Source organism: Ideonella sp. (assembly GCF_044358605.1).
Classification (GTDB): Bacteria; Pseudomonadota; Gammaproteobacteria; order Burkholderiales; family Burkholderiaceae_C; genus Ideonella.
In genome coordinates, this window is sequence record NZ_JBIKNQ010000002.1 from 1 (window position 1) to 53,750 (window position 53,750).

Below are 53,750 nucleotides of genomic sequence, written 5' to 3' on the forward strand. Positions count from 1 at the left end.
TCGCTCCGCCGAAGCTGGCCCTCAGCCACGATCCGTTGCTGACCATCCCGACCGTCGTGGTGCCACCAATGCTGATGTCGTTGCCAGCCATGCTCAGCGTGCAGGTACTTGTGCAGCTCACATTGCCCGACACACTGCTGCTGGCGCCCATGGAGATGGTGCCCGAGCCCGCCGCCAAGTTACCGGTGATGGACGAGCCCGTGTTGAGCGTGGCCCCCACCGAGTTCACGTTGCCTCGGATGCTGCTGGTCGTCAGCGTCACCGCCCCTGTAACGTTCAGCGTCAGGTCTGCCGCACTCCCTGCGCTGTTGATGCTGGCCCCCGTGGCATTGAGCGCGCCATTGACGGTGATGGTGGCAGGCCTCGGGCTGTTGATGGTGACCGTGTCACCGTTGAGCAATGTGAGGCTGGTGCAAGTGTAGCTTGGCCCGGCGCCCGTGCAGGTGGCCGGTAAGTTTCCCGGAAACACATAGGCCACCGCCTGCACTGCGGGTGCAAACAGGGCCAGGCTCAGCCAGAGGGCCAGCCACTTCACAACAGAGGCAAGTGTGTGTGTCATCGAAGTCTCTCGACGGGTCAAACCAAACCAAGGGGCGGGCGGAGTGCCAGCACCTTCGATTGTTTGGGCGCACGCCAGACCTTGATCGTTCAAACAGGGGGACAAATCGCCCCTACTGAAGGGCTAAAACACCTCGCGCACATGCACCGAGCGCTGAGTCTCGGGCGCATAGACCCCAAAGGTGGCCCGCGCTGAAGGGTCGCGGTCGAAGGTGCTGACGCAATTGCCCTGGCGAGAGCGCAGCCAGGGCAGGCCCGCCCCGGTGCTGCTGGGGTTGGCCGCCAAGCAGCTTTGGCCGCTGCTGCTGCTGCCCAGGTTGATGGACAGATCCACCGTGCCCGTGCCACTGGGGCTGGGCGCCCCCAGCGTGATGAAGCCGCTGCCACCCGTGAGGCTGATGCCGCTGATGGCACTGCTCCAAGTGGCCGTGCTGTTGTTGTGGTTGAGCGTGCGGGCCCGCACCACCGAGGCGGTGGGGATCACCGTGCAGGTGTCGGCGCTGTTGGGCACCCAACTGCTGCCGCTCCAGTACTGCAGCTGAATCGGGATCTGCAGGCTGGTCTTGTCGCCGCCAAAGGCATTGCTCATTTGCAGGCGGCCGCTGCGCAGTGCCATGCTGCCCTCGGTGAAGCCGTTGGAGCTGACACCGTCGGGGTCGGTGGCGCGTAGGCTGATGGACTGTGGTGCCGTCAGCTTGTTGTTGAAGCTGTAGACCGGTGCGTTCGCTCCGCCTGCCGCCACACTGGCCACCCCCCGGTTGAAGGCACTGGCCGCCAGTGAGCCGCTGAGGCTCCCGGGCGGGCTGGCGGTGATGTCACTCAAGCTCACGGCCTTCGCAAAGTTCGGGCTGGTGTTGGTCGTGCCGTCGTAGTTTTGTGTGATGCTGTCCGCTAGGTTCTTGGCCGTGACTGTCACGCCAAAGGGTTGGCCGGCATAGCTAAAGCTGCCGCAGGCGGTGGTGGTGCTGACATCAAAGTGATGCGGCCGGAACAGCAAAGCACCCGTCGCAGGCGAATAAACGCCCGACTCAATCATCATCCAGCAGGTCTTGCTGCTCCCCGGCTTGGGGTCGCCGAAGTAGGCACTGGTACACGGCACATTGCCGGTCAGCCCGTGTTTGAAGAATAAGTTCGCACCTCCCGCATCAAACGACACCGTGGCCGTCGTTCCCGCTGGAACCACGCAAGTCCCGCTCTCTGACGCACATTGCCACGCAGCCGCCGTGCTGGTGACTGTCGAGAAGCCTGACCCCAAGTAGTTGCCGCTGCTCAGACGTGCCGTTAAGCTTGCACGCCCCACCTCGCTCCAGGACGCATTGCTGTAGCCGACCACGCCATTGGCGACCGCCGCTGGGGTGCCGGTATTGAAACTGCCGTCGACGGCATTCGTGCCGGTGGGCTGGTTGCGCACCCAGCTCATCGTGATGCTCTCAGGCAGCGTCTCGCGCCCAAAATTGGGGGTCGCCGCCATGGCCGCATTCACCGCCGTGATGGTGTAGCCAAATGAGCTACCTGCTGCAATGGCAGACCCCGGCTGATTGCTCAGCAAAAAGCCCTTAAAGGGTGCGATCACAAAGTTGGCACTGCCCGTCAGGCTGAGGCCGGCGCCGCTACCCGAGCCACTGGCGGATACGCTGAGCTGCATCTGACCCACGTCGTCGTACTGCACGGTGGTGGTGGTCTGACCATTCGCATCAAACACCAAGCTGCGGGTACTGGTGCTGCCATTGCAGGTGCCCGAAGGGTTGGTACTGGTGTTGGTGGCGGTCGTGCCGCCCACCAACAAGGGCCTGGTGCCGGTGGTCGGGTTGAGATAGCTACAGCCCACATTCACCGTCTGCGTGCCGGTGAAGGCCGGCGCACAGGCCAGGGTGTTGTCGGCCTTCTTAACGGCACTCAGGCTCACGGTCTGGCTGTAGCCTGCGCGGTGGTGGGGCACGCTGAGCAGAAAGCCTGCATCAGCCACCGTCATGGTGCAGACATTGGTGGAGTTGGCTGTTACCCCCAGGCCGCAGAACACCGGCTTGGCATTGGCTGGCGTCAGCGACAAGCCTGTCGCCCCCACCGTGGCTGTGCTGGGCGTGGTGACTTGCCCCACCACCGTGGTGGTGCTGCTGCCCGAGGCAATGGTGAAGGCCGCCCCGCTGGGAAAGTTGGCTGTCACGCCGGTGCCCGTCAGCGTCAAGGTGCCGGTGAGCCCGCCGGTGTAGAGCGTGGTGCAGGCGGCGTCGCCACAGGCTTTGACGGTGTAGGTGGTGGGCGCGCAGGTCACACCACTGTTGCTGCCGGCCGTGATTTCAATGTGGTCCAACAGCCTGCGTGTGACAATGAAGAAGCCCACCCCGCCCATGCCGTTGAGCACCGTATTACTGATCGTGGCCACACGCCCCGGCACGCCGGTGCTCACGCCCACACCACTGGCCACGCAGGTGGTGGCTGTCATGGTGGCTGAGGCCGTGCCGGTGCTGAAGTCGGCCGAGGTGGCGGTGGTCAACCACAGGTCGGTAGCCCAGGCGCCCGAGGTAAAGCCGCTGGGCAGCATGCTGTCGGGGATGCAGTGCTCAGTTGCGTGGGCACGGTGCCCGTCATCTGCAGGCGCCAGATGCGGCTGCTGCGGGTGCGCCCCGCTTGGGCCCCCACGCTGATGCTGGCGGTGCCGGTGGCACTCTGGCCGTTGTCACCGATGAGGGTGTAGGAGCGATCCGTGGCCAAGGCGGTGGCGCCCGTGGTGGGGGTGATCACACTCGCCGCTGAGGGCATGGCGGCGCCCGAGATGATGGTGATCTGGTCGCCGCTGTTGACCGAGCGTGAGATCAGCTGATTGAGCCGGGTCGTGTCGTCGCGGCCCAAGCCCACGATGTTGTGGTGGTAGCCGGAGTTGGCGGTCCAGATGGTTCCGCCTGCGCTGTTCAGATAGCTCGTTGCCGTGGCGCCGTTGCCGCCCATGGTGGCGCCGTACTTCACGCCCAAGTAGCTTTCGAGTTGGGCGGCCTGGGTGTTGCTCATGCTGCCGCCCAGAAATAGCAAGCCTTCCGCCAATACACCGCGGAAGGAATTGTTCCAACCTGAAAAGCCAACCCTGAATTCAGTGTTGTTGCCGGTGAAGGCACTCGGGTTGCCGGAGTTGACCCTGATCTGCCCGTCCCTTCGTATGCCCATCTTGGCGCCATTGGGCGTGGTGGCCACCGTGTCCATATTGAACAGCCAGACAGAGGATCTGTTCGCCAGGCTGGGGTCTGTGTAAATCGTTCGATTGCCGTTGCCACTGGCCCCCGCATCCCAGTACACGCCCCCGCCGTCCCAGCCCATGTGAAACGACAAGCGCCCATCAGCGCCCACTGGGCTCAAAGCATCTTCAAAAAAGACCCAGCTGTACTGCGTCTGCGTGGACACATAGCCCACCATGGCGTAATGCGCTTGGTTCCAAGTAGAGGTACCCAGAAAGCTGCTGGCAGAAAAGAACTGCGCTGCTGCCGTGGTGGTCGCGTCTGTGGTGAACTCCACCACCGGATTGAAGTTAATGTTCTGGGCGTTGTTGTTGCGGAACTTGGGCCGCGTGGCACTGCCGCTGAGGTTCTTGGAGGAGTTGGCATCATTGGCCCAGGTGATGATGTCCGCGTTGTCACCCAAGGACAAACTGCCCGCACGGCTCCACCACGCTGCGCCGCTCAGCCCGCCCGGCCTGGACGGGGCTGCCACGAAAGCCAGTTGATTGGCCACGAGCTTGTAGAGCTCAGCACTCGACTGAAAAGTGTTGTTGAGGTAAATGTTGGTGGCCATGACCCGGCCACTGGCGTTGACAGCCACCATGTTGATGCCATTGGCATCCCGGGCCAGCACGGTGGAGCCCGCCGTGAGCGTGGGGTTGATGTAGTTGGTGTTGTGCCAATAGCTGATGCCCGCCACATTGACACCATTGAAGACAGGATGGCTGTTGGCCTGTACCAAGGTTCCCGAATAGCTGATGCCAGCGCTCGGCCCGTTCGCGAAGGGCGAATATCCAGCCGTGAAGATGCGCCCGCCAATGCCCCAGGTGCTCGACAGCGCGTAAGTGGCCACCACCACACCTCCGCCCGCATCCACAAAGTTAGCCAAAGCATCGCCAAACACATTCGCTGCAGGCGAATGGTTGGTGTACATCAGCACCGCGTTGTAAGTGCTGAGATCAGGTACACCGTTAGCGCAGTCATGGGCGGTGACCGAGCTGAACAAGCCCGAGGCCATGAGCTGAGTGGTGGGCGCACCACTGGCCGAGCCGCCTTCGCAGACGATCACCAGCACCTTGGGCTGGCTCCAGCCTATGCTGGGCATTGCCAAGAGCAACAGCAAGAGCCACCGCGCCATCCCGGACCACAAGCTGTGGACAGAGCGTGCGGAGATCGCGTGTGTGATTTGAGGCAAGAACATGGATGAACCTTGAGCAGGTGCGCGGCAATACGGCCGCTTCGCAGCCGCAGCATCGCCTCACGCGATTCTTGGGGCGTAGCGCTGGCTGCAATCTGCCAAATACCGCCTGCTTTTGCCTGCACCTCCAGGGCGCGGCTTCATTACACCTCGCGCCAGCTCATGCGCCCGAGCTGCTTTTGCCACTACACCAGCATGCCGTGACCAGCGGCAATGTCGCCATCACTTCGCACAAGGCGAAGCCACCGGCTGCGATGGCTGTGCGGAATGAAATGCAAAGGGGCGTATCTCTCGACACGCCCCTTTGGCTATAGGCCCGGTACGGGCCGGCCGGCTCCCAGCGATCTGCCGGCCCAGACCGGGCCGTGGTCACTGACTGACACCAGCGATTACGGACCTGTCCGAATGCCTGTGAAGGTGGCGGTTGCCAGCGCGGTGGCGCCCGACATGGCCCGCACGGTGCAAGTGGCCGTGGTGCCAGCGGGGGCGGCTACCGCGGCGGCCGTGATCACGTACTTGGACTCCAGGCCGCCTTGCAGCAGGCTGGCGCCGTCATCGCAGTTGTCGACGGCCACGCATTTGTTGGCCGTCACCACGTTGTTGGTCAGCGAGCAGCCGCTGTAGTTCAGGTTCATGGCAGCGGCCAGTGCACCGGCGACGCCCTTAACGGCGGCGTCTTCAGCGTCTTGGCGCATGTCGATGAACTTGGGCAAGGCCGTGGCGGCCAAGATGCCCAGGATGACGATCACGACGATCAGTTCGATCAACGTGAAGCCTTGTTGTTGGCGGGTTTTCATAGGAAGACTCCTTTCTAGGGGTGGGTCAGTGACAGGACTCAGGAACAAGGGACACGGCAGGCTGTTGGCCAGGAGCTTGGGCTTGCACGTAAAACAACTCACAAGAACCTTCTTCGACCGGTCGGACCTGAACTGAAAGCGCAGGCACGCCGTTTGCCAGAAATTCACGCACTTGGAAGTGCGCGGCGGCTGGCTCACCCGCCGACAGACCGACAAGTCGGCCAATGCCATTCATCGTGGCCGTGGGGTAGCGGTGCTGGCCGCTCACCACCAAACGGCCCACCGTCACCTCGGAGCAGCCCGAACGCAGCGCTGCGGGCCCCGCGGCCTGGCACTGCAAAAAGAAGAGATCGGCCGCAGTGCGCATCTGGCTGGCCATGCGCGACAACATGACCTGGCGAGCGGCCACTTGGGCCTCCTTCAATCGAGGCAATGCCAGCGAAAGCAGCACTGAGATGATGATCAACACAACCGCCAACTCCATCAGTCCAAAACCTTGGCCCCATTGCCTTAACCGACCTCACCCAACTGTCGAAGGCTGAGACTTGCCCCCCGGGCGCGCGCGAGTAGTCGATCCAAGTGACACGCTTGTCATGAACGCTAGACAGTTCAACAAGAGACGCGAGAACAGCGGTCTTACTCCTGAAGACTGAGCTGGAGTCGTCGTCAAGGTCTCGGACCTTGGCCTCCGTTTCAGACCAGTTTCTGCCGACAGGTATTCCTGATGACCGCATTACCGCTGCTGCGACAGCAAAGTTGAAGCGCGCTGAGAGCACTGAGCAGACGCGCAGAGCGCTTGCCTCACGAGCAATGGTGTCCAAGTCCTTCATTCGTCATCTCCCCAATGAATAGACGCCCTCGGGATGCAAGCATTGCACCTGGGGCGTAACTTTGGGGTGAGTGTAGATCCAAGCGAATCAGACGACAGGAATTTCGCGCCCGCGAAAATTCACCAGCAGATCAGAGCTTCTGCACCTGAAGCACCAGCAAGATTTCAGAACGGGAGTTCTCGGCACCCTTGGTGTCAAGCATACGAGGGAGGAATGAAAGACCGTCACGGGTCTGAGACTCCCTGTTCTCTGTCAGTCCTCCCAAAACAATGACATCGCCATCTTGCAGCCCAACAGAGGTCTGAAGCGCTCGTTTGGTAAGGGTGGGGGAATTGTTCACCCCGGTGGTGGTCGCTACAAAGTTTGAAAGCTGCTGGTCAATGCTCAGCTCGATGACCGACTCCCGCACCATGGGCTGAATGTCGAATATCACGCCAGAAGATCGGTATTCGACGGACTGAATGGCCTGGCCTGAGCCCTGGGCGTAAGACAGCGCGCCAAGAACGGGAACATCCTGTCCAACAGAAAAGCGCCCTCTGGCACCTGATCGAATGCGTAAGGATGGGGATGACAAGACCTTGAAACGGTTGTCGTTCGAAAGGGCCGCGTAGATCAAGTCCAAAGAGGTCGATTTGAGACGGACGAAAGTGCCGACGTTGCTTGCCCCACCGATGCCGGCAGATAGCTTGCCGCCTACAACGGAGGCCAACAGACCGAAGGCGGAACCGCTCTTGTCGGAGCTGCTGACTTCGTAAACGACACCTCGGACAACCACCTCGCCGACTACGGTATCCACTTGAGGCAAGAGCTTTCGCAACATCTCGACTTCCCGAGCTTCTCCCGAGAAAACAAGTGCGTCTGCAGACTGATCCAGCATGGCAGCCGCAGAGCCATCTGCGACAGACTTGTCTGATTTCGACCCTGGCGAACTGATACCTCGATTGACGGAGAACCCGCCCTTAAACAGTGGGCCGAGCAGCTTTGCCAGGTAGGGAACGTCTCGAAACTTCGGGATGTAGACAAAAACCTCCGGTTCGATCGCCTGAGCCTCAGTAGTCTTGCGTTTGGCGATGAAGTCCACGCCATCCCGAGTCTCGACAACGTAGCCGAGAGAGCCAAGGAAGGCCCGCAAAAAGGCTTTCAGATCGCCCCGATCTGTGGAGAACCTAAAGGAAACGCTGCGGCTATCGGCAAGCACTTCAGGGTCAAGCACGAAAGGTGTCGTGATCGCTTCTGCATAGAGCAACTGGATCACCTGGCCGACGCTGATTGCGGCGAGATCGAACCGATAGGGGGATGCCTTGGCTAGGCCTTGTGCCGCCGTAGCTAGGCAAGTCACGGCCATGACAATGAGGACAACGAGACGCTTCATTGCTTACTCTCCGACAAAGCAACGCGGCTTGTCGAACCAGACCAGGTGGTCACACGCTCACCGTCCACATCACCGACCATGACAGCACCAACATCCTGAAATGCAGAGGGGTGCTCAAGACGTACCCGGCCACCTTCTCCAACCAGGACGACAAAGGCCTTATTCCCAATCGTGAGAGAACCTGAAATGCGCCAGCTTTCCGAGACGGCGACAGGCTTTTGGTGCCCTAGGTGAGGCGGCAAATCTTGGGTGGGAGGACTGCCAGTTAGCGCGACCTTTGACCCTTCAGTGCCACGAGCTGGACGTGGCGAAAAGAAATTCTTGATGCCATACACACCGAGCGCCCCAAACAGTACAAGACATCCCGCAAGGAACCAGAGCTTCTTGGAGGCCAAGAGGTTCTGACGCTTGTCGACGTTCACGGTCTTGCCTTCGACGCCGCCTTTGAAGCTCGAGTACAGCGGGAAGACGGCCTTGTCATACTTACGGACCCAAGTACCGATCATGGTGGCCTTCGTCATCTTAGACCCCTCCCACATGTTTACGGAGTAGGTATTGCCGAGACCGAGGCTCACTTTTTTGTGGGTCCGAAAGGAGAAGGCGACCACGCTCCTGAGGAATCGATGCAAGGTGCTCATGTCCTGAATCATGAGCACCAGGTCGCATGCCACGCCGCTGTCTTGATGCACGAAGTGTCCATGCTCAAGGAAGAAGCTCTTGTGCTCCTTCAAGAGCTTGCAGTCGGTTCCCCAAAAACGCCACGCCTCATCAATGCAGACGAGGTCGCCTGGCTGGCAAAAGGTTTCAGTGATGGCGCTCTTCTTGTCGTCGTAATAGGGGAAGAAGTCAGTCTTGAAGACCTCTTCATTGGTGCAATGGACGACCTGGCCGAGTTCGGCAATCGACAGATCACGGGTCTCTGCAACGTATGCTCTGATGAGGTCGTTGTCGATGCCGTCCACGTTGGTGACCACGCGGCGACCTTGCGCCACCGCCTCTAGGATGACTTGGGAAACGACCTCATAGCTTTTGCCGGAGCGCATGAGGCCGGTATAGACATTGATTGGCATGCAGGGAACTTCCGTTTTCGCGTCCGCGAAAATCAACCGATGACGGGTATGCGGCGAATGATGAAACGAGTGGTGTAGGCAGACACAACCATTGCGATTCCGGTCTGAACCATGAACACGTCAAGGAAGTACCAGGTCGAATTAGTCACGCTGGCCATGGCACCATTTACGGCGCTGCCGTTGGGAAGAATGGACGTGATTGCCGCGATGAACTCGGTGGTGACGAAGTACAGCGCGAAGAAGACAGCAAACTTGACCAGTACTGAACGTACAAGCCAGGCCAAGACCGTATTCAGTGCAGAAAGCAGGATTCCGAACATGGCGGCTGCCTCAGGCTGAGAGGATGATCAACAAGGCCAGCAAGGCCCACGCAAGCGCCATGGCAGTCTGGATAACCGGCTTGTTTTCATCCAGCAAGGTGCAATGCCCATCCATGATCTGCGTCTCACCAAAGAGATTGAGTGTGGGGCGCGGACATACGGATATATGACTTCCAGGCGTGAAGCTACGCAACTCCGGCATCAGGCCAAGAACTGGCGCAAGGATCTGAGCCGCAGTCGGTGTCGTCTCTAGCTGAGGTGCGCCAATTGACGGGTCAGCTCCAAGGTTGAGTTGCGCTGACGAAGCTCCAGGATTGATGGTCCCGGTTGGTTGTGTTTGGGTTCCGTTGCTTGTCCCAATCGGGCTACCTGAAACGGGCATCGTCCAGGGCGAGGGGCCAGTTTGAGGGGATACAAACTCGCCAACGGTCGGATACTGAGTCGGATTGCTGGACTGCCACGCGGACACGTCGCTAGTAGTGACAGCATTGGCGTAGCTATAAGGCAACCCAGCGTATCCAGGTTGGCTGGCAGCCTGCTTCCAAAGTTGATTGGCTATTGCTGCAACGACGGCGGGATTGAGCGGCTTCTCTTTGTCGGAGCTGGGAAGGTCAGCTATGGCAGTTTGAAGATCAACCGCTGTCTTTGCGGGAACGGCTCCAGGTGGAGTGAAAAGGTAGGGACTGCATGACTTCGTGCTCGCAGTGTAGAAGCTGCCTTTTGCACAGCTTGCAGGGGCACCACCCTGTGTGAGGCTTGCCATGACGGAGCCACACAGCCAGTGCGTTGGGTCCGGTTGCGTGCAGGTCACCGGAGCGGGATTTTGCTGGCCGCCACGCTTCAATATGTTGTACCTGGCTTGCTGCGCGACAGACACACCATCACCCCCATAAAGGATGGTCGTTGCATCACTTGCAGACCAGTAGGTTCCACCGGAGCTAATCCCATTTGATGGGTCGATGTCTATGGTGACTGCGCTGCCTTCATCGATTTTTTGATCGCTGCGGAACAGCCAGTTCATGAGACCACCGATTGCCATGGTGACGGCGTATCCAACAACGGTACTGATCCCTGCGACTATGGCGACTCCAACCCAACCCGGGGCAGTCGCGCCCGCGAGGAGCACACCCGTCACTGCACCTGCTGTGCCACCTGCGACAGTGGACACTCCGTTGATCGTGGCGGTGACGTTGGGAGCCCACTTTGTGCTGCCGCTGGCGTCAGTGACAGGGGAATAACCCATATCCCCTGCCTTCTTGTAATAGACGCCCGAGAGAGTGGATTGCATCTTGGCGTAGCTGGAGGCATTTCCCTCAACATACGAGCCGATGATGTTCCCCTTGGTGTCGAAGACGAGTGTGGTTGCAGCAAAGGCATGCAAGGGCAGCATGACTAGGCTGATGCAGAGCTTCACGAGCAACAGAGTTCGCCAATTCATTCGTCTAGCCCCTTCACGACGGCCCACGCCGAAACCATGCCAAGAGCAAAGATGAACAAGTACCAGAGTTGGGAATTTGTCATCGCAGACCTTTGGACTTTTTCCACTCTCTGTACTCATGAGACCGTTGCTCAATTTCGTACTGGCGTTCGAACTGCTGTTCGCGTCTCCGCGTTGAGAACCAGTCCAAGTGCGACGACAGCCCCCACGACCAGGCTTCTTCGCCTCGCAGCATCGCGAGCAGGTTCATGACAGCAAAGATGACGGCGTAGATGCCCGCAATCGTTGCACCAACACTCATCACTGCTTGAACAATGTCGGACGCGATGATCTGCTCCAGGATCGGGCCGAGATCAATTGGTTGCATGCGTTCCCCTGAAAGTTAAAAAAGGGCGGAGCATCGCTGCAACCGCCCTTGTGCTGCTCATGCAGAATCAGCCGCCACGCAGCATGTTCAAGACGATCTTTGCCGCCTTGATCGAGACGTAAATGACGGCCAAGATGGCAGCAACAGCCATGATCCCTGCCGTCACCACACCCTGCTGGTCAGAGAAGGCACTGGTGATTGGCGAGAGGTCGATGGGCGTGGTGGCAGCATTGGCTGCACCAGTGGCAGCGACGGCGACAAGAGCTGCCAAGCGATGGTTGAACTTCATTTGGTTTCCTTTCAAGAACAAAGCGGGAACCGCCCGCCACGGATTGGGCTAACCCTTGCGGATCAGACTCAAAACTGAACCTCCGACACGCGCTGCAATGAAGCAAGCGATGACGAAGGAAAAAGATACGGACCAAACAGCCACGACAGAGGCCGGGTCCAATGGCTCTACGGCCATGTCAAAGAGGGACGCTTGCGAGGGATCAACGACATAGCCCTGAACCCGTGAAGGCACGTAGAACTGGGTACCCACCTTGGGACAAGCGACCTGCTGGGCGCTTGTCGCAGAGGTCGCAGGGACGCAAACAACAAGGGTCTGAGTGGTTCCAGTAGCCATGAAGGGTGATTCGCTTTTCGCGTCCGCGAAAATCAGTGCTCACGCACGTCGTCTAGGTACGCGCCGAATGGCACTTCCTCGTCGGCAGTGCCGAGAACATCCAGGTTGACAATCACGGGCTCATCGTCCAAGTCCGCCCAGTCCTGCACGAGCTGCAAGGCCCGTTCAGGGTCGGACACGACGCCGCCGCCAGCTTCGGCCAGCGAGCGAACCCATGTGGGCTGACCATCGCGCAGACCCGGGCAAAGGAAGCGCCCGGTAGACTGGCTTTGAACGATGAGCCTCATGTTCAAGCCGCCTGCTTGACCTTGTCCAAGGGGCGAATCTCAACCAAGGTCAGCTTGGCAGAGTCTTCCTTGGCAGCGGCCATCTCGAAGACGGCCTTCGCCTTCAGCGGCAGGGAGTTCCCGAGGTGCGCCCACTTGTCGAACTCCTTGGCATCACCCAGCTTGAAAGGACGCGTCACGCGGCCGATGGAGCGGCCAGCACCGTTCTCCTTCAGGTCCACTTCACAATGGAACGTGCACGAGCTGAACTCGCGACCCTCATAGCTGCCGGAAGATTCCTTGACCGCATGAACGATCACTTCAGATTCAAAGCGCATGGTTATTTACCTCGGAAAGTTGCCACATGGGATAGGTCAAGCCAGAGCTGGGCAAGGCTCTGCGACCTGGGAGCGGGAAGCGGCTGCGGCGAAAGCAGCCTTGAGTTCTGCGGGGTTGAAGCGCTGAAGACGACCGGGCAGCTTCTGGCCCGTGACAAGACGGAGAAAGTCTTCATCGCCGAGGAACTTGAACGCGGCGGCAATTGAGGCGGAAGCGGTCTGGAATGACCACTTAAGGTTGCGGAATACCTCGGCTTCAACGGTCATGGGCGCTAGGCGCCCGTCTGTAGGTACAAGCTCAGGTGTGAACGACTCACCAGCCTCCGCAAGCACAGTGGCATGCCAATCGCTTGCGCCACCGAAGAAGTCAGCGGGGCGGCGAAGCATGTCGGTTGAGAGCTCGCGCAATTTGTTCCCATAGCGCAGCTCGACACGAACCCACTTAGATTCAGCTTCCTCGCCAAAGAGCTGGTCGCCCTTTTCGTAGACGTTGGTTTCCTTGCCCGCTTCCTTAGAGCCGATGTATACCGAGCGAGAACGCCCCTTCAACCAGTTGATGTCCCTGATCTTGAGGCGACGCCCGCCAACGTCGCAGAGGCCAGCGTGGTAATCCTGCGCTACGCGTTCAATACCGCCGCTGAGGCCATCGAATAGGTCAAGGGCAAGGTCGCAGCGCGTAATGTCGGCTGCCAGTTGGTCGCATAGGTCAGCGAGTCTTTCGCTCCAACCGAAGGCGGCGAAGGTGCAGGCTGCGCCGAACAGGTTGACGTGAATGGTGCCAGCCTGGGCAGTCTGGCGCGGACTCTCCGACGAAGCACCGAAGCCAACCCAGCCGCACTCAACATCGTTGCGAAGGATCGGCCAGCGGTGCCTATAGAAGTCATGCCCTTTTCCAAGGATAGGAGAGCGTGCAAACTCAGGGCCAAGCAAGAGCGCAACACGATCAGCCAACTCTGCAGCCTGCCCGCACGCATTGCGTTCACAGTCTGGAAGCGCGTTGATCAGCTTATAAATCTGCGATAGACGGTATCCTTCGTCCCAAATGTTGTCGCTGAGTACGGGGACTTCATTTCGCAACGAAGGTGCATTGCGTGTTCGAACGGTGAAGCGAAGCCAGTCAACATGAACCAGCGAACCCGTATGAAGGCGCTCAGCTTCGAGGCGCAACTTGATGGTGTTGCCGTCAGTGACCAATGTGGCCTTAGCGGGGCGGGTCATAGGAGCACCTGAGAGAGGTTATCCCCGTGATTACCATCGGGGACCATCGCACAGTCCCGCAAAGAAGCCGCCTTGCGGCTCACCGTGCGTCCGTCCTCGCTGACGCTGCGGGCGGGCGCACGCTGCGCCGACAAGGTGGCATAAAGCTGTATGTGAGGGTTGCGCAGCTCAGGCCAGAAGTCGAGCTGCTGGACAAAGTGGGTGCGAGGCTGACGCTTCACAGTGCGAACTCCTGGGTGCGCTCAGCGGCCTTCAGCCGAATGGCTTCGACATTGATGAAGACGCGCTTACCGATGGTGATCTGAGGCCAGTAGCCACGCTCAGCTTGGGCGACGAGGACACCAACAGGTAGCCCGATGGCGTGGGCAAAGGCCTCACGATTCATCAGCGGAACCGAAGGTGCGGCTGGTGAGCTGGATTGCAGCGGAAAGTCAGGGGCGCCCATAATGAGGTCTCTTGCTTACCAAAAATTGGTGTGCGATTAGCTTACCAGATTTTGGTAAGAAACCAACCAGAAATTGGAAAAATGACGCCTGAACGTTTCGATGGTGATGCCAGCGACTTCCGCGAGAGAGTCATTTGGGTTGTCCGGAACTTCGCCGGACGGCCAACTCGATACAAAACGCTGGAAGAGCGGTTTGGCATCAGTGCGCGCAAATGGCAGAACGTGTGCAACCACGTCCAGCAGCCAAGCATTGAAATGGTTGCAGCACTTGCGACCGTCTATCCGTTTTTCCTGTCATGGATGGTGACGGGGCACGGCCGGACGATCACGCAGATGGACCCTCAAGAGGATTGGTTCAAGAACCTACTAGGTGCGCTTGAAGAGTCGCCAGAGGTGCAGGAAGACGTGCTGCACAGGTATGCGGATCGCCTTACGGAAGACAACGGCATACGCGTGAGTGACACAACAACTTCAGCCGTCGATCCAGCGAAGCGGGTCGAACTCGAAATGGCGCTTGCCAAGAAGTCAAGCAAAGCGACACGGGCAGCAAAAACGAATGGCGATCAAGAAGACTGACGCAGGATGGCTGGTAGATAGCCAGCCAGGTGGGAGAGGCGGGAAGCGATTTCGCAAGACGCTCAAGACGCAAGCCGAAGCAAAGGCCTATGAGGCCTGGCTAACAACACAGGTCAATCAGAACGCAAAGTGGCAACCTGAGAAGCGAGACACACGAAAGCTTCGTGAACTGATAGACCTCTGGTACTCGCACCATGGCTCGGGCCTGAAGGCTGGCGTCAACACGTACAGCCGCCTCAAGCTCGCATGTGATGCCATGGGCAACCCCGCTGCCGACAGCTTTACGGTCAACACCTTTGCCACCTACCGTACCGATCGGCTTGCGGCAGGCATCGCACCGAACAGCGTGAACCGTGAGCATGCCTACCTGCGCTCGGTGTTCAACGAACTGCGCCGACTAGGCCAATGGAAGAAGCCCAATCCACTGGCCGAGCTGCGCCAGTTCAGAGTGCAAGAGCGCGAGCTGTCATATCTGACGACCGATCAGATTCGCGATCTGCTTGACAAGTTGGCCGAGGGGAAGAACCGCCATGCGGCCATGATCGCAAAAGTCTGCTTGGCCACTGGTGCGCGGTGGAGCGAGGCAGAGGGTCTCGAAACGCGCCACATCCGAAACAGCCAGATCCAGTTCGCTGGCACGAAGTCCGGCAAGGTACGCACGATCCCGATTGACCCCAGCTTTGAAGCCGAACTGCGGAACCACCACGACAGGGCGGAAACTGGGCAACGCTTGTTTGCCTATGCCTATTCAGCCTTCCGAGATGCCATCGAGCGAGCGGGCATCACGCTTCAGGATGGTCAGCTCGCGCACGTCCTGCGCCACACCTTTGCATCGCACTTCATGATGAACGGCGGCAACATCCTCGTGTTGCAGCGCAGCCTTGGCCACGCGAACCTGACGATGAAGATGCGCTATGCGCACCTAGCGCCCGACCACCTGCAAGAGGTGGTGAAGCTGAATCCGTTGATTTCGTTGAATCGCAGCTGAGAAAAAGAGAGGGAATTGCAGTCGCTCTCCGGGCATCCCCAGTCAATTCAACAAGAGAGGCTTGTATTGGTCGGGAAGCAATGCATATTCTCCCCAGCCCAAACGTTGCACACACAAGCCCAGGCCGCTGCTAGTGACCTCGCCCCAGAAGATCACCACACGTCCCACTGATTCATCGCCAATCCCCTTACTGGACTGAGCCGAATCTTGGTCTTTCAAGTAGAAGTCCCTGATGTTTGGATGACAGCGCAACTTCGTCATCCTCGTATTGGTGGACCTTGGCGGGCGGCCAGGATTGAACGAGCGAATGATCTCGCCAAAGTAAAGACGGGGAGTGTCATCCTCGGCTTCGACAGTTGCAACATCGACAAGCGCATCTATGAGACGCACAGCAGCCGATGCACCGGGAAAATGGTAGTGACGATAGAGATTGAGATCAAACCGGCGGCAAATGCTTTGGACGGTGGACAGCTTCGTTGGCAATCGAAAGACACCGCCGTGATGCCTTGATATCGGGACATCGGCACTTGGGCCGTCCACATCCTCTACGTGGGACTGATCGTAGGTGCCAACCACAAGTCCTCGCGAATCTGGCGGATCCTTCAAGAACCCGCTGACCAAAACCAGTTCCTCTTGAGCAATAGCTTGCTTGGCCAGCTCCTCGGAGTCGAACTTCTTACCTTACGGCTTCGCCGACTTCAGATCGCAAAGAACATGCTGGTTCGAAGGGAGATGCGCATAGCACGCGAGTCTCCCATTTGAAAAAATCTGCTTATCCTTCGGGGTCCGGCTGAGGGGAGTGAAACAACCAGGGCAATAGAGGAAACCATCCATGTGCGCCTCGTACCCAGCAGGCGGCACCTTCTCGGCCCGATCTTCCAGCACTTTCCGATTGCCAGTCTTGGAGTCCCAGAAGCGGTCGTAATAGGCGAACTTGATTCGACTTTTTGCAGCGCGCTCAGCCATGCCCAATGTCCTAGTCTGCCTTCACGAGAAGGCTCTCCCGCAAACATACACCGCCGACCGCAAAGAAAGCGTCGGTTGACACTTCGTTGACGTGCGATCGAAGGACAAAGACCAAAGATCGCCTAACTGATTGATTTTATTGGTAGGCCGTATAGGACTTGAACCTATGACCAAAGGATTATGAGTCCTCTGCTCTAACCAACTGAGCTAACGGCCCCCGGAAACGGGTCTGGCCACAGAGGCGGTGGGTGCCCTGGGCAGAAGGGTTGCGATTGTAGGGGGCTTGCGAGCGCCTTTTGGGAATTCAGCGCTGCGAGAGCGCGTTGCCCACGAGCTTGGAGGTGATGTCCACGATCTGGATCATACGGTCGTAGGCCATGCGGGTGGGGCCAATCACGCCCAGCGTGCCGACGATGCGACCGTCAATTTCGTAGGGTGCTGAAACCACCGAAAGCTCTTCGTAGGGCACGACGCCGCTTTCGCCCCCGATAAAAATGCGCACGCCCTCGGCGCGGCTGGAGGTGTCGAGCAAGCGCAGCAGATGGGTTTTTTGCTCGAAGAGGTCGAACATCTTGCGCATGGCGCCCAGGTCGTTGCCAAAGTCTTGCACGCCCAGCAAATTGCGCTCACCGCTGACCACGACTTGCTCTTGGTTTTCTTCCATCACCTCAGTGCCCACCTGCACGGCGGCACGCATCAGGGTGGCAATCTCTCCCCTCAGCACATCGACTTCTGACTTGAGGCGCAGCCGCACCTCTTCGATGGTGAGGCCCCCGTAATGCGCATTCAGGAAGTTGGTGGCTTCGACCAATTCGCTTTGGCTGTGGTCATGCTGGGTGAAGAGCACGCGGTTTTGAACATCGCCATCCGGTGCGACCAAGATCACCAACACCCGGCGCTCCCCCAAGCGCAAGAACTCAATGTGCCGAAACACGCTGGCCTTTTTGGGAGCGGAGATCACGCCCACAAAGCTGGAGAGGTTGGACAGCAGCGTGGCCGCTTGGGCAATCACACGCTGGGGCTGGTCCGGGTGCAATGGCGCTTCGGCCATTTCGGGCATGCCGGCGTCCACGGGCCTGGCGGTCAGCATGGTGTCCACAAACAGGCGATAGCCGCGAGGGGTGGGAATGCGCCCCGCCGAGGTGTGCGGGCTGACGATCAGGCCCAACTCTTCCAGGTCGGCCATGACGTTGCGGATCGTGGCCGGAGACAGCTCTAAACCCGAGGCCTTGGACAAGGTGCGCGAGCCCACGGGTTGGCCGTCCGCGATATAGCGTTCCACCAGGGTTTTGAGCAGGGATCGGGCACGGTCGTCCAACATGGGGCCATTGTACGGATGTGCCCTGTAATGCGCCTGACGTGCACGGGGGCTGTGGTGTAATTCCTCGCACCATGCCGACCCGTTTTCGTCACGCCGCGCTCGTGGGCAAACACCAAGCACAGGGCATTCGCCCTTTGCTGGAGCAGATCGCCCAATTTTTGACCCGCCAGGGTCTGGATGTCTCAGTCGACCGCGACACGGCCTTGGCCACAGATTGGAACGAGTACGGCGCATTAAGCCCTGCCGAGATCGGTGCGCAGTGCGACATCGCCGTGGTGGTGGGGGGCGACGGCACCATGCTGGGCATCGCCCGCGAGTTGGCCCCCTTCAACGTGCCTTTGGTGGGCATCAACCAAGGGCGGCTGGGCTTCATCACCGATGTGCGCGGCACCGATTGGGCCGAAGCGCTGGGGCCTATCGTGCGCGGCGATTACGAGGAAGAGCGCCGCTCCATGATGGAAGGCGGCGTCTGGCGTGACAACGAAGCCATCTTCCAAGGCATGGCCCTGAATGATGTGGTGGTGGCTCGCGGCCCGACCGCCAGCATGGTGGAGCTGCGCGTGGACATTGGCGGCGAGTTCGTGGCCAATATGCGCGCAGACGGCTTGATCATCGCCTCACCCACAGGCTCCACAGCCTATGCCTTGTCTGCGGGCGGCCCCATCCTGCACCCTTCCGTGGGCGGCTGGATCGTGGTGCCGATTGCGTCGCACACCCTGTCGAACCGGCCCATCGTGCTGCCAGACACGCAGGAAGTGCAGGTCACCATCGTGTCGGGCAAGGACAGCAGTGCCAATTTCGACATGCACAGCTTGGCCAGCCTGATGCACGGCGACCAAGTACGCGTGGGCCGCTCCAGCGTGGCCGTGCGCTTCTTGCACCCCAGAGGCTGGAGTTATTACGCCACCCTGCGGCGCAAGCTGCGCTGGTATGAGGGTGTGGTCTGAGTATGCTCAAACACCTGACGCTCAAAGACTTTGTCATCGTCACGCACTTGGACGTGAGCTTCGGCGCTGGCTTCACGGTGCTGACTGGCGAGACCGGTGCAGGCAAGTCCATCTTGATCGACGCGCTGCAACTGGCTTTGGGCGCACGGGCCGACAGCCCGGTGGTGCGCGATGGCGCCGCCCGGGCTGACATCACCGCCACCTTTGATGCCCCCGCCGCCTTGGCCACGTGGCTGGAAGAGCATGGCTTTGAAGGCGGTGAGGAGCTGATGCTGCGCCGGGTCATTGATGCCCAAGGCAAGAGCCGCGGCTTCATCAACGGCAGCCCAGCCACCTTGGCTCAACTGCGTGAGATGGCCGACCACTTGGTGGACATCCACGGCCAGCATGCGTGGCAAGGGCTGACCCGCCCGGCCTCGGTGCGAGCCTTGCTGGACGAGCAAGCCGGCCTGAACACCCGCCCCCTGGCGCAGGCCTATGCCCACTGGCGCGAGGCCATGGAAGGCTTGGCCCGCGCCAAGACAAGACAGGGTGAACTCGACAGCGAACGCGAGCGATTGGCCTGGCAGATTGGTGAGCTGGAACGCTTAGCGCCTAAGGCCGATGAATGGGCCGAGCTCAATGCCGAACACCAGCGCTTGGGCCACGGCCAAGCCTTGGTCGATGCCGCCCACCAAGCCCATCAATGGGTAGATGAAGACGACCAAAGCGCTAGCCGCTTGGTGGCGCGCGCGCTGAATGCGCTGGACCAAGTCAGCGCCTGGGACCCGCAAGTACAGAACGTGATGGAAGCCTTGCGTGGCGCCCAAGCCCAACTGGACGATGCCGCGCACAGCCTGAACGCTTACCTCGGTCGGGTCGAGCCCGACCCACAGCGCCTGGAAGAGCTGGACACACGCCTCTCGGCGTGGATGGGGCTGGCCCGGCGCTACCGCCGCGCCCCCGACGAGTTGCCGGCCCTGCTGACCGAATGGCGCGGCGCGCTGGACGCCCTGGAAAAGGCCTCAGACCTGGCCGCCTTGGAGCGTGCCGTCAGCGAGGCAGAAAGCCAATGGCGCGAAGAAGCCCAGCGCGTCAGCCAAGCCCGGCATCAAGCGGCCGGGCCGCTCTCCGCCCGCGTGACGGAAGCCATGCAACAGTTGGGCATGGCCGGCGGTCGCTTTGAAGTGGCCTTGCTGCCGCAAGACCAACCCCAGGCCTTCGGCCTCGAAGCCGCTGAGTTTTTGGTGGCGGGGCATGCGGGCAGCACGCCCCGGCCTTTGGGCAAAGTGGCCTCAGGCGGAGAGCTTTCGCGCCTGGCCCTAGCCATTGCGGTGACCACCGCGCGCGAGCGGCAAGCTCAAGCCAGCAATTCGCCACAGGTCGACCGCCCCGCGCCCAGCACCTTGATCTTCGATGAGATCGACTCGGGTGTGGGCGGCACGGTGGCCGACGCCGTGGGCCGCATGATGAAGCAACTGGGCCAGAGCGCCCAAGTGCTGGCCGTGACCCACCTGCCCCAAGTCGCCGCCTGCGGCGACCACCATCTGGTGGTGGCTAAAGCCAACGACGGCGGACAGACCCACTCCCGCATCAGCCCGGTGAGTGGCGAAGCCCGCGTGGCCGAAGTGGCACGCATGTTGGGCGGCGAACGTGCCCAGGGCACCAGCCTGGCCCATGCCCAAGAATTGTTGAACCAAGCGACGCCGCCACACCAGGCGCGCCGCGCCCCCCACGCATGAGCCCCCACACCCCTCTACTGCCCGCCAACGCCGACCTGCAAGACCGCGAGGTGGTGCTGGTCACCGGCATCTCCGGCTCGGGCAAGTCCGTGGCCCTGCATGCGCTGGAAGACGCCGGATACTTCTGCGTCGACAACCTGCCGCCAGAGTTGCTGCGCGACTTCATCAAGGTCGAAAGCCTGCACGGCGTGCGCAAGATGGCCATCGCTGTGGATGTGCGCACGGCCAGTTCTTTGCCCAGCTTGTTGCCTGTGCTTCAACAGCTCAAGGCCGAAGGCGTGCAGGTCCGCACCATCTTTCTGAATGCCACGACCACCGCATTGATCCGGCGCTTTTCAGAAACCCGCCGCCCGCATCCCCTCTCCAAGCCCAGCGAGGCGGGCGACCCACACCGCATGCTGTTTGATGCCATCGAGCTGGAACGTGACCTGCTGGCCGATTTGCGCGAGCAGTCCTCGGTGCTGGACACCAGCCAGTTGCGCCCGGCCCAGCTACGCCTTTGGGTGCGCGACTTGGTGGGCGCCACACGCAGCGGCTTGACCCTGGTGTTCGAGTCCTTTGCCTTCAAGCACGGCGTGCCCCTGGATGCCGACTTGATGTTTGATGTCCGGGTGCTGCCCAACCCCTTCTACATCCGGGAGTTGCGGCCTTTGAACGGCAAAGATGAACCGGTGGCCGAGTACTTGGCGGGGCAGCCTGAGGTGAATGAAATGTTGGGCCAGATCGACGCCTTTGTGCGGCGCTGGCTGCCGGCCTTTGAAGACGACCAGCGCAGCTACCTCACCGTGGCCATTGGCTGCACGGGTGGCCAGCATCGGTCGGTGTACTTCGTCGAGTCACTGACCGCGCGCTTCAGCGACGCGGTGACCACCCTCAAGCGTCACCGCGAGTTGGACGGTAGAACCTGACCGTAGAGAAGCTTTTTGACTGGGGCGGGTAGGCCGTAGTCGTCCAGTCGCGCTCGCGAGACCCACCGCCCGGAGGGCCACTGCGCGGCCAAGGCTTCATTCAACGCCGCACCATCCACCAGCTTCAGACGCACCGGGCTAAGGGCCCAGTCAAAGTGGGTCAGCACATGGTGAATGGTGGCGTAAGTCTGGCGCTCGCCGGGCCACGCCGCGCAGGCTTGATCCAGCGCATCCATGCTTTCAAACTCAGGCAGTGCCCACAAGCCGGCCCACACACCGGTTTGCGGCCGCTGGACTAGCCACACCTGGGCACCATGCTCCAGCCACAAAAGGGCATGCGCCCGCTGGCTGCGCACCAGCTTGCGCCGCTTGACGGGGTAGTCTTGGGGCCGCCCTTGCGCCCGGGCCACGCAAAGCGAGGTCAACGGGCAGGCCTCGCAGTGGGGCGTGCGCTGCAGGCAGACGGTGGCCCCTAAGTCCATCAGGCCTTGGGTGTAAGCCTCAATGCCCTCATCGTTCGGCAACACCGCCTCGGCCATGCGCCACAAGGTCTTTTCGTGGGCCGCCTGCGCTAGGTCTTCGCCAAAGCCCAGCACGCGCGTCAACACCCGTTTGACATTGCCATCCAAGATAGCCACCCGCTCGCCGAAGCAAAAGGCGGCGATGGCGGCAGAGGTTGAGCGGCCGATGCCCGGCAGGGTCATCAGCTCGGCCGCCGTGCGCGGAAAGGCTCCGCCATGCTCAGCCACCACGGCTTGGGCGCAGCGGTGCAGATTGCGGGCGCGGCTGTAATAGCCCAAGCCTGCCCACAGCGCCAAGACCTCGTCTTGCGGGGCGGCGGCCAAAGCGGCCACATCGGGAAAGCGGTTCAAGAAGCGCTCGTAATAGCCCAGCACCGTGCTGACCTGGGTTTGCTGCAGCATGATCTCAGAGAGCCACACGCGGTAGGGGTCACGCGTCTGCTGCCAAGGCAAGCTATGCCGTCCATGCACACGCTGCCAAGCGACCACGCGCGCCGCCAAGTCCGCAGCGCCCTGCGGTGCGGCGTCTGGGCTGCTCATTCGAGGTCGGGTTCGAGGCTGGGCCGCACGCCATCGCTGTGCACCAAACCCAAAGGCTTGGCGACAGACGGCGGCGCCAAGGCGGCATCCAATTGGTCGGTCCGAAAGTTGAGCTGCAGGTCGGGCAGGTAAAGATCCACCTGCGATGCGGCGTCGTCGTGCTCGCCAATATTCATTTGGATGCCCGCAGGCAGCGCACTCTTCTGGAACGCCGGTGCGGCCACCGGCGCAGCCGTCAGGGCCGTGGGGGCGGCCGCAGGCTCTGTGACGGGGCTGGGGCCTTGCTGCGCGCGCAGGCGCAGAGCCGCCGTCAACACAAAAGCACGGTCCGCCTGCTCCAGCAATTGCTGGTCGACCCGCTCCACGTCCACCAGGCGGGTTTCCAATTCGCCCGTGGCCTCTTGGATGCGCTCCAGGTTTTCTTTGCGGCGGCGGAAGCTCTGACGGCGGTCTCTGAATTGGCCGTCCAACTGAGCCGTGATGGCTTCGTTCCAGGCATCGAGTTGCGAGGCCGCTTGGTCAAACACAATGCGCAGCTTGGAGACCAACATGCGCTGAAACTGCTCGGCAAAGGCCTGGGAGTTCATGCGCATGCGACCACCCACGCCGAAATAGCGGGCATAGCCTTGCTCGATCCGGCCCAATTCGTCGCGCAGCGGCGCGTAGTCTGGGGGCGCGGCCACTTCCAGGGTGAAGCCAAACTCCGCATTGAGCTGGCGGAAGCTGGCCGTCAGCATGTGCTGAGATTCCACCGAATCATGGGCCGCGCGGTCGATTTGCTCCACCAAGGTGCGGCAGACATCGGCAAACAAGGGTTTGGCACGCAGATTGAACCAGCCGCCCCCCAAGGCTTGCTGCAAGCGCTCAGCCGCCGCGCGCACATGCGAGGCATCCAGGTGAGCCAAGGCCCCGCGCACCATGCGCTGCTGCACCGACTTGAGCGCTGTGAGGCGGGCCGCACAACGGTTGAACTCTTCGGTGTCAGAGTGCACGCGCGCCAGCATCATGCCGATGCGGCCGCTGCTCTTGCCGCGCAGGGCCCGCAGCTCCAGCATTTGCTCGGCGTTTTGGCGGCGCAGCTCGCGCAAACGGCGGCTGATCTGCTCTTGCAGGCTTTGCACTTGGCTGATGACGGCCGTGGACAAGAGGCGCTGGCGTTGCGGCAGCAGCTCGTCACGCAGCGCGTTCTCCAGCACCGGCACCTTGGAGCCAACGAGGCCAAAGCTGTCGTTCTGCAAACGGGCCGACAAAGCTTGCCGGGCTGAGACCGGAAACACGCGATGGCGCGGCACACCCAGCGTATCGGCCGCACTGAGGCACTGGCGCTCGATCAGCTCTTGCCGCTCCATGCTGGTCGCCAGCGGGTCGGCCAGGGTGTCGATCTTGTTGAGCACCACATAGCGGGCCAGCGAAGGGTCGTTCAGGTGCTGGTTCCACACCGCCAAGTCGGTGCGCGTGACGCCGGTGTCTGCCCCCAAGATGAACAGCACGGCGTGCGCCGAGGGCAGCAGGCTCAAGGTCAGCTCGGGCTCCGTACCAATGGCATTCAGGCCCGGGGTATCCACCACCACCAAACCCCGCTTGAGCAAGGGGTGGGGGTAATTGATGACGGCATGCCGCCAAGCCGGCACTTCGACCCGGCCGTCAGACGTGCTGGGCGGGTTGTCGTCTGGGTGCTCTTCAGACCACAGGCCCAGCGAGTGCGCCTGTTCGCGGCTGACATAGCGGGTGGCCGTGACTTGCGACAGCGACTTCACCAAGGCATTGGTGTCCGAGGTATCCAGCTCCATCGTCGTCCATGCTTCAGGCATGTCGCGCCAGTCGGCCAGGGTTTCAGGGCGCAGGCGGGTGTCGATGGGCAAGAGTGCCAGACGCGGAGGGTCGCGCTCGTCCCAGCACAGCTCAACCGGGCACTTGGTGGTGCGCCCCGGCGTGGCCGGCAAAACGCGCTGCCCGGCGTCGGCAAAGAAAATAGCGTTGATCAGCTCAGACTTACCGCGCGCAAACTCGGCCACAAAGGCAATCACCAAGCGGTCGGTGGCCAAACGCTGGCGCAGGCCCGCGCATTGGTTGGCGGCGTCCGGGGTGAGCAGATCAGCGTCCCGCAAAAAGCTCTCGAGGACGATCATCTGCCCCGCCATGGTCATGCGCCATTCGGCCAAGGCGTCCAGCAAAGGCGCAAGCGCCGGCTGAAGATCACGGGGACTGGAGAGCGAGTTGGAGAACGACACAACAGGTGGGGGCAGCAAAGACCAGCGAGCATCCTAGCCGCAGTGGCTCTGGTCGTGAACCCCACAGCACACACCGTCACACCTTGTGGCGGCATAACGACTCACAAGCCGCCCCTAAGATGCGCTTGCCTGCGGGCCAAACCGCAGGCTCAGTGTTGGCACCCTGGGCAATAGTAGGTGGCCCGCTGCCCTTGCACCAAACGCTTGATCGTGCCGCCGCAGCGCTGGCAGGCCTGGCCTTCACGCCCATAAACCCGGGCTTGGCCCTGGTATTGGCCCACCGTGCCGTGGGCGTCCTTGAAGTCTTTCAGGGTTGAGCCCCCGGCCGCAATGGCCTCGGTCAAGACCCTCCGCACCGCCGCCAGCAGGCGTGCGGCGCGTGCTGCAGCAATGCGGTCGCAGCGGGTGCGAGGGTCAATACCGGCCTCGAACAGGGCATCGCTGGCGTAGATATTGCCCGCCCCCACCACCAACTCACCCGAGAGCAGCGCTTGCTTGATCGCCACTCGCCGCTGACGCAAGGCGGCGTGGAAGCCTTGGGCGGTGAGCGCAGGGTCAAAGGGCTCCGGCCCCAGTCGAGCCAGCAGCTTGGCCGCTGGGTCCACCTCCAAGGCCGGCGACCACACCACGGCACCGAAGCGCCTAGGGTCGGTCAAGCGCAAGGTGCCACGGTCGGTCTGCAAGTCCGCGTGGTCATGCGGGCCGGGCAGCGGAGCCTGCGCCAGCCAACTCAGCGAGCCCGACATGCCCAAGTGCCACAACAGCCCACCATCGGCCTGCCCCAGGCTCAGCAAGGGCAGCCACAAATATTTACCCCGCCGCTGAACCTCGCCCACGGTGCGTCCGACCACACTGGCCGCAGGCTCGCAACCCAGCGGCCAGCGCAGCGGCTTTCCCAGGCGCAAACCCAACACACGGGCACCGGTGACGCCCGCCACACTTAAGCGGGTCACTTCAACTTCTGGCAATTCAGGCATGGTTTGATTATGGAAGAGGGCCTGCCCCCACACAGGGCGGCCCGTAGAATCCTGCATCGCTGGAGAGAAGATGACCCAACGCTTTGTTCGACCGTCGGCCCAGCCCGGGGCAGCAGCCCCGACTTTGCCCACTTGGCCCCTGCCCAAAAGGGCCGCTTTGGCCAGTGTGCTGGCCGCGCTGTGGCTGTCTCCGCTGTGCGTCTCGGCGCAGACGCCCCCGCCCGCAGAGGCCGCCTCGGCTCCCCTACAGAACAGCGCCCTCGATGCGCCGATGTTCTACCAACTGCTGATCGGCGAGCTGGAAGCCCAATCCGGACGCCTGGGCAATGCCCATGAGGTGATGCTCGACGGCGCGCGGCGCACCAAGGACGAGGGCCTCTACCGTCGCGCGGTGGAGTTGGCCATCCAGGCGCGTGCGGGCGATTCCGCACTACAGGCCGCCAAGGCCTGGCGCCAAGCCCTGCCTCAATCCACCGAAGCCGCAAGAACCTTGGTGCAAGTCTTGGTGGCCATGGACCGCCCTGCGGAGTTGGGCGAGCCCTTGCGCCACCTGCTGCAAAGCCAACCCGCCAGCGAACAAGAGCTGGTGATCAGCGGCTTGCCGCGCTTCTTGGCGGGGCTCAAAGACAAAGCCCTGGCCCTGAAGGCCGCCGAGCAAGCCTTGACGCCGTTTGAAAGCCAAGCCAGCACGCAAGTGGCGGCCTGGACAGCGCGAGGCCGCGTCGCCTTGGCGGCAGGCCAAGTGGACACCGCCCTGACCCTGGCCCGCAAGGCCCTGGGCCAAGAGCCGACGGCCATGGGCCCCACCTTGCTGGCTCTGGAGTTAATTCCCAAAGCACCGGCAGCCGAAGCCCTGGTGCAAGGCTCACTGGCCAGCCCCACCACCCCGGCCCAAGTGCGCCTGGCCTATGCCCGCAGCCTGGACCGCCGCCAACGCCTGGGCGAGGCGGCCACCCAACTCAAACTGGCTCTGGCGCAGCAGCCTCAACTGTCCGTCGCCTGGTTGACCCTGGGTGCCTATCAGATTGAGCTGCGCGAGAGCCGCGATGGCATTGCCTCTCTGGAGCGCTTCTTGGCCGCCGATGCCGAGGCCAAGCGCAGCAGCACCAACAAGGATTCAGACGCCGACACCAACGAAGCCGGGCCGCACCTGGCTTATGTGCTGATGGCCCAGGCCTGGGAACACCTCAAAGAGCCCCAAGCGGCCAGCCAATGGCTGGATCGCATTCCCGCTCAAGAGGTGGACTTGGCCGTACTGGCACGCCGGGCTTCTCTGCTGGCCGCCAGCGGACGCCTGACCGAAGCCCGCGCCCTGCTGCGCGCCGGAGCAGCCAAAGGCAACCCCGACGCCCGCGCTCGGCTCTTGGCCGAGGCCCAACTGCTGCGCGATCGAAAGCAATGGCAGAGCGCCTATGACCTGCTGTTGGAGGCCATGCGCCAGAGCCCAGAAGACTCGGTGCTGATTTATGAGCTGGCCATGACGGCCGACCGTCTGAAGCGCTATGACGACATGGAAGTGCTGCTGCGTCGGGTCATGACACTCAAGCCCGACGACCACCATGCCGTCAATGCCCTGGGCTACTCCCTGACCGAGCGCAATGTCCGCTTGGACGAGGCCCAAGCCCTGCTGAACAAGGCCGCCAGCATGGCCCCCGGCGACCCGTTCATCATTGATAGCCTGGGCTGGGTCGCCTTCAGGCAGGGGCGGCTGGAAGAGGCCATACGCTTGCTACAGCAATCCCACATTGCCCGCCCGCATGTCGAGGTGGCGGCGCATTTGGGCGAAGCCTTGTGGCAAGCCGGGCGCCGTGATGAAGCCCTGCAAATCTGGCGCGAGGCCCAACCCCGCGAGCCCGACAACGAAGTGCTTCAAGAGACGCTGCAGCGCCTGCAAGTGAAGTTATGAGCGGGGGAACCTGGTGCCGCCTGGCTGCGGCGTTTTGCTTGGCCTTGAGCCTGAGCGCCTGCGTGACGGCACCACCCCGCGCCCCTGATGCCGCGCCCGCACTGCAAGGCCGCATGGCCCTGCGGGTGGCGGAGAGCCCCAGCGGCCCGGCCCAATCTGTCAGCGCCAGTTTTGAGCTCTCGGGCCATGAACATCACGGTGAGTTGCGACTCTTCAGCCCCTTGGGCACGGTGCTCGCCTTGGCCCAATGGAGCCCGCAAGGCGTCACCTTGGACAGCGGCCAAGGCCCGCAGGCCTATGCCAACCTGGACGAGCTGTCACGCAGCGCCTTGGGCGAATCTGTACCCCTGGCCGCCCTGCCCTCGTGGCTCAAAGGCCAGCCTTGGCCCGGTGCAGACGTGCAATGGCAGGTGCCTGCAGGCGACGCCGGCGGGCCGCGTTTCTGGCAAGCGGACTGGCTGGTCGATGCCAGCCGCCTGGAAGCGGAGGGCTGGGTCGAAGCCCGACGCGAGCAGCCCCCTGCGGTGCGGCTGCGCATTCGATTGGATCGTTGATGAGCATGACTTCTTTGTCGGACTTGGCCGCACCGGCCAAGCTCAATTTGTTCTTGCATGTGCTGGGGCGCCGTGCCGATGGCTACCATTTGTTGGAGTCGGTGTTTGTGCTCATCGACTGGGCCGACACCTTGCACTTGGAATTACGCCATGACGGCCAATTGCAGCGCCACGATCTGGGCCCGGAGCTGCCCGCAGACGACTTATGCCTGCGTGCCGCTCGCAGCCTGCAGCAAGCCAGCGGCACAAGCTTCGGTGCAGACATTTCCATCTTCAAGCATGTGCCCTGGGGCGCAGGCATGGGCGGCGGCAGCTCCGACGCCGCCACCACCCTGCTGGGCTTGAACAGGCTCTGGGGCTTGAACTGGTCGCGTGAGCAACTTCTTTCACTGGGCGCACGCCTCGGTGCGGACGTGCCCTTCTTCATCGGCGGGCATAATGCGTTTGTCGAAGGGATTGGCGAAAAGTTGACGCCCATCGATGTTCCGCCACAGCGCTTTGCCGTGATCAAACCGCCCCAAGCGATTGCGACAGCCGCAATTTTTTCAAGCGATTTGGTGACACGCGATACAAAGCCTGCTATAGTTTCGGGCTCTCTAGCAGACACGGTTTGTGAGCAAAACAGCAAGAGTCTTCTTGATGGATTTGGGCACAACGACTTGCAAGCAGCAGCCGAGGCCTTGTGCCCCGAGGTGACGCAGGCAAGGCAGTGGTTGGAGCAAGCGTTCGGCAACAGCCGGATGACGGGCTCAGGCAGTGCAGTGTTTGCAAGGGTTGAAGAAAACGGCGCAGGGAATCGTCCTATGGCGACAGAGTTGGAAGGCAAATTGCCTGAAGGCTGGGTCGGTCGAATGTGCCACAGCTTGGTTGAGCATCCTTTAGCAGGGTGGGCCAGCTGAGAAGTTAAAGGGGTATAGCCGTCAGGTTATGTCCTGTGTAGGGGAGTCGCCAAGTTGGTCAAGGCATCGGATTTTGATTCCGACATGCGAGGGTTCGAGTCCTTCCTCCCCTGCCAAATGATCTCAGCAGTCCAAGCCTAAAGGCTTGGACGCTACAAGCCAAAGACCGCGCGCTTTTGTTGCGCGGTTTTTTTGTTTGGGGCCTGCAGTTTTTGGCCTCGTAACATTGAAGTTTCCGCCGGAGACGCTGACGTGCTGTTCAACACTGTCCTGTTCACGGGTAACGCCAATCCGGTGCTGGCCCAAGAGATGGCCACCCATCTGGGCTCCGAACTCGGCAAGGCCAGTGTGGGCCGCTTCTTGGACGGTGAAGTCACCGTCGAGATCCAACAAAACGTTCGTGCTCGCGATGTGTTCGTGGTGCAGTCCACCTGCGCCCCAACCAACGAGAACGTGATGGAACTGTTGATCATGGTGGATGCCCTGAAGCGCGCCAGCGCTCGCCGCATCACCGCCGTGATCCCCTACTTCGGCTACGCCCGCCAAGACCGTCGTCCCCGCTCCACCCGTGTGCCCATTTCGGCCAAGGTCGTGGCCAATCTGCTGGAGACCGTGGGCGTTGAGCGCGTGCTGACCATGGACTTGCACGCCGACCAGATCCAAGGCTTCTTCGACATTCCCGTCGACAACATCTACGCCAGCCCCGTGCTGCTGACCGACCTCAAGGCCAAGAACTACCCTGATTTGGTGGTGGTGAGCCCGGACGTCGGCGGTGTGGTGCGCGCACGCGCCTTGGCCAAGCAGCTGGGTTGCGATCTGGCCATCATCGACAAGCGTCGTCCCAAGGCCAATGTGTCTGAGGTGATGCACATCATCGGTGAGATCGAAGGCCGCAACTGCGTGATCATGGACGACATGATCGACACCGCTGGCACCTTGGTCAAAGCCGCTGAAGTGCTCAAAGAGCGCGGTGCTAAGAGCGTCTACGCCTACTGCACCCACGCCGTGTTCTCAGGCCCGGCGATTGAGCGCATCCAAAGCTCTCAGCTTGACGAAGTCGTCATCACCAACACCATTCCGCTCAGTGACGCCGCCAAGGCCTGCAAGAAGATCCGCCAGTTGTCGGTGGCTTTCTTGTTTGCCGAGACCATCCGCCGCATCTCGGACGGTGAGTCGGTGACCTCGCTGTTCTCTGAGCAGAACAACAATTTCTAAGGTTCAGCCTTTCGGGGCTGGGCCTTTTTCGCTGGCGCTTCAGCCTTGGTTGAAGCGCTTTTTAAACAGGGGCGATTCTGGTCGCGGAACGCCCCGACTCATTGGAGAGTGTCATGCAATTCGTAGCTTTCGAGCGCGCTAAGCAGGGGACCGGAGCGAGCCGCCGCCTGCGAGTGTCGGGCAAGGTGCCCGGCATCGTTTTTGGTGCTGGTGAGCCCGCGATGATCGAAGTCGATCACAACGCGCTGTTCTTCGCCCTGAAGAAGGAAGCCTTCCATTCGTCCATCCTCGAGATGAAAGTGGCTGGCAAGACGCAAAAGGTGCTGCTGCGCGCCTTCCAAATGCACCCCTGGAAGCAGCAAGTGCTGCACGTGGACTTCCAGCGCGTGGACGACACCACCAAGCTGCGCAAGAAAGTGCCCCTGCACTTCTCGAACGAAGAAAACTCTGTCGCCGTGAAGACCGACAAGTGCATCGTCAGCCACGTGGCCACCGAGATCGAAATCGAGTGCTTGGCTGTTCAATTGCCTGAGTTCGTGGCCGTGGACCTGTCGGGTCTGGTCAAGGGCAAGAGCTTGCACGTCTCCGACCTGACCCTGCCTGAAGGCATCAAGGCCGTGAAGCACGGCACCCAGAACCCCGTCGTGGTGTCTGTGGCTGAAGCCAAGGTTGAGGAAGAAGTCGTGGTCGCAGCGCCTGCTGCTGACAAGGGCAAGAAAGACGCCAAGAAGAAGAAGTAATTCTTCGCTGGCCGAGCCGCTCTGTGCTGCTCGCCCGTCAAAGCCCCGCCTTGGCGGGGCTTTTTCATGGGCTCATGGCTTGGCGAACACGCCCACGTCACCTCGACACACCACGGGCTCGCCAGCGAGCCGCAAGGCCAAACAGGCATTGAGCACGCCTTGCGGGCTGGCAGCCATCATCCACTGCGTCAGTTGAGCCACCGAGGCTTTAGGGCGCACGCTGCGCAGCAAGGCTGCCACCGCGCTGGCCTGGGCCGTGGCCATGGACGAGCCGCTGGCAAAGCCGCCGCCGCCGCCGGCTTTGAGCGTCATCACATCCTCGCCAGGAGCCCGCAGCTCACCCGGCACCAGGGCGCGGGCCGTTTCGGTGCGGTCGACAGCCATGACGCCTGGCACGCTCAGCGGAAAGCCACTCTTGCGACCATCCGGCGGCACCGCCCCGAAGACGGCAACCCCCCGTGTGATGGCCACCGCCAGCAGCCGCTCCAAGAGCGGATCTGGCGGGCCAGACAGACTGAGGTTGAGCACATCGGCGCGCGCGTCCAAGGCGGCCACCAGGGCTTTGGCCAAAGTCAGCGTATTGCATTGGGCGCGCCCATCGCTGGCGGGTGCCCTCGCCCAGCAAGCCTTGTAGGCCAGCAGGCCCGCAGCGGGCGCCAGCCCCACAACGCCAACATCCGCCCGAGGCCTGGCCGACAGCAATCCGGCCACTTGCGTGCCATGCTGGTCCCTGCGGAACTGTGCATCGTCTTGGTCCACAAAGTTTCGGGCTTCCAGCACCGCATCGGCCAGCGCAGGGTGCGCCACATCCATGCCTGTGTCCACCACCGCCACCCGCACACCCTCGCCGCGCGCGCGCAGGTGGGCCGAGCGAATATCCAGCCTATCGTCCACCAAGGCACTGGGGGCCATCAGGCTGGCAGGCTGCGGCGTGGCCTGGACGGCAAAATCTTGAAGGCGCTGCAACTGCTGTATGCGCGGATCGCGCCGCAACTGGGCCAAGGTCGCTGGACCCGACGCCGAGTCACTGAACCGCACCGCCAAACAGTGCACCCGCAAAGGGTCCATGGGCCAAGCGTCCAGCACGACCAGTTTGTATTCCGCCACCAAGGCGGCCGCCATGGCTTCGACCTGGGGATGCACGGCGTAGGCACGCCGCTGCCGATAACCCAAGGCCCCCCATGAACCCGCCTGCACCACCTGGCTGTGCACGGGGTTGTCGAGGAGCAGCAAGAAAGCCTCAGTGCCCGACTCATGCGACCAGTCCTGCGGGCGGGCCGTCCTGCTGTGAATACCTGGCCCAGAGGAGTCCGCTAGGCCTTGGCCCAGGGCCGAACTCAGACCCACGCAACACAGCAGCGCTGCCAACAGTCGGCGCAACCCCGTTTCACTGCGCATGTGGCATGACCTCTACAAAGCGCACGCCCGGGCTGGTGCGCAAGGCCTGGGCCACCGCCTCCACATCAGGGGCTTGTGCGCCCGCCCAACCCAAACTCCAAACCCCCGCCGACGAGGGCCCGCCCAGCACTTGCACTTGGTGCGTCACCAGATTGGCCTGCCACTGGGCTAAGGACTGAGTCGGGTCGGGAAGCACACGCCAACGCACCTCAGACGACAGGGCACTGGGTGTACTGAGTGTAGTGAAGCCCTCGTCGGGTGCGCGTTGAAAGCTGGGCTTGATGATCACCAGCGCCAGCGCGGCCACTGCCAGCGCTTCGACAGCCACCAAGCCCCCCAACCAGCGCACCCAACGCCGTGAAGTTCCAGAGGATTCCTCCGAGCGGGGCTTTGGAGCCTGCGGCGGCAGACGCTGTGACAGCACCGCCCAGCCTTTATCCACATCGCCCTTTAGGCCGCCAGGCATTTCGTTCAAAGCCTGCGCCAGCAACTGCTGACGACTAAGTTCTGCTTGGCAATCCGTACAACTCAGCAGGTGCTGCTCGGCCTGCTGGCGCTGCGCAGGGGTGGCCCGGCCGTTGACCAGCCACGGAATCTGGGCCCAGACCTGGGCGTGCGTGTCATGTTGCTGCATAAGATCTATTCCTTCTTGGGCACCTTAGGCCGCCTTGCCGGGGTTGGCGATCTGCGGCAGAACATGACGCAGCTTGGTGCGTGCATGAAACAGCCGCGACTTCACGGCGCTGACCGAACAGGCCATCACCTCGGCAATCTCTTCCATGTCTAGCCCCTGCTCATAGGCCAGTTGCAGGGCCACACGCTGCTCCTCAGTCAAGGTGGCTAGGCCTTTGCTCAACCAATCTTGCTGCTCCCGCTGCCCCTCGGTGTCACAGGCCCCGTGGTGATCGTCACCCTCGGGGTCGGCCAGCGGTTCATCACCCCGGTCGCGCAGGGCCTTCAAGGTCAAACGGTAAGCGATGCCGAAAATCCAGGTCGAGACGCGTGAGCCGCCCCGAAACTGGCTGGCCTGCTGCCACACCACCCAAAAGCAATCGTTGATCACTTCCTCAGCCAGGTCCTCCCTGCGCAGATGGCGGGATAAGAATCGAACCAAGCGGGGGTGATAGGCCCGATAAAGCGCCTGCAAGGCCTGCTTGTCGCCTTGGGCCACGGCGTGAAGCAAGGCGTCGTCATCCTCCCCTTTTCCCCAGGGCAGGAGCCGGCGTGCGACATGGAGGACGGACATGATGACGATGTGAACAGGAGGTTTGACAGGTGAGTTCCCGTCATCGGCCCGAAAGTTGCAACCTAGAGGGGCAACTGCTCCTAAAGCCCCCAGGCCAAGGAGAGCCTATAGCCTTCTTGCGCCCTCGTGCCGAAGAGTTCTTGCCCGACCGCGTCGGTCCGCCCCCAAGCTGCACGCCACTCCAAACGGCCAACCGTGCCGATGACGCCCACTTGCGCATGGTGGTAGCGCCCGGGCTTGGCCGTCCGCACATCCACCCACCCACCACTGAGATCCAAACTCCACCCACCTGTCATGGGGTGCTGCCACGCCAGATCCACCGCTTGCCCGGCAAAAAACGCGCGGTCCGCAGCCAGCGCCGAAGGCACAAGGAACCACGACAGCGCCCAAGGACCCTTCAGCGCTGTCGCACCCAAGCTCATGTAGTTCCAACGGCGGGTGATCGGAGCGCCGTCGAAGGCCTGCAAGTGAGCGGAGAGGCTGATCTCCGCCTCTCCACGGCGCCAGACTGGTGCCGAGAACCTCAGCGCCCCAGAACGCTCGGAGACTTGATCGCCCTGCAGCACGGTCGCATCCAGTGCCAAGCCGGCAGACCAGCCCTCTGTGCCGTAAAGGTCGACCCGCAGACCCACTCTCGGCGCATCCGCCCCCACTTGGACGCCGCGAATGATGGTCGGGCTGGACAACATCAGCGTGGCCTGCGGCTGGGCAGCCTCCGCTGGCAGGCCTGCCAAGCCCACACACAAGCCAGCCCAAAGATACAGACAAGAGTTGTTTGGCATGGCCGAATTGTGGCCGAGCCCACCGTAGCCATCAGCGGCAAGCCGCACCAAACCTCGCAGCAAAACACCCGTTTATCGGTGCATTGAGCACGCTAGCCCTTTCTAAACTGCAAGCGCTATGCATGGGCTTGCCATAAGTCCAAGCCCGTTTTGCCTGATCGCTGGGACCCCACACCTATGCCTCGACTCTCTTTCAGCCCACTGTGGGCTCCCGTCTTGCCCCTGCTCAGAGCCTGCAGCGTGCGCACCAAGCTGATCCTCGTCAGCGTGGCTTTTTCGGCGCCCCTGCTGAGCACCTTGGCCCTGTTGCTGTTCATGCCCGGTGCGGACGGACAGACCTGGATCTGGTGGACAGCGCTGCCCTTGTGGCTGGTGGCCACCTACTGGAGCGTGGGGGTGGCGATGTCGCTGAGCCTTGGCTTTCGTGCGCTCAAGAAAACCGTTCAAGCCATGAGTGGTGGGGACCTGCAACAGGAAATTGCCATCAAAGGCAACGATGAAGTCGCTAGCCTGATGCAAGAGATGACCGCCATGCAGGCTTCCTTGCGCGAGACAGCGGTTCACGTCCGCGTGGCGAGCAATGAGCTGGTGGACCTCAGCGTCAGCATGGCCCGCAGCACCCAGGACTTGGCGGCGCGCACGGAGTCAGCGGCGGCCGCCTTGGAAGAGTCCTCTGCCGCGCTGGAGCAAAGCAATGCGTCGGTGCAAAGCACGGCCGACGCGGTCGAGCGCGCCGCCAGCATCGCCCAGAGCAATGCGGGCGTGGCAGACAAAGCGGGCGGTGCTGTCGGCAACATCGTGTCCACCATGGAGCGTATCGAGACGTCTTCAAGGCGCATCAATGAAATCATCGGTGTGATTGACGGCATAGCCTTTCAAACCAACATCCTGGCGCTGAATGCCGCCGTCGAGGCGGCCCGCGCTGGCGAGCACGGCAAGGGCTTTGCGGTGGTCGCTTCCGAAGTGCGCTCCTTGGCACAGACCAGCGCAGGGGCGGCGCGGGAGATCAAAACTCTGATCGCCGGCAGCGTGGCTGAAGTTGAAAGCGGCATGGGCATCGTTAGAGATGCAGGCCACACCATGCAAGCAGTGGTCAGCAATGCCGATCACATTCAGCGCTTGCTGGGTGAGGTGGTGATCGCCACCCGCGAACAGCGCCAAGGCATCGCGCAGATCCGCGAAGCCGTCCACGAGCTGGATCAAACCACCCAAGTCAATGCGCAGATGGTGGTGGAGGCCGCCCAATCAGCAGCAACTCAAAGTGATGGAGCCATTCGCATGGCCGCCCACGTGGATGAGTTCAAGCTCCCGGCAGGGAGCTCGCCCGTCAAATGCGCAGTCGAAGGATTGGACATTGACACCATGTTCGAAGATCACCGCCAATGGAAGGTCAAACTGCGCGACGCCAATGATGCCGAAGAGTCAGTGGATGTCGAGAAGTTGTCGCGCGATGACTGCTGCGCGCTCGGCCAATGGCTGTACGGGCCGGGCCAGCGCTGGAGCCACGGGCCGCGCTTTGGCGAGCTGCTGAACCGGCACAAACAGTTTCACCAAGTGGCGGGTCAGGTTGGCGCCCACATCAACCGCAAAGACTACAGCCAAGCCTCAGCCGCCCTCGGCGTGGGGACGCCGTTTTCCAAGGCCACTCGAGACGTGCTGCAGGTGCTCTCAGGCGTCAAGCGACTCGGCTTCTGAAAGCCAGGGCCTGTTCAATGGCCCAACATCGGGTCTGCGGCCACCGCCTCATAGCCCAAGGCTCGCGCCACAGCCGCATACGTGACCTGCCCTTGGCAGACATTCAAGCCAGCTTTGAGGTGAGCGTCATCACGCATGGCCTGGCGCCAGCCCTTGTTGGCCAGGGCCAAGCCGTGGCCTAAGGTGGCATTGTTCAGCGCAAAGGTTGACGTGCGCGCCACCGCGCCCGGCATATTGGCCACGCAGTAGTGCACCACGCCATCCACCACATAGGTCGGCTCGGCATGGGTGGTGGCCCGCGACGTCTCAAAGCAGCCGCCCTGATCAATCGCCACATCCACCACCACGGCGCCCTTTTTCATGGCCCGCACCATGGCGCGCGTCACCAGCTTGGGCGCTGCGGCACCGGGGATCAGCACGCCGCCGATCACCAAATCCGCCGCCAAGACCTGATCTTCCAGCGCTTGGGTGGTGGAGTAGAGCGTCTTGATGCGATTGCCAAACACCAGGTCCAATTGCCGCAGACGCTCGACGTTTTTGTCCACCACCGTCACCCGCGCGCCCAAGCCCACCGCCATCTGCGTGGCATGGGTGCCCACCACACCAGCGCCGATGATGAGTACCTGCGCTGACTCCACACCGGGCACGCCACCCAAGAGCACGCCCATGCCGCCTTTGCTCTTTTCCAGGTGCGCGGCACCCGCTTGGATACTCATGCGGCCGGCCACTTCGCTCATGGGCGCCAGCAAGGGCAGGCCGCCGCCCGGGCCGGTGATGGTTTCGTAGGCAATGCACACCGCGCCTGACTTCACCAGAGCCGCAGTCTGCTCAGGGTCTGGCGCCAAGTGCAAGTAGGTGTAGAGGATTTGCCCAGGCCGCAGCATGGCGCACTCTTGGGGCTGGGGCTCTTTGACCTTGACGATCATGTCAGCACGCGCAAACACCTGGGCGGCGTCGGCGGCGATCTCTGCTCCTGCCGCCTGGTAGTGCGCGTCCTCCAGGCCGATGGCCGCACCGGCCCCGGCCTGCACCAGCACCTGGTGGCCATGGGCACAAAACTCACGCACGCTGGCGGGGGTCAGACCCACGCGGTACTCATGGTTCTTGATCTCTTTGGGGCAGCCGATCAGCATGGTATGTCTCCGAGTTGATGCGCCGCATCGAAGCGTGGGCGCTGGTGCCGGATGTTTAAGCGCGTCCTCGCCTTCTCGCAAGCCGCATCGCAAAGTCTCCAGCTACATTAGAGAGACTGATGAATCAGGGAAATCCATCATGAACGCACTGGATACCGCAGGCTTGGACTGCCTGGCTGCCTTGGCAGAGGCCGGCAGCTTTGAGCGTGCGGCGCAACTGCTGTCCATCACCCAGTCGGCGGTGTCACAGCGCCTGCGCGCGCTGGAAACCCATGTCGGCCACTTGCTGGTGGTGCGCTCGCGCCCTTTGCGACTGACCGAACCGGGCAAGGTGCTGCTGCGCTATGCCCGGCAGATGCAAGCCTTGCGGGCCGATGCCGCCCGCGAGCTGGGCGCCACCCTGGCCCGCGATGAGCGCCTGCCCATTGCGGTGAACGCCGACAGCTTGGCCACCTGGGTGCTGCCGGCGCTGGATGAGTTGGTGCGCGCGGGCCAACGCCATGGCTACGGGCTGGAGCTGATCGTCGACGACCAGGACTTCACCCACGATTGGCTGCGCCAAGGTGAGGTGCTGGGCTGCGTCAGCTCCGTCGCCAAAGCCCTGCGCGGCTGCCACTGCCAGGCCTTGGGGCAAATGCGCTACATCGCCGTCGCTGCCCCCCACTTCATGGATCGCCACCTGCCCCAAGGCTTGAACCCCGGCAACTTTGCGCAAGTGCCTTTCATCGTCTTCAACCGCAAAGACGATATGCAAGCGCAGTGGGTGTCCAAAGCCTTTGGGGTGCGCGAGCCCCGCCTGAAGGAACGCTTTGTGCCCAGCAGCGAGGCCGGTGCCCGCGCCGCCGCCATGGGCTGGGGCGTGGCCGTGCTGCCCGAACTGCTGGCTGAAAGCCTGATCGCCAGCGGCGCGGTGCTGCCCGTGCGGGCCGACATCACCCTGGACGTGGCGCTCTATTGGCACCAATGGAAGCTGAGTGCGGACGACCCTTCCGCGGCCCCCGCCCCCGGTGGGCGCATCGGCCTGATGGAGCAGATCGGCCAAGCCGTGATTGCCGGGGCGCGCGCCACGCTGCGGCCCATCGCTGCCAGCTAAACGCTCGGGCGGCAGAAGGATAATCAGCCCCATGATTCGATTGATTGTGGGCCTCGGCAATCCCGGGCCGGAATATGAAGCCACCCGTCACAACGCCGGTTTTTGGTGGGTGGACGGGGCCGCACGGCTGCTGAAAACCTCGCTGCAGCCCGACAAAGCCTACTGGGGCTTGGTGGCACGCTGCAACCCAGCCGGAGCGCCTGGGCCCGTGTGGCTTTTGCAGCCCATGACCTATATGAATGTGTCGGGCAAGTCGGTGAGTGCCTTGGCCCGCTTCTTCAAATTTGCCCCCGCTGAAATCTTGGTGGTGCATGACGAGTTGGACTTGCCGCCTGGGCAGATGAAGCTCAAGCAAGGTGGCGGCAACGGCGGCCACAACGGGCTCAAAGACATCCAGGCGCAATTGGGCGACGGCAACTTCTGGCGCCTGCGCCTAGGCATTGGCCACCCCGGTGTCAAGGCCGAGGTCGCCGCTTATGTCTTGCGCAAACCCCCAGCGGACGAACGCGACGCGATAGAGCGCAATATCGAAGACTCGCTCAAGGTGCTGGACACCTTTTTGAATGGCCCCATGGACAAGGCGCTGACCCAGATCCACGCCAAGCCTCCTCGGCCCAAGCCCCCAAAACCGGCCGTGGTGCCGCCACCGCCTCCCCCGCCATCCGCACCTTTGGGGGACTGAGCCGGGCGGCCGGGCCGCTTACGCTAGAGCCAGCATCCGGCCTGCTTGCCGCGTGCATTCTGCGGAGGTGCCATGCCCAGATTCGCCCAACTCCTCATCCCCTGCTGGCTTGCCTGCGCCCTGTGGGGTGCAAGCTTTCAGGCACAATCCACCGAGCAGGTCTACCGCTGCGGCCAAAGCTATCAGGCCGAGCCCTGCCCCGGCGGCCAAGCGGTGGCGGTGGGCGATGCCAGGGATGAGGCCGCGCGGCGCGAAGCCCAGCGGGTGGCTCAGCGCGAAGCCAAAGCCGCCCAGCAGATGCAGGCCGAGCGCTTGCAGCGCACACGCTTAGCAAGCACCGCCAACGGCCAACAAGCGGCGGTGGTTCGGCACCGCGCGGCTGAAACAGCGACCAGAGCCCCCAAGGCTGAACCTGCGGCCCCAACACACTGCACGCGAAAGTCCGGCCTGCGCACGCCTGCAGTGGGAGGCTGCCGTGATGAGATGCTCTACACCGCGCCCGGCAGCAGCCCCAAGCCCAAGGCCGAGGCCAACACGCAGCGTCGCCAAGGCCCTTAAGCGGCGCTGGCTTTGGCCTTCATCAGCCCGGCGTATTTGAGCTGCAATTGCTCGCGGCTCTCAATGTGGTCGGGACTGACTGGAATGCACTCCACCGGGCAAACCTGCACACACTGCGGCTCGTCAAAATGCCCGACGCACTCGGTGCAATGGCGAGGGTCGATGACATAGAACTCCGGCCCCATCGAGATCGCATCGTTCGGGCATTCGGGTTCGCAGACATCGCAGTTGATGCACTGATCGGTGATCATCAAGGCCATGGTGTGTTCAGGCTTTCGAGGCTGCTGCCAGCTTGGCATTGAGTCGCAAGAGTACCGAGGGTGCCACGAAGCGGGAAACATCACCGCCCAAGGTGGCAATCTCGCGCACAAAGGTGCCGCTCACATACTGGTGGGCATCGCCGGGCAGCAAGAACAAGGTCTCGACCTCGGGCATCAGTTGGCGGTTCATGCCAGCCATTTGCACTTCGTAGTCAAAGTCGGTCACACCGCGCACACCGCGCACAATCACCCGGGCGCCCTGGGCCAGCGCAAAGTCACGCAGCAAGCCGGTAAAGGGCACAGCTTGCACATTGCCCAGGGGCGCGGCCAACTCGGTGGCCATCTCCAGGCGCTCGTCCACCGTGAACATCGTCCGCTTGTGGTGACCGGCCGCCACGGCCAGGATGACCCGGTCGAACAAGCCACTGGCCCGCCGCATCAGGTCTTGATGGCCAGCGGTCATGGGGTCAAAGGTGCCAGGGTAAACAGCGGTGATGTGGGGGCGCGTGCTCATGGGCGGCAGTGTACTTAAAGGCGCTGAAACAGCGTCGAGTACACAGCGCCTGCCCGGCCACTGCGGTACACCACTAAGCCAGGCGGCAGTGGACCTTCAAAGGCCTCGCCTGCCTCCAGATAAACGAAACCGTTGGGCACGACCAAGCGGGCCGCTGCGGTGACTGCGGCCGAGGCCAAGCCCGCCGTAAATGGCGGATCAAGCAGCACCAACTCCCATGAATCCGGCGCGGCCGTTTTCATCCAGGCCAGCGCATCGGCCCGCTGCACGCGCAGCATGTCGGCCTTGAGGCGCATGCGCGAGGCCAGCAGAGAGGTCACTAACTCAGGGTCTTGCTCCAGCAGCAGCACCGCCGCAGCGCCGCGCGAAGCCGCCTCAAAACCCAGCGCACCGGAGCCTGCAAAGGCATCCAGCACGCGCCAGCCATTCAGGTCTTGGCCCAGCCAGTTGAAGAGGGTTTCGCGCACGCGATCAGGCGTGGGTCGCAACCCTGGTTTGTCAGCCACCGGCAGCACACTCTTGCGCCATTGGCCGCCAATGATGCGAACTTGACGCGGTGCTTGCCGAGGCGCGCTGGGCCTCTTGGCAGGGCGCTCAGCAGCCTCGGCCTTTGGCCTGCGCCCAAGGCGCTCGGCCGGTGATTTGCCGCTCACAGCCGCACCGCCACACCGGCCTGGGCCATCAGGGCCTTGGCCTGGCCCACGGTGTACTCGCCGTAGTGGAAGATGCTGGCGGCCAGCACAGCGTCAGCGCCGCCTTGCTTCACGCCGTCGACCAAATGCTGCAAATTGCCCACGCCACCTGACGCGATGACGGGCACGGGAATGGCGTCACTGACGGCGCGGGTCAGCGCCAGGTCAAAGCCCGACTTGGTACCGTCGCGGTCCATGCTGGTCAGCAGGATCTCGCCGGCACCGTGTTCGGCCATTTGGCGAGCCCAGGCCACGGCATCTAAACCCGTGTTCTTGCGGCCGCCGTGGGTATAAACATCCCAGCCTTCACCGCGAGCGGCCAGGTCATCGCCCTGGCGGCGCTTGGCGTCGATGGCGACCACGATGCACTGCGCGCCGTATTTTTCAGAGGCCTCGCGAATGACCTGTGGGTTGGCCACGGCCGCCGAGTTGAAGCTGACTTTGTCGGCCCCAGCATTGAGCAAGCGTCGCACGTCTTCGACCACGCGCACACCGCCACCGACCGTCAAGGGAATGAAGACCTGAGAGGCGACGGCCTCGATGATGTGCAGGATCACATCGCGCCCATCGCTGGTCGCGGTGATGTCCAGAAAGGTCAGCTCGTCCGCGCCCTGGTCGTTGTAGCGCGCGGCAATCTCCACCGGGTCGCCAGCATCGCGCAGCTCGACAAAGTTGACGCCTTTGACGACGCGACCACCGGTCACGTCTAGGCAAGGAATGATGCGTTTGGCAAGCATGGGCGGCACAGCGGCCGCTGCGATGCAGCCGTTCACTTCAAAGTCTAAGAACAAATATTCGGGAGCAGGCCGCCACCCTGAGCGAGTCGAAGGGCTTCCTGCAGGCTCAGTCGCCCATCAGTTCGTCAGCACGCGCCTGCGCTGCCGCGAAATCCAGGGCGCCGGTGTAAATAGAGCGCCCACAGATCACGCCTTCAACGCCCTCGCCTTCGACGGCGCACAGGGCTTCTATGTCGGCCATATTGGACAGGCCACCCGAGGCAATGACCGGGATGCTCAGCGCTTGGGCCAGCTTGACCGTGGCCTCGATGTTGATGCCGGTGAGCATGCCGTCGCGGCCAATGTCGGTGTAGATGATGCCTTCGACGCCGTAGTCTTCGAACTTCTTGGCCAGGTCCACCACCTCATGGCCGGTCAGCTTGCTCCAGCCGTCCGTCGCCACTTTGCCGTCTTTGGCATCGAGGCCCACGATGATGTGGCCGCCGAAGGCGGTGCAGGCGTCGCGCAAAAAGCCGGGGTTCTTCACCGCGGCGGTGCCGATGATGACGTAGGACAGGCCGTCGTCAAGGTAGCGCTCGATGGTGTCCAAGTCGCGGATGCCACCGCCCAACTGCACGGGGATCTCGTCGCCCACCTCACGCAAGATGGCTTTGATCGCCGCCTCGTTGACCGGTTTGCCCGCAAAGGCTCCGTTCAGGTCGACCAGATGCAAACGGCGTGCGCCTGCCTCCAGCCAACGGCGGGCCATCGCGGCCGGGTCTTCACCAAAGGTGGTGGAGGCATTCATGTCGCCTTGTTCAAGGCGGACACATTGACCATCTTTCAGGTCGATCGCAGGGATCAGCAGCATGGCTCAGGCAGAGCGAGTGGGGAATTGAAGAGACGGGACAAGACCGCATTGTGATGCAGTCGGCGAGTCTGTGGGCTCACGGTGTCCAGTGCAAAAAGTTGCGGTAGAGCGCCAAGCCTTGCTCGGCGCTCTTTTCCGGGTGAAATTGAGTGGCGAAAATATTATCCCGGGCCACGGCGCAGGTAAAGCGTTGGCCGTACTCCGTTTGCCCCGCAGTGTGGCTTGCGTCCGACGGCTGGGCAAAATAACTGTGCACGAAGTAGAACCAAGCCCCGTCGGGCACGCCGGCCCAAACGGGGTGTGCCCCCCGGGGCCCCGCGCTTTGCCAAACCTGGTTCCAGCCCATTTGCGGCACTTTGTAGCGGCTGCCATCCGGCTGGGTTTGGCCCTCCAGGGCAAAGCGTTTGACGCGCCCTGCAATCAGCCCCAGGCCGGGCGTGTCTTGCTCTTCAGAGTGGTCCAGCAGCATCTGCATGCCCACACACACGCCCATCAGGGGCTTGCTGGCCGCCGCTTCCAGTACGGCTTCTTTCAAGCCTGATTCGGCCAATTCACGCATGCAGTCACGCATCGCACCTTGGCCGGGCAGCACCACGCGCTCGGCGGCGCGCACATCCTCAGGCCGCTGGGTGACGATGACATTCACCCCCTCCCCGGCGGCCACATGCATGACCGCCTGCGAGACGGAGCGCAGATTGCCCATGCCGTAGTCCACCACGGCCACAGTGCGCTGTGCCATTAGAGCGAACCTTTCGTCGAGGGAATGACGCCCGCCGAGCGCGGGTCCAGGGTCAGTGCCATGCGCAAGGCGCGGCCAAAGGCCTTGAAGATCGTCTCGCACTGGTGGTGGGCGTTGTGGCCCTTGAGGTTGTCCACATGCAGGCTGACCAGCGCGTGGTTCACAAAGCCTTGGAAGAATTCAAAGGCCAGTTGGGTATCGAAAGCACCAATGCTGCCCGCAGTGAACTTCACATCCATGGCCAGCCCGGGGCGGCCCGAAAAATCTACCACCACGCGCGACAAGGCCTCGTCCAGTGGCACATAGCTGTGGCCATAGCGGGTCAGGCCTTTTTTGTCACTCACGGCTTGGGCGACCGCCTGGCCCAGAGTGATGCCTACGTCTTCGACGGTGTGGTGGCCGTCGATGTGCAGGTCGCCTTCGGCCTCGATCTCCAGGTCGATCAGGCCATGCCGGGCGATCTGGTCGAGCATGTGGTCAAAGAAACCAATGCCAGTGGCCAGCTTGGCCTGGCCGGTGCCGTCCAGGTTGACGCGCACGCGGATCTTGGTTTCGTTGGTATTGCGCTGAACTTCGGCAATGCGAGCGGTGGGGATGGAGCTCATGGGGCCAGGGCTTTCAGAGGTCTTGCAAGGCTGCCCGCAGCGCGGCCAGCATCTGGGTGTTTTCTTCTGGGGTGCCCACGGTGATGCGCAGGCAGCGGGCCAGCAAGGGGTGCAGGCCCGAAACGTTTTTGATGAGCACGCCACGCGCCTTCATGCCAGCAAACACCTTGGCGACATCCGGCACCCGCGCCAAGATCATATTGGCTTCGCTGGGGAAGGGCTGCACGCCGTCCAAGGCCTGCAGCTCGGTCATCAGGCGGGCACGCTCACTGCGGATGATGGCGGCCTGGGCCTCGTATTCTTCAACATGCTCCAGCGCGAACAAGGCGGCTTCTGCGTTCAGCACGCTGATGTTGAAGGGCGGGCGCAGCTTGTCCACCTCGGCAATCACCGCTTGGCGGCCGATCAGATAGCCAATGCGCACCCCGGCCAGGCCAAACTTGCTCATGGTGCGCATCAAGAGCACATGCTCATGGCGCTGCAAGCGGGCCAGCGAGTCGCGGGAGGCAAAGGGCTGGTAGGCCTCGTCCATCACCACCAGGCCGGGGGCGGCCTCGATGATGGCATCGATGATGTCGTCGTCCCACAGATTGGCCGTGGGGTTGTTGGGATAGGCCAGCCAGACCAAGGCGGGTTGGTGCTCACGCACAGCGGCCAGCATGGCGGGGCCATCGAGCTCAAAGCTGGGCGTGGTGGGCACGCCCACAAACTTCAGGCCCTGCAGGCGGGCTGAGAGCTCGTACATCACAAAGCCGGGCAGCGGCGCCATCACCACATTGCCGGGCACATCACAGGCCAGGGTCAGCAGGCTGATCAACTCGTCCGAACCATTGCCCAGCATGATGTCGCAGCCCTCGGGCATCTGCGCATGCCGCGCCAACTCGGCCTTGAGCACATCGCCGCGCTCGGCCGGGTAGCGGTTCAGGGGCACGGACCCTAAGCGCTCGCCCAGGGCTTTCTGTAGCGCGGGGGGCAAGGAAAACGGGTTCTCCATGGTGTCCACCTTGACCATGCCCGCGCTGGGCTGCACGGCATAGCCATGCAAGCCCATGACATCGGCACGCAGGACTTTGGAGAGGCGGTCGGCAAGGGGGGCGGTCATATCAGGCTCACGGGTCACTGGTCACGGCACCAGCAGCAGGCTGGCGGGGGACGAAGACGGGGTATCCAGCAGCGCTGGGCCGATCACAAAGGGGTTGATGACTTGCACGCTGTCCACCTGCAAACCATGAGGCAGGGTGTCGGCCAAGAGCCAGCGGCAGCCCTGGTGTTGAGCCGCCGCCACCACCAGCGCATTCCACCAACTCAGGCCAAAGCGGCTCTCCACGGCCCAGGCGGTTTCCACCATCTGGTGGTCGGTGTGCAGGGGCTTCCAGTGTTGGTAGCGGCGCACCTCGGCGCGTGCGTCTCCAGCAGGCATGGCCGGCTGGAGTTGGCGCGTGGCCAGGCTGTAAAACTCGTTGAGCACTTGCGTGCAGGTGCGGCCACAGCGGCGGCGCCACAACTGCCCCAGCCATTCGCGGGCTTGCTGCTGCTTGGCGGCATCGGCACCGTCTTCAGCACACAGCAACACCGAGGTATCGACGAACACCGTGATGAGGGCGCTCATGCCACATCCCCGTCGCGCAGAGGGTAAGGCGCGCCATTTGAGCGATACGTGGGCTGGCGTTGGAACCAATCGTTCATGGCCCGCTCGTAAGCGTCGTCATGGCGCATCTTCTCGGCCAGCATCTCGCCGATCAGGCGAGACACGCTGGTGTTGAGGCGGGCAGCCTCCATGCGGGCCCAATCGGCCACGCTGTCTTCCATGGTGACGGTGACGTTTTTCATCGCTTGACTCGGCCTGCAGAATAACACGAAGTTCGTGTTGCACGAAGTTCGTGTTACCTCACTACCCCTGCCGACTCCGAATACGCAACACCGCCCGCACAAAGCCGTGGTCCGAGCGGGTGCGGTCGCGCCCCTCGAACAAATGGTCATTGAAATAGTCCACCCGCCGCACATCGCCCAGGCCAAAACGGCTCTCGGGGTGGAACTCTTCACTCACCAAAATCTGGTCCAGCACCTCGGGGCTGCCTTGGTGGATGTGGCTGAAGGCCACGTCCTTCTTCAGGGCCGCCTCGCCTTGAATCTCATAGGCGTTGAACAAGGCCACATCGCGGGCCTGCCGGTCATAGGCCACCTCAGAAGTGGCTGCCACCAACTGCGTGGTGACGCTGTGCGGGGCGTCGTTGAAATCGCCCATCACGATCAGCGGCTCGCGGCTGCGGTGCAGCACATCCACCACCCGGTGGCGCAAGGCCGCACATTCGACCCCACGCAAGATGAGCGAGCGCAGCGTGGCCAGCGCCGCCACCTTGGGGTCGTCGCGGTCCTCGGTGGGGCGGCCTTGCTCGTCTTGCAAAAACTTGGGCCGCTTGGACTTGAGGTGCACCACCATCACCTGCAGGCGCAAGCCCGCCTTGGTGCTCAGCACCGCATGCAGCGGCGGGCGCTCAAAGCGGCTGTGCAGCCCCAAGCCAGGCACCTCCACCGCCAGCCCGGGCGGAAACTCAGCGTCGGCTTGCGCACTCTCCAACTTCAGCCGCGTGGCCAGCCCCAGGCGCGGCGTGCCTTCGGCCCCACCCTGCCCCGGCGGCGTGCCTGTGTTCTCGGCGCCCAGCGCCAGCACCGTGGGGTAGCGCAAGCCACTGGCCGCCACTGCCGTGCGCAGTGCGGCCTCGTCCCACACCTCTTGAAACCCAATCACATCGGCATTCAGCGCCCGCAGCCGCTCGCCAATCCACTGTGTCTTGCGCTGGTACTCGGTGGCTGAAAATGGGTCCTGATTGGCGTAGAACACCCGCCCCGGCAAAGCCAGGTTGAGCAGATTGCAGGTGGCCAGGGTCAGGGTGCTGGTGAGGGGTGGCGGCGGTGGGTTGGCATTCATGATGGCGAGGCAGAAGCAGGCAGTGGTGCAGCGCGCACCATCTTGACGACATCGTAGCGGCGCGGTGGATCACCGCGCTCAAAGTATTGGTCCTCCACCGACTGAAAGCCATGGCGTTCATAGAAAGACACCGCGTTCTTGGTGGCGATCACGGTGACAAGGCCTGGCCCTTCGGCCGCCGCCAGTCGCACACCGTGCTCCAAAAGCTGCTGCCCTACGCACTGCCCGCTCGCTTCAGGCGTCACAAACAAAAGCGTGACCTCACCCAGCATGGCCTCGACAAACCCGAGCACGCGTCCGTCGGCCTCAGCCAACCAAATCTTGCCTGCATGCAGCGCACCTTGATAGATCGCTTCAGAGCGGCCCAGAAACCACTCTGCGAGATGCTCTTCTGAATAGTGGGCGGCGCAGAATGCGTTGACCGACCGCTGATGTATCGCGTAGAGGCTTGCCGCATCGCCTTGATGCGCGCGACGAATCAAGACTGATGTCAGTGGTTTCGCATTCATGAGCTGATGGGCGTCTGCGAAACCTCTGACCCTTCACCCCTTCAGCCGCATCTCCGCCGCTCGGGCATGCCCTTGCAAGCCTTCGCCATACGCCAACTCAGCAGCGATCACACCCAAGGTCTGGGCGCCCGCTTCGCTCACCTCAATCAGACTGCTGCGCTTCTGAAAATCGTAAGTGCCCAAGGGCGATGAGAAGCGCGCCGTGCCGGAGGTGGGCAGCACGTGATTGGGGCCGGCGCAGTAGTCGCCCAGGGACTCGCTGGTGTAGGCGCCCAGGAAGATGGCACCGGCGTGCTTGAGGGCAGGCTCCCAGCGGTGCGGGTCGGCGCTGGAGACTTCCAAGTGCTCAGGCGCGATGCGGTTGCTGATGGCGCAGGCCTCTTCCATGGAGCGGGTGACGATGAGCGCACCGCGGCCTTCCAGGCTGGCGCGGATCACCGCCTCGCGCGGCATGGTGGGCAGCAGGCGGTCAATGGCTTCGCGCACCTGGGCCACATAGGCGGCGTCAGGGCACAGCAGAATGCTTTGCGCCAACTCGTCATGTTCGGCCTGGCTGAACAAGTCCATGGCCACCCAGTCGGCGGGCGTGCTGCCATCGGCAATCACCAAGATCTCGCTGGGCCCGGCAATCATGTCGATGCCCACTTGGCCAAACACGCGGCGCTTGGCGCTGGCCACATAGGCATTGCCGGGGCCGGTGATTTTGTCCACCGCAGGCACGGTGGCTGTGCCATAGGCCAGTGCGGCCACGGCCTGCGCGCCACCAATGGTGAAGGCACGGGTCACGCCCGCCACATAAGCGGCGGCCAGCACCAAGGCGTTCTTTTCGCCCTTAGGCGTGGGGACGACCATGATGATTTCGCCGACGCCAGCCACATGGGCGGGAATAGCGTTCATCAGCACGCTGCTGGGGTAGGCCGCTTTGCCGCCGGGCACGTAGATGCCCACGCGGTCCAGCGGCGTGACCTTTTGGCCCAGCAGGGTGCCGTCCTCGTCGCGGTAGCTCCAGCTCTGGCCGCTGGCCTGCAACTGGCGCTCGTGGTAGCTGCGCACCCGCTGGGCGGCGGCTTGCAGTGCGCTGCGCTGGGCCGGGGTGATGGCGTCAAAAGCCGCCTTCAGCTCCTCGCGGGTCAGCTCCAGCGCGCTAAGGCTTGCGGCCTGCAGGCCGTCAAAGCGGGCGGTGTAGTCCAGCACCGCCGCGTCGCCACGCTGGCGCACATCGGCCAAGATGTCGGCCACGCGCTGCTCGATGGCCGCGTCCTCTTCTGCCGACCAATGCCGCAGCCGTGCAAACTCGGCGTCGAAGTCGGCAGCAGTGGTGTGGAGGGTGCGCAGGTTCAGGGCAGACATGACAGCAACAGCTTTAGGCGGGAATGGCGCTGGCGAAGGCGTCGATCAGGGGCTTGAGTTGCTCGCGCTTGAGCTTGAGCGCCGCTTGGTTGACCACCAGACGCGAGGAGATGTCCATGAAGTGCTCCACCTCCACCAAATGATTGGCCTTGAGGGTTGAGCCGGTGGAGACCAAGTCGACGATGGCGTCGGCCAAGCCGGTCAGGGGGGCCAACTCCATAGAGCCGTAGAGCTTGATCAGGTCCACGTGTACGCCCTTGTCGGCAAAGTGCTGGCGGGCAACCTCGGTGTACTTGGTGGCCACGCGGATGCGCGAGCCTTGCTTGACGGCGGCGGCGTAGTCAAAGTCATTGCGCACCGCCACGCTCATGCGGCACTTGGCAATGTTCAAGTCCAGCGGCTGGTACAGGCCTTCGCCGCCATGCTCCAAGAGCACATCTTTGCCGGCCACGCCCAGGTCAGCGCCGCCGTACTGCACATAGGTGGGCACGTCGGTGGCGCGCACCAGCACCACGCGCACATCGTCGCGGTTGGTGGGCAGGATCAGCTTGCGGCTTTTCTCAGGGTCTTCCAACACCGTGATGCCCGCAGCGGCCAGCAGGGGCAGGGTTTCTTCAAAGATGCGGCCTTTGGACAGAGCGAGGGTCAGCATTGCGGCGTCTTTCAGCTCACACGTTGAATGTCAGCGCCAATGCCGCGCAGCTTGGCTTCCATGCGGTCGTAGCCCCGGTCCAGGTGGTAGATGCGGTCCACCGTGGTGTCGCCGTCGGCCACCAGGCCGGCAATCACCAAGCTGGCCGAGGCCCGCAGGTCGGTGGCCATGACGATGGCGCTGGAGAGGCGCTCGACGCCGCTCACCACGGCCGTGTGACCGTCAACTTCGATCTTGGCACCCAGGCGGATCAGCTCGTTGACGTGCATGAAGCGGTTTTCAAAAATCGTCTCGCTGATCTTGGCAGCACCTTCGGCAATGCAGTTGACGGCCATGAACTGGGCCTGCATGTCGGTCGGGAAAGCGGGGTACTCGCTGGTGCGGAAGCTCACCGCCTTGGGGCGGCCGCTGGCTTGCACGCGGATCCAGCCTTCGCCTGAGGTGATGGTGGCCCCGGCTTCGGTGAGCTTGTCGATCACCGCGTCCAGGTGATCGGCCCGCGCTTCGCGCAGCGTCACATCACCGCCGGTGGCAGCCACGGCGCACAAAAAGGTGCCGGTCTCGATCCGGTCCGGCACGATGCGATGGCCGCCCACGGGTGCATGCAAAGCCTCGACGCCGGTGATACGGATGCGGTGCGTGCCATGGCCTTCAATCTTGGCCCCCATCTTGATGAGCATCTCGGCCAAGTCGGGGATCTCGGGCTCTTGGGCGGCGTTTTCCAGCACCGTTTCGCCTTCGGCCAGGACGGCGGCCATCATCAGGTTCTCGGTGCCGGTGACGGTGACCATGTCGGTGGTGATGCGCGCCCCGCGCAGGCGGCGCTGGCCTTGAGCGTTCAGCGGCGCGCGCGCCTGGATGTAGCCGTGCTCAACCACGATCTCAGCCCCCATGGCTTGCAGGCCCTTGATGTGCTGATCCACCGGGCGTGAACCAATGGCGCAGCCCCCGGGCAAGGACACCGTGGCCTCGCCAAAGCGGGCCAACAGCGGGCCTAGCACCAAGATGGATGCGCGCATGGTCTTGACCAACTCATAGGGCGCCACCGTGGTGTTGACGGAGCCGGCGTTGATCACCACCTCGTCCTCACGCGCTTCAGACCGATCCGCCTTGGCCCCCATGTGGCGCAAGAGCTTGAGCGTGGTGGACACATCCTGCAGCTTGGGCACATTGCTCAGGGCCACCGGCTGGGCCGTCAGCAAAGCCGCACACAACTCCGGCAGGGCTGCGTTCTTGGCACCCGAGATGATGACCTCGCCATTCAGAGGGCGGCCGCCACGGATGATCAGTTTGTCCATGAGAAAAATCCGAAAGAAAAAGGAACCCAAGGGCTGGGTTGCAGCAGTGTCAGGCGCGCATGGCCCAACACCAATTCAGTGGCTGGCTTGTGGCGCCGCGCCGCCTGCCGCCCATTCTGCGGGCGTGAGGGTCTTCATGGACAGCGCATGGATTTCTTCGCGCATGCGTTCGCCCAATGCGGCATAGACGCGTTGGTGGCGACGCACACGCGTGAGGCCCTCAAACTCTGCCGAGACGATGGTGGCAAAGAAGTGCCGGCCGTCGCCCTCCACCTCAAGGTGTTCGCAAGCGAGGCCAGCGGCCAGATAGGAGCGCACTTGCGCCGGATTGGGGTCTGCCATAGTGGGCGAATTATCACCCACCGGCCAGCAGCCTCAGGTTGCTGGCCTCGCCCCTTTCAGCGAGCAGGCTTGAGGAAAGCCTGGAAGAAGGGGATCACCCCCGCAAAGTACTGAGCCTGCTGCACTTGGTCTTGGGCGAGGCACTTCTCACCAATGCCCAGGTCCGTGTAGCGCTGGCACAGCGTGAGGCCGTAATCTGGGTGGTGGGCTGATAGCTCATTGCGGTGCACCAGACGCCTGTAGAAGGCCGGGGTATACCGCATGAGCACAGGGGGGTCATCGGCCGAAGCGCTGGCCACGGCGCTGCCAAACAGAGGATTACCCGGGTTGCGCTTGAGGTAAGCCTTGCGCTCTTCTTCATAGAGATAGAGCGCGTTCTCCTCGCTGGCGTAGGTGGTCTGGGCCTGAATGCCGAACACGGCAGTCACTCGGCTGGATTGCTGCTGCTGCAAACTACCATCGGGCTGTGCTCGGTCATCTTGCATCGCCGTCCATATCGCCAGGGTTCCCCGGGAGCGGGAGGCCAGAAACACATTGTTCACGTCCAAGCCCAAGGCAGGGGCCAGCGCGCGGGCGTACTGAATGACATGTAGCAGATCATCGTGGTGAACAGCCCCCAAATAGGCGTTGTCTACGGGGTGCCGAAACTCCACCGACATCACCGCCATGCCTGCCGCCAGCGCAGGCGAGACCAAGCCTCTATAGACTGGGCCTTTACGATTTGGGATGACATGGTCGCTGCCAGAAGCATGGGCCCATATGACCAGCGGCATGGGCGTCTCGGAGGCCATGGGCGGCATCCAGAGGTCATAAACTTGGGACACCTCTCGGTTCAGCGAGGTTTCGAACCAACGCTCACCGCCCCAAGGCACATTGCGATAGCAATTGCACTGAGGGTCCCAGTAAGGGGCCATGTCCTGCGAAGACAGCGGTGGCGTGACTTGCGCCCAAGCCACACTGACCAAGCTCATCAAGCCCGCAAAAAGGGCTCCGCGCAGGCCTCGCCACATTGTCAGTCCCGTCATCGTCATGACCTTTCTCCTCTTTGTCACACCCAGAGCCCGTGCCCCAGCACTCCGAACCACCTGATCCCATGAGGGGACCGGGTGACCAAGAGTATGAATGTTACAACCTGTCTCAGCCATCCCTCAGAGTGAGGAGATTCCAAGGAACACGATAGAGGTCAATGCCTGAGCTTGTAGCCGGTCTTCAACAAGCGCAACGTCCAAGCGGCCACCACGACAGTGAAGCCCAAAACCACAGCCAGGCTGAGCCAGGGCGAGGCGTCACTGACGCCGAAAAAGCCGCGCCTGAATCCATCGATCATGTAGAAAAACGGATTGAGGTGGCTCGCCACTTGCCAAAACGGTGGCAGCGAGCTGACCGAGTAAAACACCCCTGCCAGCATGGTCAGTGGCATGACCAAAAAGTTCTGGAACCCGGCCAACTGATCGAACTTTTCAGCCCACAAGCCGGCCATCAAGCCCAGCGAGCCCATCAATACTGCGCCCAATAGGCCAAAGACGAGGATCCACTGCGGCTGGGCCGGCCAGGACAAGCCGAACCACGCCGTCACCACCAAAACCCCGGTGCCCACCACCAGGCCTCGCACCACCGATGCGCCCACATAGGCCACGTACCAGGCCCAGTGCGACAGCGGGGTGACCAACAAGAAAACGATGTTGCCCGTGATCTTGCTTTGGATCAGGCTGGACGAGCTGTTGGCGAACGCGTTTTGCAACACGCTCATCATCACCAAGCCGGGGATCAAGAACGCGGTGTAGCCCACCGAGCCGTAAACCTTGACGTGGTCTTCCAGCACATGACCAAAGATCAGCAGGTACAGCACGGCTGTCAGCACCGGGGCAGCCACGGTCTGAAAGCTCACCTTCCAGAAACGCAACACCTCTTTGTAGAACAGGGTTCGGGCCCCATCCAGCAAGCCATGGGTTTGCCTGGGAGTAGCGCTCATGCCAGCACCTCCTGCGCCGTGCCGGTGCGGGGGCTACTGGGGGCTTGCATGATGGACAAGAACACCTCTTCCAGGTCAGCGCGGCCGATTTCTAGGTCTTCAATCCGCACATTTGCCTCACGCAGGCTGGCCAGCGCAGCCTCCACCGCCTGTGCATCTTTGGTTCGGATCTGGGCCATCCGGCCTGTAATGCGCGCGTGCTCAGCCAGGTGCGGCGGCAGCACGTCGTCTGTCTTGAAGCGCAGCACACTGCCACTGGCCGCGGCCAGCAGGTTGGCCGTGCGGTCCAGCGCCACCACCTTGCCGGCCTTGAGCATGGCAATGCGCCCGCACAGGGCCTCGGCTTCTTCCAGGTAGTGCGTGGTGAGCAGCACGGTGCTGCCCTGCTTGTTGAGCTGGGCCACAAACTGCCAAAGGGTTTGACGCAGTTCGACATCTACGCCGGCCGTGGGCTCATCCAGCACGATAACGGGCGGCTTATGCACCAAAGCTTGGGCCACCAGCACCCGGCGCTTCATGCCGCCAGAGAGCTGGCGCATATTGGCATGCGCCTTGTCGGCCAAACCCAGGCCCTGCAGCAACTCGTCGATCCAGGCCTCATTGCCGCGCACACCGAAATAGCCACTTTGAATGCGCAGGGTTTCTCGCACCGAGAA

59 protein-coding genes, 2 tRNA genes and 1 pseudogene (1 of these 62 running past the window's edge) are annotated in these 53,750 nt (G+C 62.5%); 15 read left to right on the forward strand and 47 right to left on the reverse strand.

From position 1 onward, the window contains the following. The 16 genes and pseudogenes from ACIQ3Q_RS00790 to ACIQ3Q_RS00865 all read right to left on the reverse strand — a co-directional run. A partial coding sequence (locus ACIQ3Q_RS00790) for a hypothetical protein (protein ID WP_396267045.1) occupies window positions 1–559 on the reverse strand: 559 nt, incomplete at its 3' end. 123 nt (window positions 560–682) lie between these two features. Further along, window positions 683–3,100, reverse strand: coding sequence for a DUF6701 domain-containing protein (locus ACIQ3Q_RS00795; protein WP_396267046.1), 2,418 nt, complete (start codon window positions 3,098–3,100; stop codon window positions 683–685). Further along, entirely contained in the window at window positions 3,049–4,965 is a 1,917-nt protein-coding gene (locus ACIQ3Q_RS00800) for a hypothetical protein (protein ID WP_396267047.1), read from the reverse strand. The genes ACIQ3Q_RS00795 and ACIQ3Q_RS00800 overlap by 52 nt, the downstream gene beginning before the upstream one ends. 386 nt (window positions 4,966–5,351) lie before the next feature. Continuing rightward, window positions 5,352–5,759, reverse strand: coding sequence for a type II secretion system protein (locus tag ACIQ3Q_RS00805; RefSeq protein WP_396267048.1), 408 nt, complete (start codon window positions 5,757–5,759; stop codon window positions 5,352–5,354). A gap of 25 nt (window positions 5,760–5,784) precedes the next feature. Then, window positions 5,785–6,252: pseudogene (locus tag ACIQ3Q_RS00810) on the reverse strand (type II secretion system protein); the annotation flags it as partial. A gap of 467 nt (window positions 6,253–6,719) precedes the next feature. Then, window positions 6,720–7,961 carry a type II secretion system protein GspD gene (locus ACIQ3Q_RS00815; RefSeq protein WP_396267049.1) on the reverse strand — a complete coding sequence of 414 codons (1,242 nt, stop codon included), beginning with the start codon at window positions 7,959–7,961 and terminating at the stop codon, window positions 6,720–6,722. After that, entirely contained in the window at window positions 7,958–9,031 is a 1,074-nt protein-coding gene (locus ACIQ3Q_RS00820; RefSeq protein ID WP_396267050.1) for a zonular occludens toxin domain-containing protein, read from the reverse strand. The genes ACIQ3Q_RS00815 and ACIQ3Q_RS00820 overlap by 4 nt, the downstream gene beginning before the upstream one ends. A 32-nt stretch (window positions 9,032–9,063) precedes the next feature. After that, window positions 9,064–9,351 (reverse strand): DUF2523 family protein, encoded by a 288-nt coding sequence (locus ACIQ3Q_RS00825; protein ID WP_396267051.1) that lies wholly within the window; start codon window positions 9,349–9,351, stop codon window positions 9,064–9,066. 10 nt (window positions 9,352–9,361) lie between these two features. Then, window positions 9,362–10,741, reverse strand: a complete 1,380-nt coding sequence (locus tag ACIQ3Q_RS00830) for a hypothetical protein (protein ID WP_396267052.1) — start codon at window positions 10,739–10,741, stop codon at window positions 9,362–9,364. Window positions 10,742–10,868: 127 nt separating this feature from the next. Next, window positions 10,869–11,156 (reverse strand): hypothetical protein, encoded by a 288-nt coding sequence (locus tag ACIQ3Q_RS00835; protein WP_396267053.1) that lies wholly within the window; start codon window positions 11,154–11,156, stop codon window positions 10,869–10,871. A gap of 67 nt (window positions 11,157–11,223) precedes the next feature. Continuing rightward, on the reverse strand, window positions 11,224–11,445 hold the full coding sequence (locus ACIQ3Q_RS00840) for a hypothetical protein (RefSeq protein WP_396267054.1): 222 nt from the start codon (window positions 11,443–11,445) through the stop codon (window positions 11,224–11,226). Window positions 11,446–11,813: 368 nt separating this feature from the next. Further along, window positions 11,814–12,068 (reverse strand): hypothetical protein, encoded by a 255-nt coding sequence (locus ACIQ3Q_RS00845; RefSeq protein WP_396267055.1) that lies wholly within the window; start codon window positions 12,066–12,068, stop codon window positions 11,814–11,816. Between the two features lie 2 nt (window positions 12,069–12,070). Then, window positions 12,071–12,385: a hypothetical protein gene (locus tag ACIQ3Q_RS00850; protein WP_396267056.1), complete on the reverse strand. Its 315-nt coding sequence runs from the start codon at window positions 12,383–12,385 to the stop codon at window positions 12,071–12,073. A 36-nt stretch (window positions 12,386–12,421) separates the two neighbouring features. Beyond that, the gene (locus tag ACIQ3Q_RS00855) at window positions 12,422–13,603 is read right to left on the reverse strand and encodes a replication initiation factor domain-containing protein (protein ID WP_396267057.1); all 1,182 of its coding nucleotides are present in this window, start codon (window positions 13,601–13,603) and stop codon (window positions 12,422–12,424) included. Next, on the reverse strand, window positions 13,600–13,824 hold the full coding sequence (locus ACIQ3Q_RS00860; RefSeq protein WP_396267058.1) for a hypothetical protein: 225 nt from the start codon (window positions 13,822–13,824) through the stop codon (window positions 13,600–13,602). Before ACIQ3Q_RS00860 ends, ACIQ3Q_RS00855 begins: the two co-directional genes overlap by 4 nt. Continuing rightward, the gene (locus ACIQ3Q_RS00865) at window positions 13,821–14,048 is read right to left on the reverse strand and encodes a hypothetical protein (protein WP_396267059.1); all 228 of its coding nucleotides are present in this window, start codon (window positions 14,046–14,048) and stop codon (window positions 13,821–13,823) included. Before ACIQ3Q_RS00865 ends, ACIQ3Q_RS00860 begins: the two co-directional genes overlap by 4 nt. Before the next feature lie 81 nt (window positions 14,049–14,129). Here ACIQ3Q_RS00865 and ACIQ3Q_RS00870 point away from each other — a divergent pair, with 81 nt between their 5' ends. Both ACIQ3Q_RS00870 and ACIQ3Q_RS00875 read left to right on the forward strand, forming a co-directional pair. Then, window positions 14,130–14,624, forward strand: a complete 495-nt coding sequence (locus ACIQ3Q_RS00870; RefSeq protein WP_396267060.1) for a hypothetical protein — start codon at window positions 14,130–14,132, stop codon at window positions 14,622–14,624. Further along, on the forward strand, window positions 14,605–15,612 hold the full coding sequence (locus ACIQ3Q_RS00875; protein WP_396267061.1) for a tyrosine-type recombinase/integrase: 1,008 nt from the start codon (window positions 14,605–14,607) through the stop codon (window positions 15,610–15,612). The genes ACIQ3Q_RS00870 and ACIQ3Q_RS00875 overlap by 20 nt, the downstream gene beginning before the upstream one ends. A 42-nt stretch (window positions 15,613–15,654) precedes the next feature. On the opposite strand, the gene ACIQ3Q_RS00880 is transcribed toward ACIQ3Q_RS00875, so the two are convergent. From ACIQ3Q_RS00880 to hrcA, 4 genes are all read right to left on the reverse strand, one after another. Further along, complete coding sequence (locus tag ACIQ3Q_RS00880) at window positions 15,655–16,188, reverse strand: hypothetical protein (protein ID WP_396267062.1); 534 nt, start codon at window positions 16,186–16,188, stop codon at window positions 15,655–15,657. Between the two features lie 105 nt (window positions 16,189–16,293). Next, on the reverse strand, window positions 16,294–16,578 hold the full coding sequence (locus ACIQ3Q_RS00885; RefSeq protein ID WP_396267063.1) for a hypothetical protein: 285 nt from the start codon (window positions 16,576–16,578) through the stop codon (window positions 16,294–16,296). A gap of 140 nt (window positions 16,579–16,718) precedes the next feature. Next, a tRNA-Ile gene (locus tag ACIQ3Q_RS00890) sits at window positions 16,719–16,795 on the reverse strand. Window positions 16,796–16,882: 87 nt separating this feature from the next. Further along, a complete protein-coding gene (gene hrcA / locus ACIQ3Q_RS00895; protein ID WP_396267064.1) occupies window positions 16,883–17,899 on the reverse strand; it encodes a heat-inducible transcriptional repressor HrcA in 1,017 nt (338 codons plus the stop codon). 71 nt (window positions 17,900–17,970) lie between these two features. On the opposite strand from hrcA, the gene ACIQ3Q_RS00900 reads away from it, so the two are divergent. From ACIQ3Q_RS00900 to rapZ, 3 genes are read left to right on the forward strand one after another with little or no spacing between them, the layout of a single operon-like run. Then, window positions 17,971–18,846, forward strand: a complete 876-nt coding sequence (locus tag ACIQ3Q_RS00900) for an NAD kinase (RefSeq protein ID WP_396267065.1) — start codon at window positions 17,971–17,973, stop codon at window positions 18,844–18,846. 2 nt (window positions 18,847–18,848) lie between these two features. Then, the gene (gene recN, locus ACIQ3Q_RS00905; protein ID WP_396267066.1) at window positions 18,849–20,567 is read left to right on the forward strand and encodes a DNA repair protein RecN; all 1,719 of its coding nucleotides are present in this window, start codon (window positions 18,849–18,851) and stop codon (window positions 20,565–20,567) included. Further along, on the forward strand, window positions 20,564–21,475 hold the full coding sequence (gene rapZ, locus ACIQ3Q_RS00910; protein ID WP_396267067.1) for an RNase adapter RapZ: 912 nt from the start codon (window positions 20,564–20,566) through the stop codon (window positions 21,473–21,475). The genes recN and rapZ overlap by 4 nt, the downstream gene beginning before the upstream one ends. On the opposite strand, the gene mutY is transcribed toward rapZ, so the two are convergent. The 3 genes from mutY to mutM form a co-directional block, all read right to left on the reverse strand. Continuing rightward, entirely contained in the window at window positions 21,448–22,536 is a 1,089-nt protein-coding gene (mutY, locus tag ACIQ3Q_RS00915; protein ID WP_396267068.1) for an A/G-specific adenine glycosylase, read from the reverse strand. The two genes, rapZ and mutY, sit on opposite strands and share 28 nt — an antisense overlap. Then, the gene (locus tag ACIQ3Q_RS00920; RefSeq protein ID WP_396267069.1) at window positions 22,533–24,785 is read right to left on the reverse strand and encodes a dynamin family protein; all 2,253 of its coding nucleotides are present in this window, start codon (window positions 24,783–24,785) and stop codon (window positions 22,533–22,535) included. Before ACIQ3Q_RS00920 ends, mutY begins: the two co-directional genes overlap by 4 nt. Window positions 24,786–24,916: 131 nt before the next feature. After that, window positions 24,917–25,744 (reverse strand): bifunctional DNA-formamidopyrimidine glycosylase/DNA-(apurinic or apyrimidinic site) lyase, encoded by an 828-nt coding sequence (gene mutM / locus ACIQ3Q_RS00925; protein WP_396267070.1) that lies wholly within the window; start codon window positions 25,742–25,744, stop codon window positions 24,917–24,919. 70 nt (window positions 25,745–25,814) lie between these two features. Between mutM and ACIQ3Q_RS00930 the strand changes: the two genes are divergently transcribed. The 6 genes from ACIQ3Q_RS00930 to ACIQ3Q_RS00955 all read left to right on the forward strand — a co-directional run bounded on the left by ACIQ3Q_RS00930 (window position 25,815) and on the right by ACIQ3Q_RS00955 (window position 31,058). After that, entirely contained in the window at window positions 25,815–27,650 is a 1,836-nt protein-coding gene (locus ACIQ3Q_RS00930; protein WP_396267071.1) for a tetratricopeptide repeat protein, read from the forward strand. Beyond that, window positions 27,647–28,204: a lipoprotein insertase outer membrane protein LolB gene (locus tag ACIQ3Q_RS00935; protein WP_396267072.1), complete on the forward strand. Its 558-nt coding sequence runs from the start codon at window positions 27,647–27,649 to the stop codon at window positions 28,202–28,204. The genes ACIQ3Q_RS00930 and ACIQ3Q_RS00935 overlap by 4 nt, the downstream gene beginning before the upstream one ends. 5 nt (window positions 28,205–28,209) lie before the next feature. Then, window positions 28,210–29,103: a 4-(cytidine 5'-diphospho)-2-C-methyl-D-erythritol kinase gene (gene ispE / locus ACIQ3Q_RS00940; RefSeq protein WP_396267202.1), complete on the forward strand. Its 894-nt coding sequence runs from the start codon at window positions 28,210–28,212 to the stop codon at window positions 29,101–29,103. Window positions 29,104–29,142: 39 nt separating this feature from the next. Beyond that, window positions 29,143–29,219, forward strand: a tRNA-Gln gene (locus ACIQ3Q_RS00945). Between the two features lie 136 nt (window positions 29,220–29,355). Further along, window positions 29,356–30,318: a ribose-phosphate pyrophosphokinase gene (locus ACIQ3Q_RS00950; protein ID WP_396267073.1), complete on the forward strand. Its 963-nt coding sequence runs from the start codon at window positions 29,356–29,358 to the stop codon at window positions 30,316–30,318. A 113-nt stretch (window positions 30,319–30,431) separates the two neighbouring features. After that, entirely contained in the window at window positions 30,432–31,058 is a 627-nt protein-coding gene (locus ACIQ3Q_RS00955) for a 50S ribosomal protein L25/general stress protein Ctc (RefSeq protein WP_396267074.1), read from the forward strand. A 72-nt stretch (window positions 31,059–31,130) separates the two neighbouring features. On the opposite strand, the gene ACIQ3Q_RS00960 is transcribed toward ACIQ3Q_RS00955, so the two are convergent. The 4 genes from ACIQ3Q_RS00960 to ACIQ3Q_RS00975 all read right to left on the reverse strand — a co-directional run bounded on the left by ACIQ3Q_RS00960 (window position 31,131) and on the right by ACIQ3Q_RS00975 (window position 34,484). Next, entirely contained in the window at window positions 31,131–32,291 is a 1,161-nt protein-coding gene (locus tag ACIQ3Q_RS00960; RefSeq protein WP_396267075.1) for a S8 family peptidase, read from the reverse strand. A 154-nt stretch (window positions 32,292–32,445) separates the two neighbouring features. Beyond that, on the reverse strand, window positions 32,446–33,090 hold the full coding sequence (locus ACIQ3Q_RS00965; protein WP_396267076.1) for an anti-sigma factor family protein: 645 nt from the start codon (window positions 33,088–33,090) through the stop codon (window positions 32,446–32,448). Window positions 33,091–33,114: 24 nt separating this feature from the next. Next, the gene (locus ACIQ3Q_RS00970; protein WP_396267078.1) at window positions 33,115–33,702 is read right to left on the reverse strand and encodes an RNA polymerase sigma factor; all 588 of its coding nucleotides are present in this window, start codon (window positions 33,700–33,702) and stop codon (window positions 33,115–33,117) included. Window positions 33,703–33,782: 80 nt separating this feature from the next. Then, entirely contained in the window at window positions 33,783–34,484 is a 702-nt protein-coding gene (locus ACIQ3Q_RS00975) for a hypothetical protein (RefSeq protein ID WP_396267079.1), read from the reverse strand. 177 nt (window positions 34,485–34,661) lie between these two features. Here ACIQ3Q_RS00975 and ACIQ3Q_RS00980 point away from each other — a divergent pair, with 177 nt between their 5' ends. Continuing rightward, window positions 34,662–36,179, forward strand: coding sequence for a methyl-accepting chemotaxis protein (locus ACIQ3Q_RS00980; RefSeq protein WP_396267080.1), 1,518 nt, complete (start codon window positions 34,662–34,664; stop codon window positions 36,177–36,179). A gap of 14 nt (window positions 36,180–36,193) precedes the next feature. Here ACIQ3Q_RS00980 and ald read toward each other — a convergent pair whose 3' ends face one another. Continuing rightward, entirely contained in the window at window positions 36,194–37,312 is a 1,119-nt protein-coding gene (gene ald, locus ACIQ3Q_RS00985; RefSeq protein ID WP_396267081.1) for an alanine dehydrogenase, read from the reverse strand. Window positions 37,313–37,451: 139 nt separating this feature from the next. On the opposite strand from ald, the gene ACIQ3Q_RS00990 reads away from it, so the two are divergent. From ACIQ3Q_RS00990 to ACIQ3Q_RS01000, 3 genes are all read left to right on the forward strand, one after another. Further along, the gene (locus ACIQ3Q_RS00990) at window positions 37,452–38,405 is read left to right on the forward strand and encodes a LysR family transcriptional regulator ArgP (RefSeq protein ID WP_396267082.1); all 954 of its coding nucleotides are present in this window, start codon (window positions 37,452–37,454) and stop codon (window positions 38,403–38,405) included. A gap of 31 nt (window positions 38,406–38,436) precedes the next feature. Continuing rightward, window positions 38,437–39,087 (forward strand): aminoacyl-tRNA hydrolase, encoded by a 651-nt coding sequence (gene pth / locus ACIQ3Q_RS00995; RefSeq protein WP_396267083.1) that lies wholly within the window; start codon window positions 38,437–38,439, stop codon window positions 39,085–39,087. 72 nt (window positions 39,088–39,159) lie between these two features. Then, entirely contained in the window at window positions 39,160–39,645 is a 486-nt protein-coding gene (locus tag ACIQ3Q_RS01000) for a hypothetical protein (RefSeq protein WP_396267084.1), read from the forward strand. On the opposite strand, the gene ACIQ3Q_RS01005 is transcribed toward ACIQ3Q_RS01000, so the two are convergent. The 19 genes from ACIQ3Q_RS01005 to ACIQ3Q_RS01095 form a co-directional block, all read right to left on the reverse strand. Further along, complete coding sequence (locus ACIQ3Q_RS01005) at window positions 39,642–39,905, reverse strand: YfhL family 4Fe-4S dicluster ferredoxin (RefSeq protein WP_396267085.1); 264 nt, start codon at window positions 39,903–39,905, stop codon at window positions 39,642–39,644. The two genes, ACIQ3Q_RS01000 and ACIQ3Q_RS01005, sit on opposite strands and share 4 nt — an antisense overlap. Window positions 39,906–39,912: 7 nt before the next feature. Beyond that, entirely contained in the window at window positions 39,913–40,419 is a 507-nt protein-coding gene (coaD, locus tag ACIQ3Q_RS01010) for a pantetheine-phosphate adenylyltransferase (protein WP_396267086.1), read from the reverse strand. A 14-nt stretch (window positions 40,420–40,433) separates the two neighbouring features. Then, on the reverse strand, window positions 40,434–41,072 hold the full coding sequence (rsmD, locus tag ACIQ3Q_RS01015; protein ID WP_396267087.1) for a 16S rRNA (guanine(966)-N(2))-methyltransferase RsmD: 639 nt from the start codon (window positions 41,070–41,072) through the stop codon (window positions 40,434–40,436). After that, window positions 41,069–41,848: an imidazole glycerol phosphate synthase subunit HisF gene (gene hisF, locus ACIQ3Q_RS01020; RefSeq protein WP_396267088.1), complete on the reverse strand. Its 780-nt coding sequence runs from the start codon at window positions 41,846–41,848 to the stop codon at window positions 41,069–41,071. Before hisF ends, rsmD begins: the two co-directional genes overlap by 4 nt. Before the next feature lie 106 nt (window positions 41,849–41,954). Continuing rightward, window positions 41,955–42,698, reverse strand: a complete 744-nt coding sequence (hisA, locus tag ACIQ3Q_RS01025; protein WP_396267089.1) for a 1-(5-phosphoribosyl)-5-[(5-phosphoribosylamino)methylideneamino]imidazole-4-carboxamide isomerase — start codon at window positions 42,696–42,698, stop codon at window positions 41,955–41,957. 76 nt (window positions 42,699–42,774) lie between these two features. Next, window positions 42,775–43,437, reverse strand: coding sequence for an imidazole glycerol phosphate synthase subunit HisH (gene hisH / locus ACIQ3Q_RS01030; protein ID WP_396267090.1), 663 nt, complete (start codon window positions 43,435–43,437; stop codon window positions 42,775–42,777). Next, complete coding sequence (hisB, locus tag ACIQ3Q_RS01035) at window positions 43,437–44,042, reverse strand: imidazoleglycerol-phosphate dehydratase HisB (RefSeq protein ID WP_396267091.1); 606 nt, start codon at window positions 44,040–44,042, stop codon at window positions 43,437–43,439. Before hisB ends, hisH begins: the two co-directional genes overlap by 1 nt. A gap of 13 nt (window positions 44,043–44,055) precedes the next feature. Next, window positions 44,056–45,144 carry a histidinol-phosphate transaminase gene (gene hisC, locus ACIQ3Q_RS01040; protein ID WP_396267092.1) on the reverse strand — a complete coding sequence of 363 codons (1,089 nt, stop codon included), beginning with the start codon at window positions 45,142–45,144 and terminating at the stop codon, window positions 44,056–44,058. A 21-nt stretch (window positions 45,145–45,165) separates the two neighbouring features. Continuing rightward, window positions 45,166–45,651, reverse strand: a complete 486-nt coding sequence (locus ACIQ3Q_RS01045; RefSeq protein WP_396267093.1) for a PIN domain-containing protein — start codon at window positions 45,649–45,651, stop codon at window positions 45,166–45,168. After that, window positions 45,648–45,872: a CopG family transcriptional regulator gene (locus tag ACIQ3Q_RS01050; protein ID WP_396267094.1), complete on the reverse strand. Its 225-nt coding sequence runs from the start codon at window positions 45,870–45,872 to the stop codon at window positions 45,648–45,650. Before ACIQ3Q_RS01050 ends, ACIQ3Q_RS01045 begins: the two co-directional genes overlap by 4 nt. A gap of 61 nt (window positions 45,873–45,933) precedes the next feature. Next, window positions 45,934–46,971: an endonuclease/exonuclease/phosphatase family protein gene (locus ACIQ3Q_RS01055; protein WP_396267095.1), complete on the reverse strand. Its 1,038-nt coding sequence runs from the start codon at window positions 46,969–46,971 to the stop codon at window positions 45,934–45,936. Continuing rightward, on the reverse strand, window positions 46,968–47,480 hold the full coding sequence (locus ACIQ3Q_RS01060; protein ID WP_396267096.1) for a GNAT family N-acetyltransferase: 513 nt from the start codon (window positions 47,478–47,480) through the stop codon (window positions 46,968–46,970). Before ACIQ3Q_RS01060 ends, ACIQ3Q_RS01055 begins: the two co-directional genes overlap by 4 nt. A 33-nt stretch (window positions 47,481–47,513) precedes the next feature. After that, a complete protein-coding gene (gene hisD / locus ACIQ3Q_RS01065) occupies window positions 47,514–48,830 on the reverse strand; it encodes a histidinol dehydrogenase (RefSeq protein WP_396267097.1) in 1,317 nt (438 codons plus the stop codon). 13 nt (window positions 48,831–48,843) lie between these two features. Continuing rightward, the gene (gene hisG / locus ACIQ3Q_RS01070; RefSeq protein ID WP_396267098.1) at window positions 48,844–49,482 is read right to left on the reverse strand and encodes an ATP phosphoribosyltransferase; all 639 of its coding nucleotides are present in this window, start codon (window positions 49,480–49,482) and stop codon (window positions 48,844–48,846) included. Between the two features lie 11 nt (window positions 49,483–49,493). Continuing rightward, window positions 49,494–50,780: a UDP-N-acetylglucosamine 1-carboxyvinyltransferase gene (murA, locus tag ACIQ3Q_RS01075; protein WP_396267099.1), complete on the reverse strand. Its 1,287-nt coding sequence runs from the start codon at window positions 50,778–50,780 to the stop codon at window positions 49,494–49,496. 75 nt (window positions 50,781–50,855) lie between these two features. Further along, on the reverse strand, window positions 50,856–51,122 hold the full coding sequence (locus tag ACIQ3Q_RS01080; protein WP_396267100.1) for a BolA family protein: 267 nt from the start codon (window positions 51,120–51,122) through the stop codon (window positions 50,856–50,858). A 56-nt stretch (window positions 51,123–51,178) separates the two neighbouring features. After that, on the reverse strand, window positions 51,179–52,153 hold the full coding sequence (locus tag ACIQ3Q_RS01085; protein ID WP_396267101.1) for a hypothetical protein: 975 nt from the start codon (window positions 52,151–52,153) through the stop codon (window positions 51,179–51,181). Window positions 52,154–52,305: 152 nt separating this feature from the next. After that, window positions 52,306–53,094 carry an ABC transporter permease gene (locus ACIQ3Q_RS01090; protein WP_396267102.1) on the reverse strand — a complete coding sequence of 263 codons (789 nt, stop codon included), beginning with the start codon at window positions 53,092–53,094 and terminating at the stop codon, window positions 52,306–52,308. After that, window positions 53,091–53,750, reverse strand: partial view of an ABC transporter ATP-binding protein gene (locus ACIQ3Q_RS01095; protein ID WP_396267103.1) — the 3' portion only. It continues 282 nt past the right edge of the window; only the last 660 of its 942 coding nucleotides appear in the window; the start codon falls outside the window, past its right edge — the gene reads right to left on this strand; its stop codon occupies window positions 53,091–53,093. Before ACIQ3Q_RS01095 ends, ACIQ3Q_RS01090 begins: the two co-directional genes overlap by 4 nt.

Bases quoted from the DNA above. Each gene is read 5' to 3' on its own strand.
- ACIQ3Q_RS00795 (WP_396267046.1), bottom strand. From the start codon at position 3,100: ATGCTGCCCAGCGGCTTTACCTCGGGCGCCTGGGCTACCGACCTGTGG.
- ACIQ3Q_RS00800 (WP_396267047.1), bottom strand. From the start codon at position 4,965: ATGTTCTTGCCTCAAATCACACACGCGATCTCCGCACGCTCTGTCCAC.
- ACIQ3Q_RS00805 (WP_396267048.1), bottom strand. From the start codon at position 5,759: ATGAAAACCCGCCAACAACAAGGCTTCACGTTGATCGAACTGATCGTC.
- ACIQ3Q_RS00815 (WP_396267049.1), bottom strand. From the start codon at position 7,961: ATGAAGCGTCTCGTTGTCCTCATTGTCATGGCCGTGACTTGCCTAGCT.
- ACIQ3Q_RS00820 (WP_396267050.1), bottom strand. From the start codon at position 9,031: ATGCCAATCAATGTCTATACCGGCCTCATGCGCTCCGGCAAAAGCTAT.
- ACIQ3Q_RS00825 (WP_396267051.1), bottom strand. From the start codon at position 9,351: ATGTTCGGAATCCTGCTTTCTGCACTGAATACGGTCTTGGCCTGGCTT.
- ACIQ3Q_RS00830 (WP_396267052.1), bottom strand. From the start codon at position 10,741: ATGCTGCCCTTGCATGCCTTTGCTGCAACCACACTCGTCTTCGACACC.
- ACIQ3Q_RS00835 (WP_396267053.1), bottom strand. From the start codon at position 11,156: ATGCAACCAATTGATCTCGGCCCGATCCTGGAGCAGATCATCGCGTCC.
- ACIQ3Q_RS00840 (WP_396267054.1), bottom strand. From the start codon at position 11,445: ATGAAGTTCAACCATCGCTTGGCAGCTCTTGTCGCCGTCGCTGCCACT.
- ACIQ3Q_RS00845 (WP_396267055.1), bottom strand. From the start codon at position 12,068: ATGAGGCTCATCGTTCAAAGCCAGTCTACCGGGCGCTTCCTTTGCCCG.
- ACIQ3Q_RS00850 (WP_396267056.1), bottom strand. From the start codon at position 12,385: ATGCGCTTTGAATCTGAAGTGATCGTTCATGCGGTCAAGGAATCTTCC.
- ACIQ3Q_RS00855 (WP_396267057.1), bottom strand. From the start codon at position 13,603: ATGACCCGCCCCGCTAAGGCCACATTGGTCACTGACGGCAACACCATC.
- ACIQ3Q_RS00865 (WP_396267059.1), bottom strand. From the start codon at position 14,048: ATGGGCGCCCCTGACTTTCCGCTGCAATCCAGCTCACCAGCCGCACCT.
- ACIQ3Q_RS00870 (WP_396267060.1), top strand. From the start codon at position 14,130: ATGACGCCTGAACGTTTCGATGGTGATGCCAGCGACTTCCGCGAGAGA.
- ACIQ3Q_RS00875 (WP_396267061.1), top strand. From the start codon at position 14,605: ATGGCGATCAAGAAGACTGACGCAGGATGGCTGGTAGATAGCCAGCCA.
- ACIQ3Q_RS00885 (WP_396267063.1), bottom strand. From the start codon at position 16,578: ATGGCTGAGCGCGCTGCAAAAAGTCGAATCAAGTTCGCCTATTACGAC.
- hrcA (WP_396267064.1), bottom strand. From the start codon at position 17,899: ATGTTGGACGACCGTGCCCGATCCCTGCTCAAAACCCTGGTGGAACGC.
- ACIQ3Q_RS00900 (WP_396267065.1), top strand. From the start codon at position 17,971: ATGCCGACCCGTTTTCGTCACGCCGCGCTCGTGGGCAAACACCAAGCA.
- recN (WP_396267066.1), top strand. From the start codon at position 18,849: ATGCTCAAACACCTGACGCTCAAAGACTTTGTCATCGTCACGCACTTG.
- rapZ (WP_396267067.1), top strand. From the start codon at position 20,564: ATGAGCCCCCACACCCCTCTACTGCCCGCCAACGCCGACCTGCAAGAC.
- mutY (WP_396267068.1), bottom strand. From the start codon at position 22,536: ATGAGCAGCCCAGACGCCGCACCGCAGGGCGCTGCGGACTTGGCGGCG.
- mutM (WP_396267070.1), bottom strand. From the start codon at position 25,744: ATGCCTGAATTGCCAGAAGTTGAAGTGACCCGCTTAAGTGTGGCGGGC.
- ACIQ3Q_RS00930 (WP_396267071.1), top strand. From the start codon at position 25,815: ATGACCCAACGCTTTGTTCGACCGTCGGCCCAGCCCGGGGCAGCAGCC.
- ACIQ3Q_RS00935 (WP_396267072.1), top strand. From the start codon at position 27,647: ATGAGCGGGGGAACCTGGTGCCGCCTGGCTGCGGCGTTTTGCTTGGCC.
- ispE (WP_396267202.1), top strand. From the start codon at position 28,210: ATGACTTCTTTGTCGGACTTGGCCGCACCGGCCAAGCTCAATTTGTTC.
- ACIQ3Q_RS00955 (WP_396267074.1), top strand. From the start codon at position 30,432: ATGCAATTCGTAGCTTTCGAGCGCGCTAAGCAGGGGACCGGAGCGAGC.
- ACIQ3Q_RS00965 (WP_396267076.1), bottom strand. From the start codon at position 33,090: ATGCAGCAACATGACACGCACGCCCAGGTCTGGGCCCAGATTCCGTGG.
- ACIQ3Q_RS00970 (WP_396267078.1), bottom strand. From the start codon at position 33,702: ATGTCCGTCCTCCATGTCGCACGCCGGCTCCTGCCCTGGGGAAAAGGG.
- ACIQ3Q_RS00975 (WP_396267079.1), bottom strand. From the start codon at position 34,484: ATGCCAAACAACTCTTGTCTGTATCTTTGGGCTGGCTTGTGTGTGGGC.
- ACIQ3Q_RS00980 (WP_396267080.1), top strand. From the start codon at position 34,662: ATGCCTCGACTCTCTTTCAGCCCACTGTGGGCTCCCGTCTTGCCCCTG.
- ald (WP_396267081.1), bottom strand. From the start codon at position 37,312: ATGCTGATCGGCTGCCCCAAAGAGATCAAGAACCATGAGTACCGCGTG.
- ACIQ3Q_RS00990 (WP_396267082.1), top strand. From the start codon at position 37,452: ATGAACGCACTGGATACCGCAGGCTTGGACTGCCTGGCTGCCTTGGCA.
- pth (WP_396267083.1), top strand. From the start codon at position 38,437: ATGATTCGATTGATTGTGGGCCTCGGCAATCCCGGGCCGGAATATGAA.
- ACIQ3Q_RS01000 (WP_396267084.1), top strand. From the start codon at position 39,160: ATGCCCAGATTCGCCCAACTCCTCATCCCCTGCTGGCTTGCCTGCGCC.
- ACIQ3Q_RS01005 (WP_396267085.1), bottom strand. From the start codon at position 39,905: ATGGCCTTGATGATCACCGATCAGTGCATCAACTGCGATGTCTGCGAA.
- coaD (WP_396267086.1), bottom strand. From the start codon at position 40,419: ATGAGCACGCGCCCCCACATCACCGCTGTTTACCCTGGCACCTTTGAC.
- hisF (WP_396267088.1), bottom strand. From the start codon at position 41,848: ATGCTTGCCAAACGCATCATTCCTTGCCTAGACGTGACCGGTGGTCGC.
- hisA (WP_396267089.1), bottom strand. From the start codon at position 42,698: ATGCTGCTGATCCCTGCGATCGACCTGAAAGATGGTCAATGTGTCCGC.
- hisH (WP_396267090.1), bottom strand. From the start codon at position 43,437: ATGGCACAGCGCACTGTGGCCGTGGTGGACTACGGCATGGGCAATCTG.
- hisB (WP_396267091.1), bottom strand. From the start codon at position 44,042: ATGAGCTCCATCCCCACCGCTCGCATTGCCGAAGTTCAGCGCAATACC.
- hisC (WP_396267092.1), bottom strand. From the start codon at position 45,144: ATGACCGCCCCCCTTGCCGACCGCCTCTCCAAAGTCCTGCGTGCCGAT.
- ACIQ3Q_RS01045 (WP_396267093.1), bottom strand. From the start codon at position 45,651: ATGAGCGCCCTCATCACGGTGTTCGTCGATACCTCGGTGTTGCTGTGT.
- ACIQ3Q_RS01050 (WP_396267094.1), bottom strand. From the start codon at position 45,872: ATGAAAAACGTCACCGTCACCATGGAAGACAGCGTGGCCGATTGGGCC.
- ACIQ3Q_RS01055 (WP_396267095.1), bottom strand. From the start codon at position 46,971: ATGAATGCCAACCCACCGCCGCCACCCCTCACCAGCACCCTGACCCTG.
- ACIQ3Q_RS01060 (WP_396267096.1), bottom strand. From the start codon at position 47,480: ATGAATGCGAAACCACTGACATCAGTCTTGATTCGTCGCGCGCATCAA.
- hisD (WP_396267097.1), bottom strand. From the start codon at position 48,830: ATGTCTGCCCTGAACCTGCGCACCCTCCACACCACTGCTGCCGACTTC.
- hisG (WP_396267098.1), bottom strand. From the start codon at position 49,482: ATGCTGACCCTCGCTCTGTCCAAAGGCCGCATCTTTGAAGAAACCCTG.
- murA (WP_396267099.1), bottom strand. From the start codon at position 50,780: ATGGACAAACTGATCATCCGTGGCGGCCGCCCTCTGAATGGCGAGGTC.
- ACIQ3Q_RS01080 (WP_396267100.1), bottom strand. From the start codon at position 51,122: ATGGCAGACCCCAATCCGGCGCAAGTGCGCTCCTATCTGGCCGCTGGC.
- ACIQ3Q_RS01085 (WP_396267101.1), bottom strand. From the start codon at position 52,153: ATGACGATGACGGGACTGACAATGTGGCGAGGCCTGCGCGGAGCCCTT.
- ACIQ3Q_RS01090 (WP_396267102.1), bottom strand. From the start codon at position 53,094: ATGAGCGCTACTCCCAGGCAAACCCATGGCTTGCTGGATGGGGCCCGA.